This window comes from Herbaspirillum sp. GW822-FHT03A08 (assembly GCF_058801885.1).
In genome coordinates this window covers 115,344-173,014 of the sequence record NZ_JBXANR010000008.1, presented here as the reverse complement: position 1 = coordinate 173,014, position 57,671 = coordinate 115,344, and the positions used below count along the sequence as shown (strand labels likewise).

General features: G+C 60.2%; 51 protein-coding genes (2 of these 51 cut by a window edge). 26 read left to right on the top strand and 25 right to left on the bottom strand.

All coding sequences use genetic code 11. From position 1 onward, the window contains the following. Positions 1-188: the end of a LysR family transcriptional regulator gene (locus tag AC1RN6_RS22925; RefSeq protein ID WP_493007776.1), read on the top strand. It extends 706 nt beyond the left edge of the window; 188 of the gene's 894 nt are visible here — the last part of the coding sequence; its start codon lies off the left edge, out of view; the stop codon is at positions 186-188. Between the two features lie 146 nt (positions 189-334). Continuing rightward, positions 335-2,425 carry an FUSC family protein gene (locus tag AC1RN6_RS22920; protein WP_493007775.1) on the top strand — a complete coding sequence of 697 codons (2,091 nt, stop codon included), beginning with the start codon at positions 335-337 and terminating at the stop codon, positions 2,423-2,425. Positions 2,426-2,451: 26 nt separating this feature from the next. Here AC1RN6_RS22920 and AC1RN6_RS22915 read toward each other — a convergent pair whose 3' ends face one another. The 3 genes from AC1RN6_RS22915 to AC1RN6_RS22905 form a co-directional block, all read right to left on the bottom strand. Then, the gene (locus AC1RN6_RS22915) at positions 2,452-3,387 is read right to left on the bottom strand and encodes an HDOD domain-containing protein (protein WP_493007774.1); all 936 of its coding nucleotides are present in this window, start codon (positions 3,385-3,387) and stop codon (positions 2,452-2,454) included. 139 nt (positions 3,388-3,526) lie between these two features. Next, positions 3,527-4,483 (bottom strand): DMT family transporter, encoded by a 957-nt coding sequence (locus AC1RN6_RS22910; RefSeq protein ID WP_493007773.1) that lies wholly within the window; start codon positions 4,481-4,483, stop codon positions 3,527-3,529. 98 nt (positions 4,484-4,581) lie between these two features. Next, a complete protein-coding gene (locus tag AC1RN6_RS22905; protein WP_493007772.1) occupies positions 4,582-5,337 on the bottom strand; it encodes an AraC family transcriptional regulator in 756 nt (251 codons plus the stop codon). A gap of 136 nt (positions 5,338-5,473) precedes the next feature. On the opposite strand from AC1RN6_RS22905, the gene AC1RN6_RS22900 reads away from it, so the two are divergent. Continuing rightward, positions 5,474-5,794 carry a hypothetical protein gene (locus tag AC1RN6_RS22900; RefSeq protein WP_493007771.1) on the top strand — a complete coding sequence of 107 codons (321 nt, stop codon included), beginning with the start codon at positions 5,474-5,476 and terminating at the stop codon, positions 5,792-5,794. Here AC1RN6_RS22900 and AC1RN6_RS22895 read toward each other — a convergent pair. The 5 genes from AC1RN6_RS22895 to AC1RN6_RS22875 all read right to left on the bottom strand — a co-directional run bounded on the left by AC1RN6_RS22895 (position 5,782) and on the right by AC1RN6_RS22875 (position 14,131). Next, a complete protein-coding gene (locus AC1RN6_RS22895) occupies positions 5,782-7,110 on the bottom strand; it encodes a YihY/virulence factor BrkB family protein (RefSeq protein ID WP_493007770.1) in 1,329 nt (442 codons plus the stop codon). The genes AC1RN6_RS22900 and AC1RN6_RS22895 overlap by 13 nt on opposite strands. 8 nt (positions 7,111-7,118) lie before the next feature. Beyond that, positions 7,119-9,254, bottom strand: coding sequence for an AsmA family protein (locus AC1RN6_RS22890; protein WP_493007769.1), 2,136 nt, complete (start codon positions 9,252-9,254; stop codon positions 7,119-7,121). Between the two features lie 288 nt (positions 9,255-9,542). Next, positions 9,543-10,244, bottom strand: coding sequence for a glutathione S-transferase N-terminal domain-containing protein (locus tag AC1RN6_RS22885; RefSeq protein WP_493007768.1), 702 nt, complete (start codon positions 10,242-10,244; stop codon positions 9,543-9,545). A gap of 6 nt (positions 10,245-10,250) precedes the next feature. Next, a complete protein-coding gene (locus AC1RN6_RS22880; RefSeq protein ID WP_493007767.1) occupies positions 10,251-13,364 on the bottom strand; it encodes a bifunctional diguanylate cyclase/phosphodiesterase in 3,114 nt (1,037 codons plus the stop codon). After that, complete coding sequence (locus AC1RN6_RS22875) at positions 13,361-14,131, bottom strand: substrate-binding periplasmic protein (protein WP_493007838.1); 771 nt, start codon at positions 14,129-14,131, stop codon at positions 13,361-13,363. Before AC1RN6_RS22875 ends, AC1RN6_RS22880 begins: the two co-directional genes overlap by 4 nt. Positions 14,132-14,636: 505 nt before the next feature. On the opposite strand from AC1RN6_RS22875, the gene AC1RN6_RS22870 reads away from it, so the two are divergent. The 4 genes from AC1RN6_RS22870 (at position 14,637) to AC1RN6_RS22855 (ending at position 17,652) form a co-directional block, all read left to right on the top strand. Beyond that, positions 14,637-15,701, top strand: a complete 1,065-nt coding sequence (locus tag AC1RN6_RS22870) for an alpha/beta hydrolase (RefSeq protein ID WP_493007766.1) — start codon at positions 14,637-14,639, stop codon at positions 15,699-15,701. Between the two features lie 30 nt (positions 15,702-15,731). Beyond that, positions 15,732-16,781: a DMT family transporter gene (locus AC1RN6_RS22865; protein ID WP_493007765.1), complete on the top strand. Its 1,050-nt coding sequence runs from the start codon at positions 15,732-15,734 to the stop codon at positions 16,779-16,781. Between the two features lie 22 nt (positions 16,782-16,803). Next, on the top strand, positions 16,804-17,256 hold the full coding sequence (locus AC1RN6_RS22860; protein WP_493007764.1) for a GNAT family N-acetyltransferase: 453 nt from the start codon (positions 16,804-16,806) through the stop codon (positions 17,254-17,256). 93 nt (positions 17,257-17,349) lie between these two features. After that, the gene (locus AC1RN6_RS22855) at positions 17,350-17,652 is read left to right on the top strand and encodes a YciI-like protein (RefSeq protein WP_493007763.1); all 303 of its coding nucleotides are present in this window, start codon (positions 17,350-17,352) and stop codon (positions 17,650-17,652) included. A 105-nt stretch (positions 17,653-17,757) separates the two neighbouring features. Here AC1RN6_RS22855 and AC1RN6_RS22850 read toward each other — a convergent pair whose 3' ends face one another. Next, positions 17,758-18,720, bottom strand: a complete 963-nt coding sequence (locus AC1RN6_RS22850) for a Dyp-type peroxidase (protein ID WP_493007762.1) — start codon at positions 18,718-18,720, stop codon at positions 17,758-17,760. Between the two features lie 291 nt (positions 18,721-19,011). Between AC1RN6_RS22850 and rarD the strand changes: the two genes are divergently transcribed. Next, complete coding sequence (gene rarD / locus AC1RN6_RS22845; RefSeq protein ID WP_493007761.1) at positions 19,012-19,902, top strand: EamA family transporter RarD; 891 nt, start codon at positions 19,012-19,014, stop codon at positions 19,900-19,902. Positions 19,903-20,071: 169 nt separating this feature from the next. Further along, on the top strand, positions 20,072-20,626 hold the full coding sequence (locus AC1RN6_RS22840; protein ID WP_493007759.1) for a type 1 glutamine amidotransferase domain-containing protein: 555 nt from the start codon (positions 20,072-20,074) through the stop codon (positions 20,624-20,626). An 89-nt stretch (positions 20,627-20,715) separates the two neighbouring features. On the opposite strand, the gene AC1RN6_RS22835 is transcribed toward AC1RN6_RS22840, so the two are convergent. After that, positions 20,716-21,720, bottom strand: a complete 1,005-nt coding sequence (locus tag AC1RN6_RS22835) for a class 1 fructose-bisphosphatase (protein ID WP_493007758.1) — start codon at positions 21,718-21,720, stop codon at positions 20,716-20,718. Between the two features lie 48 nt (positions 21,721-21,768). After that, positions 21,769-24,465: an aminopeptidase N gene (gene pepN, locus AC1RN6_RS22830; RefSeq protein ID WP_493007757.1), complete on the bottom strand. Its 2,697-nt coding sequence runs from the start codon at positions 24,463-24,465 to the stop codon at positions 21,769-21,771. A 173-nt stretch (positions 24,466-24,638) separates the two neighbouring features. Here pepN and AC1RN6_RS22825 point away from each other — a divergent pair, with 173 nt between their 5' ends. Beyond that, a complete protein-coding gene (locus tag AC1RN6_RS22825; protein WP_493007755.1) occupies positions 24,639-25,313 on the top strand; it encodes a DUF4136 domain-containing protein in 675 nt (224 codons plus the stop codon). A 106-nt stretch (positions 25,314-25,419) separates the two neighbouring features. Here the strand turns inward: AC1RN6_RS22825 and AC1RN6_RS22820 are convergent, their stop codons facing one another. Genes AC1RN6_RS22820 through AC1RN6_RS22800 form a run of 5 tightly spaced genes read right to left on the bottom strand, consistent with a single transcriptional unit; the run spans position 25,420 to position 31,652 of the window. Next, the gene (locus AC1RN6_RS22820) at positions 25,420-25,581 is read right to left on the bottom strand and encodes a hypothetical protein (RefSeq protein WP_493007841.1); all 162 of its coding nucleotides are present in this window, start codon (positions 25,579-25,581) and stop codon (positions 25,420-25,422) included. 9 nt (positions 25,582-25,590) lie between these two features. Continuing rightward, positions 25,591-26,565, bottom strand: a complete 975-nt coding sequence (locus AC1RN6_RS22815) for a quinone oxidoreductase family protein (RefSeq protein WP_493007754.1) — start codon at positions 26,563-26,565, stop codon at positions 25,591-25,593. A 35-nt stretch (positions 26,566-26,600) separates the two neighbouring features. Then, on the bottom strand, positions 26,601-27,518 hold the full coding sequence (locus tag AC1RN6_RS22810) for a DMT family transporter (RefSeq protein ID WP_493007753.1): 918 nt from the start codon (positions 27,516-27,518) through the stop codon (positions 26,601-26,603). A 55-nt stretch (positions 27,519-27,573) separates the two neighbouring features. Further along, complete coding sequence (locus AC1RN6_RS22805; protein WP_493007752.1) at positions 27,574-30,096, bottom strand: DEAD/DEAH box helicase; 2,523 nt, start codon at positions 30,094-30,096, stop codon at positions 27,574-27,576. 11 nt (positions 30,097-30,107) lie between these two features. After that, positions 30,108-31,652, bottom strand: coding sequence for a helicase HerA-like C-terminal domain-containing protein (locus tag AC1RN6_RS22800; protein WP_493007751.1), 1,545 nt, complete (start codon positions 31,650-31,652; stop codon positions 30,108-30,110). A gap of 191 nt (positions 31,653-31,843) precedes the next feature. Here AC1RN6_RS22800 and AC1RN6_RS22795 point away from each other — a divergent pair, with 191 nt between their 5' ends. The 10 genes from AC1RN6_RS22795 to mug all read left to right on the top strand — a co-directional run bounded on the left by AC1RN6_RS22795 (position 31,844) and on the right by mug (position 41,030). Further along, positions 31,844-32,569, top strand: a complete 726-nt coding sequence (locus AC1RN6_RS22795; RefSeq protein ID WP_007876866.1) for a YebC/PmpR family DNA-binding transcriptional regulator — start codon at positions 31,844-31,846, stop codon at positions 32,567-32,569. A 32-nt stretch (positions 32,570-32,601) separates the two neighbouring features. After that, entirely contained in the window at positions 32,602-33,870 is a 1,269-nt protein-coding gene (gene purD / locus AC1RN6_RS22790) for a phosphoribosylamine--glycine ligase (RefSeq protein WP_493007750.1), read from the top strand. A 224-nt stretch (positions 33,871-34,094) separates the two neighbouring features. After that, the gene (locus tag AC1RN6_RS22785) at positions 34,095-34,964 is read left to right on the top strand and encodes a mechanosensitive ion channel family protein (RefSeq protein WP_493007749.1); all 870 of its coding nucleotides are present in this window, start codon (positions 34,095-34,097) and stop codon (positions 34,962-34,964) included. A gap of 203 nt (positions 34,965-35,167) precedes the next feature. Continuing rightward, entirely contained in the window at positions 35,168-36,079 is a 912-nt protein-coding gene (gene hemF, locus AC1RN6_RS22780; RefSeq protein ID WP_493007748.1) for an oxygen-dependent coproporphyrinogen oxidase, read from the top strand. Next, the gene (locus AC1RN6_RS22775) at positions 36,070-36,762 is read left to right on the top strand and encodes a nicotinate-nucleotide adenylyltransferase (RefSeq protein ID WP_493007747.1); all 693 of its coding nucleotides are present in this window, start codon (positions 36,070-36,072) and stop codon (positions 36,760-36,762) included. Before hemF ends, AC1RN6_RS22775 begins: the two co-directional genes overlap by 10 nt. Continuing rightward, the gene (rsfS, locus tag AC1RN6_RS22770) at positions 36,762-37,505 is read left to right on the top strand and encodes a ribosome silencing factor (protein ID WP_493007746.1); all 744 of its coding nucleotides are present in this window, start codon (positions 36,762-36,764) and stop codon (positions 37,503-37,505) included. The genes AC1RN6_RS22775 and rsfS overlap by 1 nt, the downstream gene beginning before the upstream one ends. Positions 37,506-37,522: 17 nt before the next feature. Beyond that, on the top strand, positions 37,523-37,993 hold the full coding sequence (rlmH, locus tag AC1RN6_RS22765) for a 23S rRNA (pseudouridine(1915)-N(3))-methyltransferase RlmH (protein WP_094565085.1): 471 nt from the start codon (positions 37,523-37,525) through the stop codon (positions 37,991-37,993). A gap of 119 nt (positions 37,994-38,112) precedes the next feature. Then, positions 38,113-38,730 carry a Maf family protein gene (locus tag AC1RN6_RS22760; RefSeq protein ID WP_493007745.1) on the top strand — a complete coding sequence of 206 codons (618 nt, stop codon included), beginning with the start codon at positions 38,113-38,115 and terminating at the stop codon, positions 38,728-38,730. Between the two features lie 55 nt (positions 38,731-38,785). Further along, positions 38,786-40,258 carry a ribonuclease G gene (gene rng, locus AC1RN6_RS22755; protein WP_493007744.1) on the top strand — a complete coding sequence of 491 codons (1,473 nt, stop codon included), beginning with the start codon at positions 38,786-38,788 and terminating at the stop codon, positions 40,256-40,258. 229 nt (positions 40,259-40,487) lie between these two features. Continuing rightward, on the top strand, positions 40,488-41,030 hold the full coding sequence (gene mug / locus AC1RN6_RS22750; protein ID WP_493007742.1) for a G/U mismatch-specific DNA glycosylase: 543 nt from the start codon (positions 40,488-40,490) through the stop codon (positions 41,028-41,030). On the opposite strand, the gene AC1RN6_RS22745 is transcribed toward mug, so the two are convergent. Further along, the gene (locus tag AC1RN6_RS22745; RefSeq protein ID WP_493007741.1) at positions 41,027-41,947 is read right to left on the bottom strand and encodes a bestrophin family protein; all 921 of its coding nucleotides are present in this window, start codon (positions 41,945-41,947) and stop codon (positions 41,027-41,029) included. The genes mug and AC1RN6_RS22745 overlap by 4 nt on opposite strands. Positions 41,948-42,311: 364 nt before the next feature. Here AC1RN6_RS22745 and AC1RN6_RS22740 point away from each other — a divergent pair, with 364 nt between their 5' ends. Then, a complete protein-coding gene (locus tag AC1RN6_RS22740; RefSeq protein ID WP_493007740.1) occupies positions 42,312-43,325 on the top strand; it encodes an FkbM family methyltransferase in 1,014 nt (337 codons plus the stop codon). A gap of 121 nt (positions 43,326-43,446) precedes the next feature. Here AC1RN6_RS22740 and AC1RN6_RS22735 read toward each other — a convergent pair whose 3' ends face one another. The 7 genes from AC1RN6_RS22735 to AC1RN6_RS22705 all read right to left on the bottom strand — a co-directional run bounded on the left by AC1RN6_RS22735 (position 43,447) and on the right by AC1RN6_RS22705 (position 51,460). Continuing rightward, positions 43,447-44,652 carry a M20 aminoacylase family protein gene (locus AC1RN6_RS22735; RefSeq protein WP_493007739.1) on the bottom strand — a complete coding sequence of 402 codons (1,206 nt, stop codon included), beginning with the start codon at positions 44,650-44,652 and terminating at the stop codon, positions 43,447-43,449. A 90-nt stretch (positions 44,653-44,742) separates the two neighbouring features. Further along, a complete protein-coding gene (locus AC1RN6_RS22730; RefSeq protein ID WP_493007738.1) occupies positions 44,743-46,242 on the bottom strand; it encodes a sodium:solute symporter family protein in 1,500 nt (499 codons plus the stop codon). Between the two features lies 1 nt (position 46,243). Then, complete coding sequence (locus AC1RN6_RS22725; protein ID WP_493007737.1) at positions 46,244-46,471, bottom strand: DUF3311 domain-containing protein; 228 nt, start codon at positions 46,469-46,471, stop codon at positions 46,244-46,246. A gap of 209 nt (positions 46,472-46,680) precedes the next feature. Continuing rightward, positions 46,681-48,111, bottom strand: coding sequence for an NAD-dependent succinate-semialdehyde dehydrogenase (locus AC1RN6_RS22720; RefSeq protein WP_493007736.1), 1,431 nt, complete (start codon positions 48,109-48,111; stop codon positions 46,681-46,683). Positions 48,112-48,147: 36 nt separating this feature from the next. Further along, positions 48,148-49,374, bottom strand: a complete 1,227-nt coding sequence (locus tag AC1RN6_RS22715) for an MFS transporter (RefSeq protein ID WP_493007735.1) — start codon at positions 49,372-49,374, stop codon at positions 48,148-48,150. A 62-nt stretch (positions 49,375-49,436) separates the two neighbouring features. Further along, positions 49,437-49,931, bottom strand: coding sequence for a flavin reductase (locus tag AC1RN6_RS22710; protein WP_493007734.1), 495 nt, complete (start codon positions 49,929-49,931; stop codon positions 49,437-49,439). A gap of 161 nt (positions 49,932-50,092) precedes the next feature. Further along, a complete protein-coding gene (locus tag AC1RN6_RS22705) occupies positions 50,093-51,460 on the bottom strand; it encodes an LLM class flavin-dependent oxidoreductase (RefSeq protein ID WP_493007733.1) in 1,368 nt (455 codons plus the stop codon). Positions 51,461-51,747: 287 nt separating this feature from the next. Here AC1RN6_RS22705 and AC1RN6_RS22700 point away from each other — a divergent pair, with 287 nt between their 5' ends. The 5 genes from AC1RN6_RS22700 (at position 51,748) to AC1RN6_RS22680 (ending at position 57,626) form a co-directional block, all read left to right on the top strand. Continuing rightward, positions 51,748-52,326 carry a helix-turn-helix domain-containing protein gene (locus tag AC1RN6_RS22700; protein ID WP_493007731.1) on the top strand — a complete coding sequence of 193 codons (579 nt, stop codon included), beginning with the start codon at positions 51,748-51,750 and terminating at the stop codon, positions 52,324-52,326. A 278-nt stretch (positions 52,327-52,604) separates the two neighbouring features. Beyond that, on the top strand, positions 52,605-54,341 hold the full coding sequence (gene msbA / locus AC1RN6_RS22695; RefSeq protein ID WP_493007730.1) for a lipid A export permease/ATP-binding protein MsbA: 1,737 nt from the start codon (positions 52,605-52,607) through the stop codon (positions 54,339-54,341). Between the two features lie 65 nt (positions 54,342-54,406). Further along, positions 54,407-55,519, top strand: coding sequence for a glycosyltransferase family 9 protein (locus AC1RN6_RS22690; protein WP_493007729.1), 1,113 nt, complete (start codon positions 54,407-54,409; stop codon positions 55,517-55,519). A 20-nt stretch (positions 55,520-55,539) separates the two neighbouring features. Continuing rightward, positions 55,540-56,541 carry a glycosyltransferase family 8 protein gene (locus AC1RN6_RS22685; RefSeq protein WP_493007728.1) on the top strand — a complete coding sequence of 334 codons (1,002 nt, stop codon included), beginning with the start codon at positions 55,540-55,542 and terminating at the stop codon, positions 56,539-56,541. 47 nt (positions 56,542-56,588) lie between these two features. Further along, positions 56,589-57,626: a glycosyltransferase family 9 protein gene (locus tag AC1RN6_RS22680; protein ID WP_493007727.1), complete on the top strand. Its 1,038-nt coding sequence runs from the start codon at positions 56,589-56,591 to the stop codon at positions 57,624-57,626. A gap of 21 nt (positions 57,627-57,647) precedes the next feature. Here the strand turns inward: AC1RN6_RS22680 and AC1RN6_RS22675 are convergent, their stop codons facing one another. Next, positions 57,648-57,671 carry the end of a glycosyltransferase family 9 protein gene (locus AC1RN6_RS22675; RefSeq protein WP_493007726.1) on the bottom strand. 1,104 nt of this gene lie beyond the right edge of the window, so only the last 24 of its 1,128 coding nucleotides appear in the window; its start codon lies off the right edge, out of view — the gene reads right to left on this strand; the stop codon is at positions 57,648-57,650.

Genomic DNA, 57,671 nt, shown 5'->3' with positions numbered 1-57,671 from the left:
GCGTGGCGCTGTTGCCGGAACCCTTTGTGCACCGTATCGCCACCGACCAGTTGCAGCCGGTGCGGCTGACCGAGCCTGAAGTGCAGTGGCAAGTCGCCTATGTCACGCGCGGCGGCTATCTGTCGCATGCGGCGCGCGCCTGGCTGGCGCTGAGCGAAGAACTGTTTGCCGGCGGCAAGACAGCCTGAACGCATCGCTGCGCAGCCATGAAAATTCCGACTGGCTACCGCGCATTTAAGTCATACCCGGCATAGCGGCAGTTTCTATACTGCGAAGACCGACATCCGTCTTTTGCGTCTTCCCGTCTTGTGACGGCTACCGCCCTTCCGCCAGCATGCCGCGCTCTCTTCGCCATTCCGCCTTTACGTTTTTCGCGATGCCCTTGCGCCGCTGGGCCGCCGCTTTTCCGCTGCGCAACGCCAGCCTGTCCGAAGGACTGCGCGCCGCCTTCGGCGCAGGCACCATGCTGATGCTCGGCGAATGGCTGCACAATCCGCTGTTTTCGTGGGCGGCCATCGGCGCCTTCCTCACTTGTCTGGCCGACAGCGCCGGATCGAATCGCGCACGCCTGGCCTCCATGGGCGGCTTTGCAGTCGCATCCACTGTGGGCGGCATGTTTGCCGCAACCTTGTCCGGCATGGGCATGCCGGTCGGTTTGCTCGCCATCATGTGCTGCGCGGGGATTGCCGGTTTCGCCCGCATTTACGGCGCAGCGACCGGTCTCGTGCTGATGCTGGCGGCAGGCGTCTCGGCGATCCTGGCCGATTTCCCGGTAGTGCTGTGGCCGGTGCAGCATAGCCATGTTCTGATTTATTTTGCCGGCTGCCTCTGGGCGGCCTGCCTGGGACTGACTGTCTGGCGCATCCATCCGTTTGCACCGGCGCGCCATGCGGTAGGCCGCGTCTACGGCTCGCTGGCCGAACTGACGCGCATCGCCGGAGCCAACGCCGCCGACCCCGGCTTTCAGGAAGAAAACGCCGCACAGACGCGACGCCATGCGCGCGCCGATATCGCGGCGGCAAAGTCGACCTTGATGGCGATCGCTGCTGACCGCGCCGATGCCCGTCCGCTCTATGAAAATCTTCTGATCAAACTGGCGCGCGCCGATGCGCTGCTCGACTGCATCACGGTGCTGGGCGACCTGCGCATGTCCGCTTATGCAACGCCGGCCTCACGCCTGCGGCTGGGCCGCGTGTTGCTGGCAATGGCTTTACTGCTGGAAGAAATCCAGCGTAGCCTCGTTGCGTCGCGCTATCGCATGAGCGAAGTCGACGATGCTCGCGCCGTGCTTCGCCTGCGCCAGTTGATCGGGCGCATGCCCTCCAGGGCAGCGCAATTGCTGCAGCTTCCCGACTTGCACGATGAGGCCGGCCTGTCCGTGCTGGCCGATTGGAAACGCGCTGCGCGCAAAGAACCCTCCGCGCCGGCCTTGCATGACAATGTCATCGACATGCTGCGCGTCGCCGCGTCACATCTGCGGACCGGTTCTGCCGAAGTACGGCATGCGCTGCGTTGCGCCGTGGCCGCCGGCGCCACTTATCTGATCGTACATTTGCTGGAGCTGCCGTTCGGCTATTGGGCAACGATGGCGACGATGCTGGTCATGCAGCCATCGATTGCCGACAGCTGGTCGCGCAGCATGGAGCGCGCTGTGGGCAGCATCGTCGGCGGCGTGCTGGCGGTGTTGCTGTGTGTAATGATCCATTCGCCGCTGGTGCTGGCCTTGCTGGTGTTTCCGCTGTCGCTGCTGGCGATGGGATTGCGTCCGGTCAGTTATGGTTTGTATGCGACCTTCCTGACGCCGGTCTTCGTGCTGGTGGCGGACGTCGCCAGCGATCCGCAACAGCAGTTGAGCAATGCCCTGCTGCGTGCCGGCAATAACGTCATCGGCACGATCGTGGCGATTGTCGCCACCTACCTTCTGTGGCCGCGCCGGCAGGAAGCCAATCTGCACCGCAGCCTGTCGCACATGATCAGCGTCAATCTGGCCTACCTGCGCAGCGCGCTGGATACCTCCCACAATACCGCGCAGATGCACGCGCATCGCCGCACGGCCTGCGTCGTCAATATCGAAAACGGATTGCTCTTGCAGCGTCTGCTGCGCGAACAGGACATGGATGGCATGAAGACCCATCATGCACGCGTCAGCGTAGCCTTGTCGCGCCGCCTGGCGAGTGCGGCGACGCATATCTGGATGCATGGGGAACAGGAAAAGAACGAAGACACCCCGCACATCGAATTGAATCAGTGGCTCGACCGCATGGATGACCTGTTTGCGCGCCAGCTGACCGTCAATGCTTCCTGCGCCCGGCTCCTGCAGCAACGCCCGGTAATGCAGGATATGGCGCAGGCCGATGCGGTGGAAACCCTGTGCCTGCTGGCGCTCGCCATGTATCCGGAATTGCAGCGCACTGGCGAACCGTAGTCCGCCGATCGGAATAGCCGGCGCCTTTATTCCGCAGGCTGCTCCAGCAATTGCTGCATCACGTCGCGCGTAGGCGGCATGGGATGCGTGGCGATCTTGACCATCGAACCCCACTCGACCCAGTCGCGGGCAGTGCGGTCGCAGATGGCGATCACATGATCGACTTCACCGGCCAGCGGCAGCCCGGCATCCAGCAAAGCTTGCAAGGCGGCCAGGCGGTCCGCTTCGGCAGCGACGCAGTAGTCGGCCACCGCGCCCGCCACGTGCAGCATCTGCGCCAGCCGCAACTGGCGCGACTCGTCATGCAGGCCCGATTGCTCCGGCGTCTCGTGATGCAGCACCGCTTCGCAAAACAGGCGTGGAATATCCCAGTCCTGCATCATCGCTGCGGCCAGCTCCAGATGGCTGTAGCCGAACCGTGTTTTTTCCGCAGCGCGGAATTGTTCAGGATCGACGCCCTCTCCCAGCAGCGCCGAATAAGCGTCCGGACGCGCCGATGCAAGACCGAGGCGACCGATATTGGCCAGCAGGCCGCTGGCAAACATTTCGCTCGGCGGTGCATCGCCGTAGTAATCCGCCAGGGCCTGCGAGGCACAGGCCATCGCCACCGTGCGTGCCCAGAATGCGGCGTAATCGAAGCCGGGACAGCCATCGTCGCGCCGCTCGGTCGTCAGCGAAATCGCCAGCGCCAGTTGACGCACCGCATGCAAACCGATCATCAGCAAAACATCCTTGCTGATCGCCACAATCGGCCGCCCCTTGTTGATGGAAGCGCCGTTGCCGATCTTGATGATGCGCCCGGCCAGCACCGGATCGGTCTGAATCTGCGTCACCAGCTCCGGCAGGGAAACGTCTTCCTGCCGGCACATGCGCATGATGTTGAGGCGCACGCCGCTGGGCGACGGCAAGGTGTCGTCCTGTTTCAGAGCTTCGAAATCGATGGGATCAATGAAGTTAGTCATAAGGGACCATTCCAATCGGCGCCACACATTTACTGGCGCAATCCACCGATGTTATCAGTTACTGCAGCCGCAAGGCTATGCAATAAAAACGCACGAGGCATCCGTGCCTCACTATTGCAAAAAAGAAAACTTTGACACGCTATGCCTGCACCGCGGCTGCCGCCGGCTCCCGGTGCAGCGACGCGCACCACAACACACCGCTGACCAGGCAGACGATCGCCAGCAGTTCCAGCCGGGTCGGCAGGCGTTGCTCCCAAAGGAATCCGTAGAGCAACGCAAACAGGGTTTCGAAGATGATCATCTGGCCGCTCAGCGTCAGCGGCAGCAGCCGGCTGGCGCGGTTCCAGAAGGCGTTGCCGACCACCGATGCGAAGATCGCCACAGTCGCCGCCACTGCCCAGAAGCGCAGCCAGTCGGCGGCGCCGTGGCCTTCCATGCCGTGCGAAAACGCTGGAATCACCAACACCAGCGCCAACGCGCCGGTGACGATGCCGGTCAGCAGCGACCAGTCATGCGAGGAGATGTCGGGACGGCGCGACAGCCAGCGGCTGTTGCGTACCGAATAGGTCGACCATGACGCCAGCGCACCGAAACCGCACAGCAAACCCGCAGCGCGCGTAGCCATATCGCCTCTGGCGGTTTCCGCCGACAAGGCTTCAACGCCAACCAGCCCGACGCCGAACAGGCAGAGCGCCATCGGCGGCAGCAGCGCACTCAGTTTCAATGCGCCTTCGTCGCGGGCGCCGATCACGCTCACCACCACCGGCAACAGGCCGATGATCAGCGAAGTCGAGGCGCCGCCCGCCCACTGCACGGCGCTCGCGAGAAAGAGGTAATAGAGAATGTTGCCGAGGAAACTCAGGTAGACCAGCGCGATCCATTCCTCGCGGCCGAGACGCGGCGCCAGCGCACGCCAGCGCGGCAACAGCAGCAGGACCGCGACCAGTCCGTAGGCCAGATAACGCGCCGCCGACAATTGCAGCGCGCTGAAATTGCCCAGCATCTGCGGCGCCAGGAACACCAGTCCCCAGAACGCTCCGGCGGCGACGCCGTTGCCTACGCCAATGAGAATCTTGCCCTGCCCTTTGTTTTCCATCCTGCACCTCGTTTCACTATTGTCATGCAGGATAGTGAAATGGCCCGGGGATGTATTGACCGCGCCTCGCCAAAAATAGGCCGAGGCTACTGACAATGCTATTTGCGGTGTTGGCTGCGGTGCTGGCTGCGATATGCGGCGGGAGTCAGCCCGGTAGTCCGTCGCATGGCACGCGTCAATGCGCTTTGATCTGAATAGCCGGCGCGCAGTGCCAGCTCGGCCAGCGGCACGTCGGATTCCACCAGCGCTTCCTGCACCAGGCGCAGACGCAGAGCCGACAACCACTCTTGCGGCGTCTGCTGCAACTCGGCCTTGAATAGAGCGTGCAGGCGACTCACGCTGAGATTGGCGACCCGCGCCATCGCCGCCGCGGTCCAGACGCGTCCGGGCGCAGCTTCGATCCGGCGCAACAAGGCTTGCAGACGCGATGCGCGTTGCGGCATGGCGGTCAAGGCATCGAGCAGCAGCGGCGTGCAATGACGCGCCACCGTATCAGGCAGTTGCCCCACGGGACGATCCGTGCCGATGCTGAGATCGATGAAGTCGAGCAGGCGCCGGACCGCTGCCGGGATCGGTAAAAAAGTTTGCAGCCGCAAGCGCTCGGCATCGTCTTCGCCGATGTCAGCGAGATCGCAGTCAAGAATCAGGAAGCGATTTTTGCCGCTGGCGGATTGCACATGGCTGGTGTCGGGCGCCACGAAAGCAGCGCGCGCGATGTCGAGCTTGTCGCCGCGGCCGTCGACTTCGATCTCCATTTCCCCTTGCATGGGCAAGACGATCTGGACGTGCTCGTGCCGATGCAGGACGCCGTCGCCGCCATAGGTGCGAAAAGTCAGAGGATGAGAAATTGCCATGCGGGTATTGTAGTACCGCACAGACTTCGGGGATTATTTTGCGCCGCAGGGGCTTAAGGAAATTCCTGATACCGTTGTCAATTCGATCATCTTAAACTCCTTTCCATCCCCACACGACATCCTCAACGGAGCCACGATGAACGCCACCAGCAACGAGACCACCAACGATATTTCTCTCAGCTACTGCATCGCCAACTATGCAGTGACGCTCGACATACTGGCATTGCTGGTGAGGAAGAATTACCTGACGCGCGAAGATGCGCTGGAGTCGGTACGCCGCGCCCGCAAGCTGGCCAGCCTGTCCAACGGCACGCCCGGCGAATACGACTACATTGCCGCTGCGAAAGAATGCATGGAAGTGATCGACCAGGTGTTCAAGGCCGACACCTCGCATCTGTCACCGTCGGCGGCAACCGTCGCCAACACCGTCGGCAGCATGGAAGCTCAGGCCTCCTGAGCGTGCTTCGCGAGCGTCTGACGCTTCGCCCGCGAACCGAAATTGTTGGCGTAGATCCAGGTGAATTCTGCGCCCAGCAAAAAGATCTGCGACGAGTAGTAAATCCAGGCCAGCAGCAAGGCAAATGATCCGGCTGCGCCGAAGCCTGAGCTCATGCCGGTGCGCCCCAGATACAAACCGATCAGCGACTTGCCGATCAGGAACAGAATGGTCGTGGCAACCGCGCCGATCCGCACGTCGTGCCAGGACAGATCGGCGCGCGGCATGAATTTGTAGATCGCCGAAAACAGCGCCGTAAAAACGCCGAAGGAAATCAGCAGATTCAGAACCTGCATGAAGATTTCCCAGCCTTCGATCCAACCGCCCCACCACTTGCTCAACGCCGCCAGCGCGGCGCTGACCACCAGCGACACCATCAGCATGAAACCGAGGCCGAGTATCAGGCCGAATGACAACAGCCGCGTACGGATCAGCAGCCAGATGCCGTTGCCTCGGACAGCGACCGGCGTACGCCAGATACGATCAAGCGCATTTTGCAATTCGGCAAAAACCGCCGTGGAGCCGATCACCAGCGTGATAACGCTCAGCGTGGTGGCGATGGCGCTATCGGACGACACGCTGACCGAGCGCAGCAAACCCTGCACGGCAATGGCTCCCTCTTCTCCCACGATACTGCGGATCTGCCAGACGATCTCGCCTTGCGCCGCATCCTGTCCAAAGATCATGCCCGCGATTGCGATGGCGATGATCAGCACCGGCGCAATCGAGAATGCCGTGTAGTAGGCAATCGCCGCTCCCATGCTTGGCGCGAAATCATCCAGCCACGCATTGACGGCGGCACGGCTCAATTGCCATGCCATCTGCCAGCGGTTGCCGGGCGTGATCCTGACGACGTCGGCGTCCAGCAACTTGTCTTGCTTCGCGGGCAACTGCGCTGCCTTGGCTTCAATTTCAGTAGCCAGCGTCACTGCTTTTCTGGAGTGTTCCTGCGCTTCTTCCTGCTGACGTTTGGCACGCCATGAGGCGAGCATTGACAAGGCGCTGGTCAGCACCGGCAACAAATCATGCATGAGCCTGGCGTCAGGCTGCAGAGATGGAGGTTGATGCGCATGGCGTTCTGACGAAGGCGATGCCGGTGCAACGGTTTGGGTAACCGCATTGCGCTTGCCCTGATTTCGATTTTTGCGACGGCGTCCCAGCAACACGCCCAGCACCGTGACGGCAGCGGCGCCGATCAGGATATTTTTTTCCGTAGCAGACATCGGTGCCGCCGGTTGCCGGGAAGATGATTGCTGCGGATGATCGCGGCCTTCCATCGTATCTCCTATTTTTTCTCTTGCTGCGATTTTTGCACTTCGCCCTGTGTCACCGGTTTGGCGGGCGCAGCAGTCGGTTCCGATTTGGGATCGGCGCGTGTCTGCGCCGCCTTGACCAGGGCGCCGGCACAATCGGCATCCTTGACATTGCCCATGTTGACCAGCGGCAGCACGGCAGCCAACGGGGAAGCGATGGCCAGAGCCGCAGCCGCCCCCGCCTTCAGCGCCAGCGGCCCCTTATAGGGACCGACGTCGGGATGCTTGAAGCTGCCCTTGGCGTACAACGGCGTACGCAGCGAAAAGATACGCACCCCCTTGGTCTTGGGCCGGACGTCGAGGTTGAGCAATTCCCGGGCGAGATCGATGTCGCCGGTGACGTCAACCCGCGCATCGTCAGTGTCCACCAGGAACTGGCGGATACCGGCACGGCCATCCTTGACCTCGAAGTCGCTGGCCAGGCAGTTGAGATGCACCTGCTTGTCGCCGAATACCTTGGCGAAGACAGCATTGGCGACGTTCAACCCGGCCGCTTCGAGAATGAATTTACTGACGGATCCTTCGCTGACCACGGCGCCAAGCTCACCGTTGGACGAGCCCAGCATCGCCGAGATGGAATTGCCGTGGCCGGTCAGCGCGGCGTCGGCGTTCACTTCACCAAAGCTTGCGCTCATCGATTGCAGCGCAGGAAACAGCTCGCGCACTTTCAGTTTGCGCGCCGCCAGTTTGACTTGTGCATTGATGTTTTTCTGGCGGCCGTCGAGCGAGATGTTGGAGGTGACATTGCCGCCTGCCATGCCGAAATTGAGCGGCGTCAGGCTCAGCACTTTGTCCTTCATGTGGATTTCGGCGACGATGTCTTGCAGCGGAATGTTTTCGCTGCGCACCAGCTTCTTGCCCTTGAAGGTGACGTCGGCATCCAGCGCACCCCATTTTTCGGTATTGAATTGTTCGACCGGCAGCGCCTTATCATCCGGCTGCACAGCCGCCTTGCCGCGCGCCTGCTTTTGCGCGTTGCTGTCCGCGCCTACGGCCGGACCCAGGTCTTGCAGACGCAATTGCTTCGAAGTCACTTCCCCGCGCAGCAAGGGACGCGGCTGGCGCGGCAGATATTGCACGGTGCCGGCCAGATCGCTGCTGCCGACGGTACCGGTAAAGTTCTGATAGGTCCAGTTCCAGACCTCGCCGTCCTTCTTGCCGATCAGGCGGCCGCGGGTGGCGTAAGGCGGTGTTTCCGGCAGCAGCACGCCGGTCAGCGGATACAGATTGGCCATACTGGAACCGCCCAGCGTCAATTGCAGATCGATGCCCGACAGCGAACGCGGATCGGTCAGCGTACCGTCGACGCCGACCTTGTTTTCGCCGAGCTGGGCATTGGCCTGAATCGGATAGACGGTGTCATCCTGCTCCAGTGTCATGACGGCGCCGGCCTTGCCGGATCCACTGACCTTGGCTTTGCGATAGGTGCCGCCCAACTCGAATTGCAGACCGAACTTTTCTACCGAATTTGCGGGCGCAGTAGTCTGTGTCTGTACTGCTGCCGCCGCCGCAGCTTGTCGCGCCTGCGCTGCGTCCACCTTGTCGGCAATGGATGACACCCTGGCCTGCAGATCGAGCGCGATGATGCCGTCGACGTAGCGGATGGTGCCGCTGGAAAATGCCAGGCGCTGCACCTCGACGCTCCATGCCGAAGGTTCCGAAGAATTCTGCCTGAAGGTCCAGGTATTGCTGCCATCGGCGCGGCGTTCCAGTGCGACGGCAGGCGCATCGAGGACGACGTCGGTCAGCACCACCGTCTTGCGCAACAGGTCGAGCGGATGCAGCGCGATATCGACACGGCGCGCGACAAACATCTGCGGTCCGGCGCTGCTCCACGAAGGATTGGAAAGATGCACATCGCTGGCGCTGATCTGCGGCCGCGGCACGTAGCGTCGCCAGCCATGCTCGGTGCGCAAGCCCTGATGAAAACGGACTTTGAGATCGCCCTGGATGGCGAAGTCGCGGCCGGTGAGCGCCGACACCTCGCGGTTAATGAAGGGCCGCGCCAGGTTCCAGTCGAAGACTGCAATAAAGATGACGAGGGCCGCGACGAGCAAAAGTATCGCCAGCAAACCGGTCAGGACGTAACGCACTATCGGGTGTCTCATTCGCGAGCCTATGAAGAATGTTTTTTGACTTCTCGCTACTGGGGTGAAATAGAAAGCGTGCAAAGCATACAAAGCGGCGCAAAACCCGCGCCTCGACCATAGCGTACGGACAAGCCGCGACCGGCGGCATAAGAAGACGCCTTCTTTACTTGTAAGACTTGGGGAAGGATGCGTGCGGAAAACGCGAACTACGGACAAGAAAATGGCCGGCTTGCTAAGGGCCGGCCACTTCTGTTGAGTTCCGCTTGGTATTGCAGCGGTGACAACCCGCTGATTGGTTTTTTGCGATCAGCCGCGTGCAGGGATCGCCAGGCCCTTGGTCACGGCAGGCCGCGCCACAAACGCCGCCAGTGCGCGCGCCACATGGGGGAAGTCCTTGAAGCCGACCAGTTCGCCTGCCTCATAGAAACCGATCAGATTGCGCACCCACGGGAAGATCGCGATGTCGGCGATGCTGTAGTCGCCCATCACCCACTCACGCTCTGCCAGACGCTGGTCAAGCACCCCAACCAGACGGCGCGATTCGGCGACGTAACGGTCGCGCGGACGCTTGTCCTCAAATTCCTTGCCGGCGAAACGATGGAAGAAACCGAGCTGGCCGAACATCGGACCGATGCCGCCCATCTGGAACATCAGCCACTGGATGGTCTGGTAGCGTTCAGCCGGATCCTGCGACAGGAACTTGCCGCTCTTCTCGGCCAGATAGATCAGGATCGCACCCGATTCGAACAAGGTCAGCGGCTTGCCGCCGGGACCGTTGGGATCGATGATCGCCGGGATCTTGTTGTTGGGATTGAGCGAAAGAAATTCCGGCGAAAACTGATCGTTGGTTTCAAAGCTGACCAGATGCGGCTCGTAAGCGAGGCCGGCCTCTTCCAGCATGATGGAAACCTTGACGCCGTTGGGCGTAGGCAGCGAGTACAGCTGGATACGCTCTGGATGCTGGGCCGGCCACTTGGCGTTGATAGGGAATGCAGACAATGCGGACATAAAAACTTACTCCAGTATGGGATCGACTTCCTGGACGAATTTTTCAAAATCTTCCAGGGGCAATGGCCGGCAGAAGAAGTAGCCCTGATAGGCGTGGCACCCTGCATCGGCCAGGAAACTGCGTTGCGCATCGGTCTCGACGCCTTCGGCGATGACTCCCAGTCCCAGACTTTGCGCGAGTGCAACAATGGTCTTGGCGATGGAGGCATCGTTAGGGTCGACGAGAACATCGCGCACAAACGACTGATCGATTTTAAGCTGGTTCAGCGGCAAGCGCTTGAGGTAGGACAAAGACGAGTAACCGATACCGAAGTCGTCCAGCGAGAACTCGACGCCCTTGGCCTTGAGCGCGTACATCTTCTGGATGATGTCTTCGACGTTGTCGACCAGCAGGCTCTCGGTCAGCTCCAGCTTGAGGCGCTTGGGGTTGGCGCCGGTCCTGGCGATGATGCCGGAAACCGTCTCGACGAAATCGCTTTCGCGGAACTGCTGGGCGCTGACGTTGACCGCGATGGTCAGGTGCGAAGTCTCGACGCGTTTGGCCCACACCGCGAGTTGGGCGCAGGCGGTTTCCATGACCCAGTTGCCGAGCGAGAGGATGAGACCGGTCTCTTCGGCCAGCGGGATGAATTCACCCGGCGGCACCGTGCCGCGTTGCGGATGCTGCCAGCGCACCAGCACTTCGGCGCCGGTCACGCGGCCGCCTTCGACCACCTGGGCCTGATAGTGCAGCACCAGCTGGCCGCCTTCGATGGCCTTGCGCAGACCGGCTTCCAGCGCAGCGCGTTCCAGTACAACGGTCTGCATCGCAGGATCGAAGAAACTCATCGCATTGCGGCCGGTTTCCTTGGACTTGTACATGGCCAGATCGGCCTGTTTGAGCAATTCGTCGATGGATGCCTGGCGGCCGCGGAACACGGTTGCGCCGACGCTGGCGGTGGTGCGGTATTCGACGTCTTCCAACTGGTACGGCTCGTCCAGCACACTGAGGATTTTTTCGCCGATGGCCTTGGTCTGGGTCGCTGCCTCCTGCGGACTCTTGTGCAGACTTTCCAGCACCACCACGAATTCGTCGCCGCCCACGCGCGCCACGGTGTCGTTGGTGCGCACGCTCAATGCCAGGCGCTGCGCCACTTGCTTGAGCAACAGATCGCCCTTGTCATGGCCGAGCGTGTCGTTGAGCGTCTTGAAATGATCGAGGTCGATGAACAGCAACGCGCTGCAGGTTTTGTTGCGCGCACTCACGGCGATGGCTTGCTTGAGGCGGTCGAGCAGCAGCGTACGGTTCGGCAGGCGCGTGAGCGCGTCGAAGAAGGCCAGCTCCTTGATGCGTTCTTCGGCGATCTTGCGTTCGGTGATGTCGTGGTGAGTGCCGACGTAATGCGTGATGCTGCCGTCGTCGCTCTTGACTGCCGAAATGGTCAGCCATTCCGGATAGACCTTGCCGTTCTTGCGGCGTGTCCAGACTTCGCCCTGCCAGCCGCCGAAGCGCTGAATGGTTTCCCAGATCTCGTCGTAGAACTGCGGGCTGTGGCGATCCGAACGCAACACATCGGGCGTCAGACCGATGATCTCGGCGGCGGAGTAGCCGGTCATTTTGGCGAAGGCGTTATTGACGCGCAGGATGCGGCTTTCCGCGTCGGTGACCATGATGCCTTCGAGCGAATCGAACGCCACGGCGGCGATGCGCAGCTCGGCTTCGACCTGCTTGCGTTCGGTGATATCGCGGCCGCTGGTACGGTAGCCGGCGAGGGCGCCGTTGGCATCGTGAATGGGAATCCATGACGCCGACAGCCAGAACAGCGAACCGTCCTTGCGCACGCAGCGGAATTCGAGATCGTCGCCGCGTTCGCCGCGCAGCCCCTTGTCCAGCTCGGGTCCGACGCGCGGCAAATCTTCGGCGTAGATCATCTGCGCCCGGAGATCGTCCATCGCCATGCATTCTTCCACCGTGTAGCCGGTGTACTCTTTGACGGAAGGATTGATCCAGCGCGGCTTGCCGTCCATGCCCCACCAGATTTCCCAGTTGACGGTGCAGTCGGCGATGGCGCGGAACTGTTCTTCGCTGGCGCGCAGCTCGCGCGTCATCTTGCCCGCCAGGCGAATCGCGCGGCGGCGGCTGGACATCAGCGCCCATGCCAGCAAGGCCAGCAACAGAGTCAGGCCGATGCCGGTGACGGCCGTCTGCGCCTCGGCATTGCGGCCGTAGCGCGCATTGAAGTCGTCCATGGTGTTCATGGTCAGTGTCCAGTTGTGACCGGCCACGACCAGATATTCGGTCGCAGAAATCACGTCCTTGCCCTGGGCCCCGTCAGATGCTCCAGCGCCGGCAGAACGATACAACACTGCATCCGGAGACGGTTCCACGCCGTCGTAAATGGAAAACGCCACACCCATCGGCTGTTCGCCGTACAAGCTGGCAATCACGTCGCTCATGCGGAACGAGGCATGCACCCAGCCGATCAGATTGGTGCGGCGCTCGGCGATGGTGGATTGCGGCATGCCGCGTGCGAACACCGGCAGATACATGAGGAAACTGGCCTGCGACTCATTGCCGTTGTCGATGTCCAGCAGCACCTTGCCGGAAATGGCCGCCATGCCGGAATCGCGCGCTTTTTCCATGGCGCGGCGGCGCTTGGTTTCGGACCATGGATCGTAGCCGAAGGGTGCGCGGTTGGTGCCGACATAGGGCTCGCGCATGATGATGGGCGCATAGTCGACGCGGTCGCCTGCAGGGCGGATGGCGTAGTCGGCGAAACCGAGCTGGTGCATGCGCGCGATGTGAGCGGTCTTGTCGCTGTCGAGAATCCATTCTTCTGCGCCGATGGCCTGGATGCCGGAGAAGTTGGCGTCCAGGTTCAGCGAGGCGACGTAGTCGTGAAAGGCGGTGCGATCGAAAGTACCGGACGCGGCAAACAGGCCTTGCACGCCATGCAGCATCTGCTCATAGCTGGCGATACGCTGCTCGACGCGGCTGACTGCCTCGCGCAAGGAAAAATCGAACTGCGCGTGCAACTCTTTCTGCGACGCCTGGCGTTCGTGATCCCACGCCAGCCATGTCACGCTGAAGCCGGCGATCATGATCGCCAGCGGTAGCAAGATCTGCCGGATCCAGTTCACGGCTCCGCCTGGAATTCAACCATCGTTGCAGCCAGCGATGGCGAGAAATATTTTTCGAAGATGCGGCGGATGGTGCCGTCGGCGCGCATCTCGTTGACCAGCGCGCGCCACTTCTCGCGCTCGGATTGCGACAAGGCTTTCTTCGACATGATGAGACCGTGCGGTACTGACGGATCGTTGAATTCGATGATCGAGGTCACGTCGCGGATGTGTTTCTCTTCCACTACCGGATAGTCGAAGGGCTCCATGATCATGCCCTGAATGCGGTTGGCCAGCAGCGCCTTGTACAAAGGATCGAGACCGCCGGCCTGGGTGACGCGATTGGCCGCAGTCAAGGTATCAACCAGACGGTTGGCCGAATCACTGTAGCGGAAACTGCGGATCACACCGAGACGGAATTTTTCGCTGCGCTCGAACTCCGCCAGTTGGCGCATACCGGCATCTTTGCGCACCAGCAGATAATACTTATTGCTGAAGTACCAGGCAAAGGAAGCGAAACGGCGACGTTCCGGACTGGCGATGCCCGACAGGCTGAAGTCGAGTGCGCCCGATTCGATCAGTTGCCAGATGCGTGCCCGCGACATCAGGCTGACGCCGACCTTGCAGCCGCTGCGGCGAATCAGTTCATCGGCAAAATCCTTGTCGATACCGGTGTCGGTATCGGCCGAGTACAACAGGCCGTGATCATGCAAAGCGAGGGTATAAGGGCGCGAACAATCGGGACCGCCGGCATTGGCGGCACCCGGCATCCAGGCCGCGAACAGCATGCTGCAAGCACAGGCAATACGGACAAAGCGGCGGCGGATCACCGTCCCCCCGGCGGTAAAAATGACAGAAATACGGCCCCCTTCGTGTGCATCCGTGTGCATACCTATTATGGTTTGCTGCTCATGTGCTGATGACTTGTTGACTATCGGCATTCGTTGTTCGTTGATTCGTTTGTCTGAGCGTTATTTTTTATTGCCTCAGACCAACACCGTGCCGTCATGAAAAACGACGCATCGCAACAGTGATCGGATTGCTGATCACTGGTGTCATGGTCGGCTGATGTTACCCGACGACCCACTAAACTGCAACCGAGGAAATGGGCAGGTAAACAGGCTGTTTACGCCGGATGCAGAGCCGACGGACACCCTGAGAAAGTTCAGCAGAATGTCAGCATCGCAGCGAAACGGAATGCGACAATGCGCGTCTTGCCTCATTGCCACACGCTTGCATATTTGCCGTGCATCTGCTGCGTATTTGCTGCATATGTCGAAGAAAGGAAAGTCCATGCCGCCCGTCCGCAGGCTGATACCGGGAATAATTTTCTGTGTAGCGTTATGTCATTCCGCCCGCGCGGCGGAGATCGATGTCGTCAACAGTCCGGTGCCAGTCGTGCTGCAAGACCGTTTTCATGTACAGACGGCAAGCGGTGCAGGCGACATACCGATACGCGTCTCGCGCGACTGGGAGTTTGCGCAAACGGATATCACACGCGCCGTCATCATCATCCACGGCTGGCCGCGACGCGACATTGATGCCGACAAGGATCTGCAGCAGCGTGCCGGCGATCTCGCCGCCCATACGCTCTTCGTCACGCCGCAATTTCTGACTGCAACCGATGTGACCGCACATCATCTGCCCGCCGCAATGTTGCAGTGGCAGGAAAGCGGATGGCTGCAAGGCTACGATGCCAAATCACCAACCCCGGTCAGTACCTTCAGCGTGATGGATGCGATCTTCGCGCGGCTGGCCGACCGCAAGCTATTTCCCAATCTGAACGACGTCGTGCTCGCCGGTCATTCCGCCGGCGGCCAGTTCGTGCAACGCTATGCAGTTGCCGGCCGCGCCGTGCAGGACCTCGCCGCTATGGGTATCCACGTGCGCTATGTCGTCGCCAACCCTGCCTCTTATCTGTACTTCGACGACAAGCGGCCGCAAGCGGATGGCAGTTTTACGGATGCGCGCGCAAACTGCCCGAGCGTGAGCACCTGGAACAATGGATTGGCAAACAAGCTGCCTGGCTATCTGCAACAGCCGGTGTCCTCCGCCGCATTGGAAAAAGACTATCTGCAGCGCGATGTCGTGTATCTGCTCGGCACCGCCGACAACGATCCCAACGCCGATGCGCTCGGCATGTCCTGCGCGTACAAGAGCCAGGGCGCAACACGCCTGGAGCGCGGACATGCCTACTTCCGGCATATCGCTGCAGCCGCTGAAGCCGCCCGCTTGCCGCAACGCCATCGCCTGCTGGAAGTACCGGGCGTTGCGCATCGCACCTTTGCCATGTATCACTCGGCTTGTGGCTTGGCAGCGCTGTTCGACAAGCCCGGCTGCAATGAGGGACTAAAATAGATCGTCACTCAATCGCCCCACAAGACCATCATGAGCAAACTGAAGAACATCGTCTCGTCCGGCCCGCAGGCAGCCTTGCTGGCGGCATTGCTGTTCGGCGCAGCCACACCGCTGGCCGGCATGCTGTTGACGAATAATTCGCCCTGGATGATCGCCGCCCTGCTCTATCTCGGCTCCGGTCTTGGATTGACAATCTACCGCCAGCTAAGCGGCGCCCGGCAAGCCGTGCCGGAGCGCACTGAACTACTGTGGTTCGCCGGCGCCATTGCCTGCGGCGGCGTCCTCGCGCCTGTGCTCCTGATGATCGGTCTGACGGGCATGCCTGCATCCTCGGCATCCTTGCTGCTCAATGCAGAAGGCGTTTTCACCGCACTACTGGCATGGTTCGCCTTCAAAGAAAATGTCGACCGCCGCATCATGCTCGGCATGCTCGCCATCGTCGTCGGCGCCGTCATCCTGAGCTGGCCTGCGCAGACCGGGCCGGTCACGCTATGGCCGATGCTCGCCGTGCTCGGCGCCTGCCTGGCATGGGGACTCGACAACAATCTCACGCGCAAGGTCTCGCTGAACGACGCCACCTGGATCGCGTCCGTCAAAGGCCTGGCCGCCGGTGGCACGAACCTGGTGCTGGCCTTGTTATCCGGCGCACATTTTCCGGAGGCGCCCGTGATCGGCGCCACCCTGCTGGTCGGTTTTCTGGCTTACGGCGTCAGCCTTGCCCTGTTCGTCGCCGCGCTGCGCCATCTTGGTACGGCGCGCACCGGCGCTTACTTCTCCGTCGCGCCTTTCTTCGGCGCCGGTCTCGCCCTGCTCACCGGAGAACAACTGACACCGCCACTCGTTATTGCCGGCCTCTTCATGGCCTGGGGCATCTGGCTGCATCTTTCGGAACGGCACGCCCATACGCATCACCATGAAGAAATGGAACACGATCATGAACATACCCATGATGAACACCATCTGCACGACCACGACGTCGCGGTCGCACCCGGCACCACGCATCGTCATCGGCATCAGCACGCCGGGCTGACGCACTCGCACGCGCATTACCCGGATGCGCATCATCGGCATCAGCATTGACGATCCGAAAGTTACTGAAATCATGAGTCAACACGACGGCACCATCAGCTTCGCCCCGGCCACATCGTCCGATCTCGATGAACTGGTTCTGATCCGCATCGCCGCCATGCGCGAAAGCCTGGAACGCGTCGGCCGGTTCGACCCGGTGAGGGCGCGTGAGCGGTTTGAGTCGGGATTTTCGCCGCGGCATACGCGCTACATCCTGTCGAATGGCCTGCGCGTCGGATTTGTCGTGATGAAACAGAACGACGGGCATCTGTTGCTGGATCACCTGTATCTGCATCCTGACCATCAGGGCAAAGGTATCGGCAGCGCGGTGCTGGTTCAGCTCGTCGCTGAAGCGGATGCGGCCATGCAGCCTGTCCGCGTCGGCGCACTGAAACAAAGCGAGGCCAACCGCTTTTATCAGCAGCATGGTTTTGTACAGATTGATGAAGGCGAATGGGACATCTACTACGAGCGGCCCGCGCAATGACTTGTATTTGCAACTGCCCGCTGCGGCGTACAATTCGCTGATCCGATGATTTGTTCTTATCGCGCATTCCAGCGCAACTGAAGAGAGGCCGCCATGCACTACGTTCTTTTTTACCGCTTCGTCAAAGACAGCAAAACCGTCAAACTGCCGTTCCGCAACGACCATCTCAAGTTCGCGTGGGAAGCCGCCGAACGCGGTGAGCTGATCCTCGGCGGCGCGCTCAGCGATCCGGAAGATGAGGCGATGTTGCTGTTCACCGGTAACTCGCCCGAGGTTGCTGAAAACTTCGCCAACAAGGATCCCTATGTGCTTAATGGCGTTGTCACGCAATGGCAAGTGCGCTTGTGGACGACGGTGGTCGGAGAAAGCGCCGGTACGATCGTCCGGCCGAGCTGACCTATGCCCGCCGGCGCCAGCCCTCATGTCAGTATGCTACGGCGGCACCGGCGGCCATGAGAGAATCATTGCCGCCGACAATAGCGGCAATTGCAGAGACCGGGTCTAGTCAATATCGGTCGGCGAGATACCCATTTTCAGCAATGCATCCAGACTTGGCACGAAATACACCGCAGACGACAAGGCGGTGGAAAAATTCAGCAGCTTGTCGGTCTTCGAAACGCCATCGTCGCCGACCCCGTACATCTGTCTGAGCATTCCCATCGTGACGGTGATGTCATTGCAAAAGCCGACAAACATGATTCCCGCTTCTTTCGCGTTCCCATAATTGGCATTCCTGCGGACAATATCTATTTCCTCACCGTTCCTCCGGAATTGATTTCTTCCGACATGAGAATCTTCCGGCAAAGGCGATAGCTGGTGACTTCCAGCTTTGGTTCTACCCCATACGTTCTCGGCCTCGTGTACGGAAAGGCCCCTCAGTTTCTCGACGTCCATTCTCCATTTCTGGATCAGCACAGTTGATCCGCCCTCGCCTCTTTCACTATCAGGAATGATGGCAACACTATTGGCGCGAAACAGATTGGGATTGGCAACCCCATCGGCGAATCCGTCGAACGTCACATTGTTGTGATAGGGAAAACAGACCTGCTCGCTGACGACATCGGCAAAAGGATGCAGCATCGCTACTGCTTTGCTCATGCTGTCATAAAGTGTTGCGGCGTTTGACTGCGTGATCCAGATCCAGAGGTCGCATTGCGTAGCGGGTGCGATCATGCCGCCGGCACTGACGATGTCTTGACGGAAAGATTCCAGATTACCGGGTGTTCCTTCCGGATCGACCTCGCGCCAGAGTTCAGGCTTAAATCCCAGGACCACATTCGCGGTGCCGCCCGTCCTTTGATGATGCTCATTGAGCGTCGGATCGGTAATGCCGGTTATTTCAGGCTCCCAGAGTTTTCCGAGCGTCGCGAAAAGTTGTTGAATATCGACATTCGCTTTCAATGAAAACTGCAAATGCACTTCGTCGCGAGCGACTACGGAGAGCATCGTTTGTGGAGTAGCCATTTTATCTTCCCTCTTTTCTATTCTTTATTTTTCTGTTGATGCAGGATCGGATTTTACGTGGAGAACTCAGGCGATGTCGAAGCTAATTTCCGCCATCTGACGTCAGCGCGAATAAAATCCTAGCGAGATCCCAGCGAGATCCCAGCGAAAATTTCACTCTGGCAAAAATGGCGTCTGCCGCCATCCTCATGCTTTCTCGACATAACCCTCGGCGCCATTCTCCGACTAAGCTACAATCGCGCTCGCACCATGTTGGTGCCGCTGTATGAATCCCCTTAGCTCACTTTCTGCATGAACCATCCTGAAACGGCGCGCGGCATCGCCCTGTCCGTCATCGCGTCGACGCTGTTCGCCCTGCTCTCCGCCTATACCAGCTGGCTGACGCCGCTCAATGGCCTCGACATCTTTGCCTGGCGTATCGTATGGACGCTGCCGCTGGCGTTCGCGCTGATCGGCTGGCGCAAGCATGGCGTGCAGTTGCGTGATGCCGTTCTTGCATTGCTGCACAATCCTTTGCAAGCGCTGTTGTTTGTGGCAATGACTGCGATGCTGGGTGTGCAGTTGTGGCTGTTCTTGTGGGCGCCGTTGAATGGACGTGCGCTGGATGTGTCGCTGGGGTATTTTTTGCTGCCCCTGGCGATGGTGCTGATCGGGCGCTTCTATTACGGTGAACGTCTGGATGTATGGCAGCGCATTGCGGTGGCGTGTGCGATTGCGGGCGTGTTGCATGAGCTGTGGATGACGCGGGCGTTTTCGTGGCCGACGGTGCTGGTGGCGCTGGGGTATCCGCCTTACTTCATGTTGCGGCGACGCCTGAAGCTGGATTCGATGGTGATCTTCACGATGGAGGTTGCGCTGCTGACGCCGGTCGCGCTGTATACACTGGCGATCAGTCCGAATCTGTCGGCGGTGTGGCAGCGGCCAGACATGTATCTGATGCTGCTGCCGGGACTGGGTCTGCTGAGTACGGCAGCGCTGGATTGCTTTTTGCGCGCGAGCCGTTTGCTGCCGATGGGCCTGTTCGGAATTCTCGGTTATGTCGAGCCGGTGTTGCTGGTGGTGGTGGCGATCATCCTGCTGGATGAGACGCTCACGTCGGCGCAGTTGTGGACGTATATCCCGATCTGGATGTCGGTCGGCTTCACGGCAATTCATAGCGTGCGATTAATGCAGCGGCGCTGATCTGTTTCCCCGTCGCCGGTCTTCTGACGCCGCCTTCAGCGCTACGCTGATAGGCGGCGTTATTGTTTGGGCGCAGGATGATTGTTCTGCCGGCGCGGCGGCATGTTCACATGCACGCGTCGGCCATCGCTCACCGGAAGCTCACGCTTCCTTTTATGGAGAAATCATCATGGCCAATCCATCTTCATCCACTCATTCAACACGCGTCGCCATCCTCGCCACCGACGGCTTTGAACAAGCCGAATTGCTGGAACCGAAAAAGGCGCTGGAAGCAGCCGGCCTGCAGGTCGACGTGATCTCTGCCAAAAGCGGCACGCTGCAGGGTTTCAAGCACGTCGATAAAGGCGAGCAGGTGAAGGTCGACAAGACTTTTGCACAGGCGCATCAGGAGGACTACGCGGCCGTCGTCCTGCCGGGCGGTGTGGTCAACGGCGACGCCATGCGGCTGGTGCCGGAGGCAGTGAAGTTTGTTCAGCAAGCGAATGAGGCGCACAAGCCGATTGCTGCGATCTGCCATGGCGGCTGGCTGCTGATTTCCGCGGGACTGGCGAAGAATCGTACAGTCACCAGTTGGCCGAGCTTGCAGGATGACTTCAAGAACGCTGGCGGCAAGTGGGTTGATCGCGAAGTGGTGCAGGACGACAACTTCATCACATCGCGCAAGCCGGATGATATTCCTGCGTTCAACAAGACGCTACTGGCGGCGCTGAAGAAAGCGGCGTAACGCCTTATCTGCTGCTGCATGAAAAAAGGGACTTGCATCGCAAGTCCCTTGTCGTTTCAGCATCGGCGAAACACCAGCCGCTTGCGCGCTTACTCTTTGTGATAACCGGTCACGCGCTCGACTTCATTCTTCGAACCGAGGAACACCGCGACGCGCTGGTGCAGCTTCTCAGGCTGGATGTCGAGGATGCGCTGATCGCCATTGGTCGCAGCGCCGCCGGCCTGCTCGACGATGAAAGCCATCGGGTTGGCTTCGTACATCAGGCGCAGCTTGCCTGGCTTGTCCGGTTCACGCGCATCGGCCGGGTACATGAAAACGCCGCCGCGGTTGAGGATGCGATGCACGTCGGCGACCATGGAGGCGATCCAGCGCATGTTGAAATCCTTGCCGCGCGGACCGGTGGAGCCGGCCAGCATTTCGTCGACATAGCGCTTGACTGGCGGATACCAGTGACGCGCGTTGGAGGCGTTGATGGCGAATTCCTTGGTGTCGGCAGGGATCTGCATGTCGCGCTGGGTGAGCACCCAGGCGCCCATTTCGCGGTCCAGCGTGAAACAGTGCACGCCGTCGCCGGTGGTCAGCACCAGCACGGTTTGCGGACCGTAGACGGCGTAGCCGGCGGCGACTTGCTTGGTGCCGGGTTGCAGGAAGTCTTGTTCCGACGGCGTGGTCATGCCGTCCGGCGCCTTCAGTACGGAGAAGATGGTGCCGATGGAAACGTTGACGTCGATGTTGCTGGAGCCATCCAGCGGATCGAACATCAGCAGGTATTCGCCTTTTGGATAACGATTGGGAATCGGGTGGATGGTTTCCATTTCTTCCGACGCCATGCCGGCCAGGTGGCCGCCCCATTCGTTGGCTTCGAGCAGGATTTCGTTGGAGATGACGTCCAGTTTCTTCTGCACTTCGCCCTGCACGTTTTCACTGCCGGCGGTGCCCAGCACCTCACCCAGCGCGCCCTTGCCGACGGCATGGCTGATGCTCTTGCAGGCGCGGCCGACGACTTCGATCAGGAGGCGCAGTTCGGATGGGATCTTGTTGTGCAGGCGTTGCTGCTCAATCAGATGTTGGGTCAGGCTGATGCGTTTGGTCATGATGCTCTCTCTTAAAAATCAAATCTGTGGTGCGTTCGCTGCGCGGTTTCAATTGGACAGCGACTTGGTGATCACTTCGGCGACATCGCGCGACAGGTTCGGCGTATCGGCCACCTGACGCAGCGCGGCGCGCATTCTTTCCTGCAGCGCCGGCGAATACTTGCGCCAGCGGTCCATGCTGCGCGCCAGACGGGCCGCGACTTGCGGGTTGCTGCCGTTGAGCGCGATGACTTGCTCCGCCCAGAAGGTGTAGCCGCTGCCGTCGAGCGCGTGGAATGCCGATGGATTGCCGTTGCAGAAACTGAAAATCAGGCTGCGTGCGCGGTTCGGATTTTTCAACGTAAAGGCCGGATGCTGCGCCAGCGCGCGGACCATTTCGACATCCGCAGTGCGCGCGGTGGCTTGCAGCGTGAACCACTTGTCGATAACCAGCGCCTCTTGCTCGAACTCGGTGTAGAAGGCTTCCAGCGCTTTACCCTTGCCTTCGGCGCGGCTGTTGGTCAGTGCCGCCAGTGCAGCCAGGCGGTCGGTCATGTTGTTGGCGTCGTCGCATTGCTGTTGCGCCAGCGTGTGCGCTTGCTCGTCGTCGAGTTCGGCCAGATAGGACAGTACGACATTCTTCAATGCGCGCTTGCCGGAAGCGGTCGCGTCGGGGCTGTAAGCGCCCTTGTTCTGGTTCGCTTTGTAAGCCGCCAGCAGATCGGCGCGCAAGTCTTTGGCCAGCGTGCGGCGCAGGAACTGGCGCGCGGCGTGGATGGCTTGCGGATCGATGACTTCCATCTGCTCGGCGATCATGGTTTCCGACGGCAGGGTCAGCACCAGTTCGCGGAAAGCCGGGTCGAGCGAGTTGTCGTTGAGCGTGGCGCGCAGCGCATTGGTCAGTGCGTCGTCCTGCTGCAGATTGCCAAGCACGGATTCGACCGACACCACGTGACCGGACTGGCGCGCAGCCTGCACGGCGATGGTCAGGTTGAGCAGACGGCGTGTCGCCAGACGCTGGCCGGCTTCCCAGCGATTGAAGGCATCGCTGTCATGCGCCATCAGGAAGGCCAGCTCGGCGTCGCTGTATTCGTATTCCAGCACCACCGGCGCGGAGAAACCGCGCAGGATCGACGGCACCGGTTTCTCGTCGACGCCGGTGAATTTGAAGGTCTGTCTGGCTTGCGTCAGCTCCAGCACGCGCGTGGTCTGCGCTGACTTGGCCGCCTTGTCGCCGGACAAACTCAATGCCATATCCTTGCCCTTGCTGTCGAGCAGGCCGACGGCGACGGGAATGTGGAACGGCAGCTTTTTCTTTTGTCCTGGCGTGGACGGGCAGGATTGTTCCAGCGTCAGTTCCAGCGTCCTGGCCTTGGCGTCATAACGCACCGAAGCGGCGACGCGCGGCGTGCCGGACTGGCTGTACCAGCGCTCGAATTGCTTGAGGTCGCGCTTGTTGGCATCGGCCATGGCGGCGCGAAAATCGTCGCAGGTCACTGCCTGGCCGTCGTGACGCTTGAAGTACAGGTCCATGCCCTTGCGGAAGCCGTCACGGCCGAGCAGGGTCTGGTACATGCGGACGACTTCGGCGCCTTTTTCGTAGACGGTGACGGTATAGAAATTGTTGATCTCGACGAAGGAGTCGGGACGCACCGGATGCGCCATCGGGCCGGCATCCTCCGGGAACTGCGCCTGGCGCAGCACGCGCACGTCGTCGATGCGCTTGACCGCGCGGCCGCTGTCGCTGCCGATCATGTCGGCGGAAAATTCCTGGTCGCGGAACACGGTCAGGCCTTCCTTCAACGACAGCTGGAACCAGTCGCGGCAGGTGACGCGGTTGCCGGTCCAGTTGTGGAAATATTCATGGCCGACGACGGCTTCGATGTTGGCGTAATCGACATCGGTAGCGATGCGTGGATTGGCCAGCACGAACTTGGTGTTGAAAATGTTGAGGCCCTTGTTTTCCATCGCGCCCATGTTGAAGTCGCCGACGGCAACGATCATGAAGCGGTCCAGATCCAGTTCCAGGCCGAAGCGCTCCTCATCCCAGCGGATGCTGTTCTTGAGCGAATCCATGGCGTGCTGGGTCTTGTCGAGGTTGCCCTCTTCCACCCACACTTGCAGCAGCACTTCGCGGCCGGATTGCAGCTTGTAGTTTTCTTCCTGGCAGACCAGCTTGCCGGCCACCAGTGCGAACAGGTAGGACGGCTTCTTGAACGGGTCTTCCCATTTGGCGTAATGACGGCCGTCCGGCAGATTGCCTTCTTCGATCAGGTTGCCGTTGGACAGCAGCACCGGGTACTTCTTCTTGTCGGCGCGCAGCATGACGGTGTACTTGCCCATGACGTCGGGACGATCGGGGAAGTAAGTAATCTTGCGGAAACCTTCGGCCTCGCACTGGGTGAAAAAATTGCCGTTGGACACATACAAACCCATCAGCGAAGTATTGCGCTGCGGATTGGTGGTGGTTTCGATGTCCAGCGTGACCTTGGCCGGTGCGCCGGGAATGCGCAGGATGCCGCCCTGCACGCGATAGTCGCGCGCGGTCAACGTCTTGCCGTTCAGGCGCAGCTGGATCAGTTCCAGTTCTTCGCCGTAGAGTTCGATATCCTTGCCGGCTGCGGCAGGATTGCGCTGCATGGTGATGCGGGTCGCAACGCGGGTCAGTTCAGGCTCAAGATCGAAGCCCATTTCGACAGTGTCGACAAAATAGGCCGGAGCAGCGTAATCTTTGCGGTAAATCGTCGGAGGCGTTTCTGTGCGCATGGAGGATATCCCGTGAAATGGATGCAGAGGTGCAGAGTGCAATAGGAACAAAACACGATTTTACCAATCAACCGTATGAATCGGCAGAAAACGGCGAGAATACCAGCCTGCAGATTTCACCGAGGCCGTTTTACCTCACCCAATACTCTTGCCAGAACCACCGGAGACTCACCATGAAACGCTTGCTTGGAGTCCTTTTCCTTGCCGGCAGCGCCCTGCTCACAGGATGCGCCACCACTATCACCAGCGACGTCACGGCCTTCCACGCCTGGCCGGCCGACCTGAAGGACAAATCCTTCGTCTTCGCGCCCGCCAGGGAACAGGAAGGCAGCCTCGAATACCGTAACTACGAGCAACTGATTCGCGCTGAATTACTGCGTCTGGGCTTTATCGACGCCTCCCCGGCCAATGCTGCTGCGCTGAAGGTGTCTTTTGCCTACGGCATGCAGTCCGGCACGATTGTCGTGACGCAGCCGATGTATGACCCCTTCTGGTACGGCCCCGGCTATCCGGGCTGGCGCGGACGCGGGTTCGGACCGTGGGGGCCGGGACCGTTCTACGATCCTTTCTGGGGTCCTCCGATGCAGACCACCGCCTTCCCCGTATTTCAGCGGCGCCTGCATGTGACCATTGCGCGCGCAGCCGGAGATCAGAAGTTGTACGAAGTGACGGTTGACAGCGAGGGTCGCGAGGCGACTTTGCCGATGGCGATGCCATATATGGTGCGCAGCGCATTTTCGGAATTCCCTGGTCCCAGCGGCGTATCGCGTCACGTGGTGCTGAAGCTGGACAAGGCACCGCCGCCTATAGCTCTCCCGGCTGCGGCACCCGCCAAACCCGTCCAGTAATGTCCGTTTAAGCTTTATCCGAAGAAACTGACGTCAGCAACAAAAATCCCGGTCTTGCCACTTGAGCAAGACCGGGATTTTTTTACATCCGGCGCCTGACGAACGATCAGGAATACAACGCTTCGCTGCCGAAAGTGATCGCCACAATCACCAGCACCGCCAGGATCAGCACGATCAGCAGACGCCCGAACTTGGGCGAGCCGTCGGTGCCTGACGGCTGCTCGTCGGGGTGATTCATCGGGCTCTTGCCCGGATCGGAGTTAGTCAAGACCGGTCCTCAGGGAATCAGGATGGTGGAACCGGTGGTCTTGCGGCCTTCCAGATCAGCATGCGCCTGGCCGACGTCTTTCAGCGCATAGCGCTGGTTGATGTCGATGTTGACCTTTTTAGCTTCGACCATGGCGAACAGATCGCCGGCCGTGGCGTTGAGCGCCTCGCGCGTGGCGACATAATTGCCCAGCGAAGGACGCGTCAGGAACAGCGAACCGCGCGACGCCAGTTCGCTCACGCCGAACGGCGATACCGGACCGGAGGCGCTGCCGAAGCTGACCATCATGCCACGCGGCGACAGGCAGTCGAGCGAACCGAGGAAGGTATCCTTGCCGATCGAGTCGTACACCACCGGCACGCCTTTGCCGCCAGTGAGTTCTTTGACGCGTTCGACGAAGTTCTCGGTCTTGTAGTTGATCACGTGCGTGCAACCTGCAGCGGTCGCCAGCGCGGCCTTTTCGTCGGTGCTGACGGTGCCGATCACGGTCACACCCAGCGCCTTGGCCCATTGGCAGGCGATCAGACCGATACCGCCTGCAGCGGCGTGCAGCAGGATGGTCTCGCCGCCCTTGAGCGGATAAGTCTGGCGCAGCAGGTATTGCACGGTCATGCCTTGCAGCATCATGGCCGCAGCGGTGTCGAAGCTGATCGAATCCGGCAGCTTGACCAGGATATCGGCAGGCATCACGCGCGCTTCAGCGTAGGCGCCATTGGGACGGCCGGCATAAGCAACACGGTCGCCGACCTTGAAGTCGGACACGCCGGCGCCGACGGCCTCGATGGTGCCCGCACCTTCCTGGCCGAGACCGCTCGGCAGCGGCTGCGGATACAGGCCGATGCGGAAGTAGACATCGATAAAATTCAGGCCGACGGCGGCGTGGCGGATACGGACTTCGCCGGGGCCGGGATCGCCGACTTCAACGTCGACGTATTCCATGACTTCCGGTCCGCCGGTCTTGAACATTCTGATTGCTTTTGTCATTTCGGTCTCCTGAATGGCGATTGAAGAAAACTTGCTTAAGTCTTTTTGCGCGACAACAAATAAATTCCGGACAGCACCAGCGCCGTACCCACCAACTGAATCGCCGTAATCGGCTCGTCCAGCAGCATAGCGCCGAGGAACAGCGTCGACACCGGTCCGACCAGCCCCGCCTGCGCAGCGCTCGGCGCACCGATGCGCGCCACGGCGATCATGGTCAGGAACACCGGCAGCACGGTGCAAAACACGGCGTTGAATGCAGACAACTGATACACCTCGACCGGCTGCACCAGCGCAGACGTCGGACGCAAGATGAAGAACTGCACGATACACGCCACCGACGACACGCACATGGCGTACGCCACCAGGCGCATCGCGCCGACCCGGCGCACCAGCTCGCCCGAGAAGATCAGATAGAGCGCATACGAAATCGCCGCGCCCAGCACCAGCACGCTGCCCAGCACCACGTTGCTGCCGCCGGTATTGATGTCATGTTGCAGCACAAGCGCCGTGCCGAGGTAGGACACCAGCAGCGCGGCCCACTCCACCAGACCGACCTTGCGCTTGTAAAACGTGAAGGAGATCAGCAGCACGAACGACGGCGTGAGGAACAGAATCAGCCGCTCCAGCCCGGCCGAAATATATTGCAAGCCGAGGAAATCGAGGAAGCTCGACAGGTAGTAGCCGATCAGGCCGAGAAAGACGATCTTCGCATAATCGCGTCCGGCCAGCGGCGGCGAATGACGCGCCTGCCAGACCGCCACGACGGCGAACATCGGAAAAGAAAACATCATGCGCAAGCTGATCACCATGACCGCATCGACGTGATAGCGGTACATCAGCTTGGCGACGATCGCCTTGGCAGAGAAGAAAATGGCGCCGACGACGGCGAGCAGCAAACCGCCGAGATAAGCCTGGCGTTTGGAAATGTTGGGGGAAAGTGTGGCGGAAGACATCGCATGATTGTAAACGCTCCCGGCCCGGAGCGCCGAAGTGCCCTCGCCTTCGGGTTCAGATGGCCCGAAGCGATGCGCTCAGCGGCGCCATCAGCGCATTGAGTTCGGCGGCGTCGAATTTGGGCGCGAGTTCCGCGTCGCTGCCCAGCACGCCTTCAGTCAGTACCGATTTGCGTTCTTGCAACTCCATGATGCGCTCTTCGATGCTGCCTTCGATGATGAGCTTGTAGACCAGCACGGTCTGGTCCTGGCCGATGCGATGCGCGCGGGCGATGGCCTGTTCTTCCACGGCCGGATTCCACCATGGATCGACGAGGATGACGGTGTCGGCCGCCGTCAGATTGAGGCCGATGCCGCCGGCCTTGAGGCTGATCAGCAGAATCGGCACGCCCTTGCTCTGAAACTTCGCCACCACCTCGCCGCGTTGCGCCGGCGGCGTCTTGCCGGTCAGCGACAGCCAGTCGAGCTGCAAGGCGTCGAGTTCGGTTTCGATCAGCTCCAGCATCTCGGTGAACTGCGAAAACACCAGCACCCGACGGCCTTCCGCCACCAGCGACGGCAGCATGTCGCGCAGCAGTTCTATCTTGGCGCGTTCGATGTTTTTGGGTGCGCTTTTTCTTGCCCCTTCCCCTTTCAGCAGCCATGGATCGCAGCATACCTGGCGCAGCTTGAGCAGGGCATCCATGATCGTCACGTGCGATCCGGTGAAGCCCTTGCGCTCCAGCGCGCGGCGCACTTGCTTGTCGGCGGCGACCCGTACGCTTTCGTAGAGATCGCGCTGTGCGCCCGCCAGGCGAAGCAATTTGACGGCAACCGTCTTTTCGGGCAATTCCGTGGCGACATTTTCCTTGCGGCGGCGCAGGATGAAGGGGCGCACGCGCTGCGCCAGCAATTGCGCGCGCAGGGTTTCGCCGTTCTCTTCAATCGGTTTGCGCCACAGCCGTGCAAATGTGGTGGCGTCGCCGAGGAATCCCGGCATGAGGAAATTGAATTGCGTCCACAACTCGCCGAGATGGTTTTCCATCGGTGTGCCGGTCATGCAGATGCGATGCCGCGCGCGCAGACGGCGCACCGCGCTGGCGGCACGTGCCGACGCATTTTTGACGGTCTGCGCTTCGTCGAGGATCAGCAGATGGAATTGTTGCCGCGCCAGCATGTCGAGGTCGCGCCACACCAGCGGATAGGTGGTGAGCACGAGGTCGTAACCAGCCATGCGCGCGAAATCTTCTTCACGCTCCGGCCCCTGCAGCGCCAGCACGCGCAGCCCCGGCGCCATGCGCTTGGCTTCGGCTTGCCAGTTGAAGACCAGCGATGTCGGCAGCACCACCAGCGCCGGACAATCGAGCCGGCCCGACTGCTGTTCGATCAGGATGTGCGCCAGCATCTGCGCCGTCTTGCCCAGCCCCATGTCGTCGGCCAGGATGCCGGCCAGATTGTGTTCGCGCAGGTATTGCAGCCACGCGACGCCATGCAGTTGATAAGGCCGCAGCGTGACGCCGAGTCCTTGCGGCGCGGTAATCGGCGGCGGCTCGCCGGCGGCGCGCAGGCGTTGCGCCAGCGCGCGCAGGCCGGCGTCGCTTTCCATGGTCAGCACGCCGCTGTGCGCGGCGTCGCTGTCGCCCAGGCGCAGGCACATGTCTTCCAGACGGCCGGCGTCCCATGCGGAAATACGCAATGCGCCTTCCTTGCGGCGCGGATCGGTCAGCAGATCGAGCATGGCCGAGACGATCACCTTGAGCGGCGCTGCCAGCGCATCGACGCGCTTGCCGCCCGGTGCGCGCAATGAGATGACGGAGATATCGTCGATGGCGGCGATCTTTTGCACGTCGGTCCAGCGCGCATCGCGGCGCAACAGGTCGGCCAGCATCGGCGCCAGGTCGAAGGACTGGCCTTCGATTTCGATACCCATCGTCAACAGCCACCATGCTGCGCGGCCGGGACCAACTTCACCGAAATCGCCGATGACTTTGTGGCGTCCCTGCTGCAGCCGGCTGGCGACTTCCTTGCCGACTACGGCGCCGGATTCGGGACTGACGATCAGCCGCCAGGCGTCGACCGGAACGCTTTCATGCGCGAAGCCGGGACGCACGACGATGGCCCAGCCCTGCTCCTGCAATTGCGGGACCTGATCGGCCCAGAAATCGCCGAAGCTGTTTTCCAGCAGGAGCGACCATAAGGGATCGTGCAAGGTCGCCATGTCGTCAGCGCGCCATTGCAAGGCGTCGGCAGGCAGCGGCAGCAATCCCGCCGCCTGAATCGCTTCGAGCGCATCGGCCTCAGCGTGCAGGTTGCGGCGCATGACGACCTGCCGCCCTTTCGCATCGAACAAGGTTTGCGTGGCGGCGGCACTCTGGTCCATGAGGCTGGTTTGCGCGGAAGTTTCCCAGCGCAGATGCTCGCCCGCAGAATAAGTCCAGTCGACCTGCGCCACGGTGACGTTGCCGCCACGCGGCCCGAACAGTCCGCCCGGACGCAAGCCGAACACGCCGTCGCCGCGCGTAAGCGTGTGCAGCGTCAGACGCGGGCGAAAACGACCCAGCACTTCAGAGCGTGAGGAATGGTCCTCGGGAACTGCCATGGACTGATCGATCAACGCTTCTTGAGCAGGGATCCGAGCACGCCGCGAATGATTTCACGGCCGACCTGCGAGCCGATGCTGCGCGCTGCAGATTTGACCATGGCTTCCACGGGCGATTCGCGCCGGCTGCTTCCACCCTTGCCACCTGCGCTGTTGCCGAAAAATCCGCCGGCAGCGTCTTTCAGCAAATCGCCGAGCCCGCCGCCGGAAGATTCCGGTTCGCCCGCTACGGTCGTGTTGGAAGGCGCACCGCCAGCAGTTGCATTGCCTGGTTGCTGGGCGGCGCGGCCCTTGAGTTTTTCGTAGGCGGATTCACGGTCGACAACTTTTTCGTAGACGCCGGCGACCACGGAGGAAGCGATAAAGGCCTTGCGTTCGTCATCGGTAATCGGGCCGATCTGCGAGCCCGGCATCATGATGTAAGCGCGTTCGACTATGTTAGGACGGCCCTTTTCATCAAGGAAGGACACCAGCGCTTCGCCGACGCCGAGTTCGGTGATGGCGGTCGCGGTGTTCAGTTGCGGATTGGCGCGGAAGGTTTCTGCCGCCGCCTGCACGGCCTTCTGGTCGCGCGGCGTGTAGGCACGCAAGGCATGTTGCACGCGATTGCCGAGCTGGCCCAGCACGGTGTCGGGAATGTCCAGCGGATTTTGCGTGACGAAGAATACGCCGACGCCCTTGGAGCGGATCAGGCGCACCACCTGCTCAATCTTTTGCAGCAGCGGTTTCGGCGCTTCGTCGAACAGCAGATGGGCCTCGTCGAAGAAGAACACCAGCTTGGGCTTGTCGAGGTCGCCGACTTCCGGCAGGTGTTCGAACAGCTCGGACAGCATCCATAGCAGGAAGGTCGAATACAGGCGCGGCGCATTGAGCAGCTTGTCGGCCGCGAGGATGTTGATCACGCCCTTGCCCTTGGCATCGGTCTGCATCCAGTCTTCGATGTTGAGCATGGGTTCGCCGAAGAACTTGTCGCCGCCCTGCTCCTCGATGCCGATCAGGCCGCGCTGGATGGCGCCGATGCTGGCGGCGGAAATGTTGCCGTATTCGGTCTTGAAAGTGGCGGCGTTGTCGCCGACGTGCTGCAGCATGGCGCGCAGGTCCTTGGTGTCGAGCAGCAACAGACCGTTGTCGTCGGCGATCTTGAACACGAGTTGCAGCACGCCCTCTTGCGTGTCGTTCAGATTGAGCATGCGCGCAATCATCAGCGGCCCCATATCGGAGATGGTCGCGCGCACCGGATGGCCTTTTTCGCCGAAGACGTCCCAGAAGGTCACCGGCAAGGCTTCCCAGGCCGGTTCGTCCATGCCCAGCGAGCTCAGGCGCTCCTTGCCCTTGGCCGACAGCACACCGGCTTTGGACAGGCCGGACAGGTCGCCCTTGACGTCGGCCATGAACACCGGCACGCCGATGTCCGAGAGCGCCTGCGCCACCACTTGCAGGGTCACGGTCTTGCCGGTGCCGGTGGCGCCGGTGATGCAGCCGTGGCGATTGACCAGGTTGGGCAGCAAAGCCAGTTCCTGGGTCTGATTGCGGGCGACGAGAAGTGGATTGATCATGATAGGAATGTAATAAGAACGCCAATAAAGAGGATGGCCGGAGGTCGGCTTTGGGGTCGGACGATATGGTAAAATTCCCGGTCGATTATAACTAGAACGCCTTTCGTCAATCTCCGATATCTGCTGAAAATTCAGCCGACTTCGCGACGATCCGGTTGGAGCGCGTTTCATCAAGGCAGGAAAGATTCATCATGGCTGGACACAGCAAATGGGCCAATATTCAGCATCGCAAGGGCCGTCAGGACGAAAAGCGCGGCAAGATCTGGACGCGCCTGATCAAGGAAATCACTGTTGCAGCCCGCATGGGCGGCGGCGAACCGGACGCTAACCCGCGTCTGCGTCTGGCGGTCGACAAGGCTGCCGACGCCAACATGCCGAAGGACAACGTCACGCGCGCCATCCAGCGCGGCACCGGCACCCTGGACGGCGTCAACTACGAAGAAGTCCGTTACGAGGGCTATGGCATCAACGGCGCGGCCATCATCGTCGATTGCATGACCGACAACCGCATCCGCACCGTGGCAGAAGTCCGCCACGCGTTTTCCAAGTTCGGCGGCAACATGGGCACGGAAGGCTCGGTGTCGTTCATGTTCAAGCACTGCGGCCAGCTGATGTACGCTCCGGGCGTGAGCGAAGACGCCGTCATGGAAGCCGCGCTCGAAGCCGGCGCCGATGACGTCATCACCGACGAAGAAGGCGGCATCGAAGTGTTGACGCCGCCGCACGATTTTGCCGTGGTCAAGGCTGCGATGGAAAAGGCCGGCTTCAAGGCCGAGATGGCCGAAATCATCATGAAGCCCGCGACCGAAACCGTCTTTACCGGTGACGACGCCGTCAAGATGCAAAAACTGCTGGATGCTTTGGAAAACCTCGACGACGTGCAAGAGATTTACAGCAACGCCGTCATCGAAGAATAAAGCCGGCCAACTTAACTTAATCAGTCCATCCCATGAAAATCCTCGTTGTTGGCTCCGGCGGTCGTGAACACGCACTGGCCTGGAAAATCGCCCAATCCCCACGTATCCAAACGGTCTACGTTGCACCGGGCAACGGCGGCACCGCGCTCGATGAGCGTCTGCAGAACGTTGCAATCACCGATCTCAACGAACTTGCCGATTTCGTCGAAAAAGAGCACGTCGCGCTGACCGTGGTCGGTCCGGAAGTGCCGCTGGCCGCCGGCATCGTCAACCTGTTCCGCGCACGCGGCCTGAAGATCTTCGGCCCCACCAAAGAAGCGGCGCAACTGGAAAGCTCGAAGGATTTTTCCAAATCCTTCATGAAGCGCCACGCGATCCCGACGGCGGAATACCAGACCTTCTCCGACGTCAAGGCAGCGCATGACTACGTCGATCAAAAGGGTGCGCCTATCGTGATCAAAGCCGACGGCCTGGCCGCCGGCAAGGGCGTGGTGGTTGCATTGACGCTGGAAGAGGCACACGGCGCGGTCGATATGATGCTGTCGGACAACAAGCTCGGCGACGCCGGCGCGCGCGTAGTGATCGAAGAATTTTTGGCCGGCGAAGAAGCCAGCTTCATCGTCATGGTCGACGGCAAGAACATCCTGCCGCTGGCCACCAGCCAGGACCACAAGCGCCTGCAAGACAACGACCAGGGCCCGAACACCGGCGGCATGGGCGCATACTCTCCGGCCCCGATCGTGACGCCGGCGCTGCACGCCCGCGTGATGCGCGAAATCATCGTGCCGACCGTACAAGGCATGGCCAAGGACGGCATCCCGTTCTCCGGCTTCCTGTATGCCGGCCTGATGATTGACGACAAAGGCAATCCGAAGACGCTGGAATTCAACTGCCGCATGGGCGATCCGGAAACGCAGCCGATCATGGCGCGCCTGAAGACCGACCTGCTGGCCGTGATGGAACACGCCGTGGCCGGCACGCTGGACACCATCGAGCTGGAATGGGACCGCCGCACCGCGCTGGGTGTGGTGATGGCCGCTGCCGGCTATCCGGACGCGCCGCGCAAGGGCGACCTGATCACCGACATTCCGGCGGAAACCGATGACTGCGTTACTTTCCACGCCGGCACCACGCTGACCGGCGACAAACTGACCACTTCCGGCGGCCGCGTGCTGTGCGTCGTGGGTCTGGGCGACAGCGTCAAGGTCGCCCAGAAACAGGCGTATGCCGCAGCAGACCTGATTCACTTCGAAGGTTCGCAACTGCGCCGCGATATCGGCTGGCGCGCAATCAAGCGCTGATCTCTGCGTAAAACGCGGAATCGATGAAAACCTCGCAAAATCTTATGTTTTGCGAGGTTTTTTCTTTGTATTCGCCGTTTTTGCATAAAATCTCACCGCATTTGCAACAAAAAGCGCCACCGAAGAACTAACCCGATGAATACGGCGCCGCCTACGTCATAAATGGCGGCATATACACGGCGTCACTCCCCTCTGCGCGCAACGAATACAAGAAAGGAACATGCATGCAACAACATTTACTGAATCTGGATACGCTGATCAATCTCTATCTGGTGCCGTTCGGCCTCAAGGTCCTCGCCGCGCTGGTCATCTGGATCGTCGGCGGCATGCTGATCGCCACCTTCGCCAAAGTCGTGCGCCGCGTGCTGACTTCGCGCCAGGTGGACGCGACACTGATCAATTACGCCATTTCGGCGATTCACGTGCTCTTGCGCGTACTGCTGGTGATGGGCATCCTCGAGGTCTGTGGCGTACCGACCACTTCGTTTGCCGCCATGATCGGCGCCGTCGGCGTGGCGCTGGGCGTGGCCTGGTCCGGCCTGCTGTCGAACTTCGCTGCCGGCATTTTCCTTGTAGTGCTGCGCCCGTTCAAGGTCGGCGACTACATCACAGCCGCCGGCCAGACCGGTACGGTGACCGATATCGGCCTGGTAACGACCACCATGCTGACCGACAACAATCTGCGCGTGATCATCGGCAACAATAAACTGTTCTCCGACATCATCACCAACTACAACGTCCATCCGACCCGCCGTGTCGATCTGCGTTGCCAAATTGCCTACGGCGTTGACCCGGCACAAGCAATTGCACGCCTGACCGACAAGGTGTCGCGCATTCCCAATGTGCTTGTCGCCCCTGCCATCGCCGTGGTGATTCAGGAGTTCAACGCCATGGGCACGCTGCTGGCGGTACGCCTGTACGCTCCGACGCCGAACTTCGGCCAGGTCTACAACGACACCAACCAGGCCATCGCCCAGACCTGCGCCGAGGCAGGCTGGCCGGCGCCTGCCACCTATCAGGTCAGCGTCGCCACTGCCTCGAGTGCCGCCAGTTCTGATAATGCTGCCGCCGACAAGGCTGCACCTCAGCCCTGATCCAGCCGGCGTGCACCTGATGTGCGCGCTTTTCGCGACAATCTGCTCATAATTCCCTTCCAAAGCCTGCTCCGGAGCCGTCAAAACGGCTCCGGGCTATCCGCTGAAGCCCCTGTCAGGGTACAATCGCGGGGGTAATTTTTCTTGCGTGCACCAGAGCGCCTTTTTACGGCTGCCACCACGCCCCCTACCGACGACACCCCGTGACATCATCCGCTAACGCTGCCTCTACCGTTAAAGCCTATCTGCAAGACCTCCAGCACCGCATCGTCGCGGCGTTGGAAAGTGTTGACGGCAAGACCTTTCTGACCGACTCCTGGGAACGTCCTGAAGGCGGCGGCGGGACCTCGCGCATCATCGAAGAAGGCAATGTGCTGGAGCGTGGCGGCGTCGGTTTTTCGCACGTGATGGGCAAGAACCTGCCGCCCTCGGCTGCCGCCAACCGTCCGGAAATCGCGGGCCGCGAATGGGAAGCCATGGGCGTGTCGCTGGTGCTGCATCCGCGCAATCCTTATGCGCCAACCGTGCACATGAATGTGCGCTTTTTTACCACCAAGGCGGAAGGCCAGGAGCCGGTCTGGTGGTTCGGCGGCGGCATGGATCTGACGCCTTACTACGGCTTCGCCGAAGACGCGACCCATTTCCACCGCAGCTGCCGCGATGCGCTGGCGCCGTTCGGCGACGACCTGCATCCGCGTTTCAAGAAATGGTGCGACGACTATTTTTATCTGAAGCATCGCAAGGAAGCACGCGGCGTCGGCGGGATTTTCTTCGACGATTTCAATGCGCTGCCGTTCGACGACAGTTTTGCGCTGATCCGCAGCGTCGGCGATCGCTTCCTCGATGCCTACCTGCCGATCCTGCAGCAGCGCAAGGACACGCCTTACGGCGAGCGCGAACGTGATTTCCAGGCGTATCGCCGCGGACGTTACGTCGAGTTCAACCTGGTGTTCGACCGTGGCACGCTGTTCGGCCTGCAATCGGGCGGACGCACCGAGTCGATCCTGATGTCGATGCCGCCACTTGTGAAATGGCGCTATAACTGGCAACCGGAAGACGGCAGCCCCGAAGCGCAGCTCTATACCGACTTCCTCCCGCACAAGGAATGGATCTAGTGGCGGCCGCTCTTCCTGCTTTGCCGGCAGCGGCCAAACGCTGCATCGCCATCCTGGGCGGCAGCTTCGATCCCGTCCATAACGGTCACGTTGCGCTGGGCGATCATTTTGTCGACTTGCTGAAGCCGGACGAACTGCGCGTCATTCCGGCGGGCAACCCGTGGCAGAAGCATGGCTTGCAAGCCACGCCGGCGCAACGCGTAGAAATGGTCGAGCTGGCGTTCGGCCATGAACACGTGCCTGTGGTGATTGACCAACAGGAAATCCGCCGCACCACGGCAACTTACACCATCGATACCTTGCAGGCCTTGCGGGCCGAGCTCGGTCCCGAGGTCTCCATCGTTTTTCTGATGGGCGCAGACCAATTGCAGCATCTGGACACCTGGCAAGGCTGGCAACAGCTGTTCGACTATGCCCACCTGTGCGCGGCTTCGCGCCCGGGCTTCGGCATCGACGCCGCACAGGTGCCGGATGTTGTCATGCAGGAATTCACACGCCGTGCCGGCACTGAAAAGGAAATACGCACCACCTCGCACGGCAAAGCCTATCTGGCATCCAGTCTCGATGTCGACATTTCGTCGACCGAAATCCGTTCCTTGCTGCAACGCGGCGAAAGACCGGAGTCGCTGATCCCGGCGAGGGTGCTAGACTATATCGAACAACATCATCTCTATCAAAACTAATGGATATCAAAAAACTGCAAACAGCCGTCGTGGACGCGCTGGAAGACGTCAAAGCTCAGGACATCAAGATCTATGACACCACTCACCTGACCAGTCTGTTTGACCGCGTGGCGATTGCCTCCGGTACGTCGAACCGTCAGACCAAGGCATTGGCCGCTTCCGTGCGCGACAAGGTCAAGGCCAAGGGCGGCCAGGTCGTCAGCGTCGAAGGCGAAGACACCGGCGAATGGGTGCTGGTCGATCTGGGCGACATGATCGTCCACATCATGCAACCGGCCATCCGCGCCTACTATCGCCTGGAAGAAATCTGGGGCGACAAGGAAGTAAAGATGGGCGCCGCCAAGCGTGTCACCTCCACCGCCGCCGCGAAAAAAGCTGCCGAAGGCGAAACACCGACCAAGATGCGCCGCACGCGCGCACAAGCGGAGGCAGTTGAAGCCAGTCAGGCGATTGACGACGACGAGGCGCCGAAAAAGCCGGCACGCAAGCCGCGCGCCACTGCGGCAACGACCGAAGCCAAACCCGCGCCGAAGACAACACGCGCACCGCGTGCATCGACCACGCTCAGCGCAGCCAAGACCAAGGCCGCCGCTGGTGCCGGCACAGGCACGGCTGCCAAGCGCAAAGCACCGGCATCGAAACCGGTCGGCAAAACCGTCAAGGTCGCCACGCCGAAAAGCGCCGTTGCATCGAAAAAGGCAGCGGCCGCCAAGCGTCCGGCACGTCCAAAAGCCAAGGCCTGACGCCGGTTGTGTGAGCCATGCAGCTCATCATTACCGCCGTCGGCCACAAAATGCCGGGCTGGATCGAGTCGGGATTTAATGAATACACCAAGAGAATGCCGGCCGAGTGCCGGGTTCTGTTGAAAGAAATCAAACCGATAGAACGCTCCGGCAGCAGGACCGCAGAAACCGTGATGTCGCAGGAACGCAGCAAGATCGAAGCGGCCCTGCCGAAAGGCGCGCGCATCATCGCGCTGGATGAGCACGGCAAGGACATCACTTCAGTACAGTTGTCGCAGTTGCTGACGCAATGGCAGCAGGACGGCCGCGACGTCGCCTTCGTGATCGGCGGTGCCGACGGACTCGATCCCGGCCTCAAGGCCAATGCCGACATGCTGGTGCGCATTTCCAGCCTGACGCTGCCGCACGGCATGGTGCGCGTGCTGCTGGCGGAACAGTTATACCGCGCCTGGTCGATTACGCAGAATCATCCTTATCACCGCGTGTAAGGATAGAAGAAAGACGTAACAGACCAGGACCAAAAAAGAACACAAGCAAGCACATCGACGCCAGCAATAGCAGTATTAATAGCGCCCATGTACGGATAAATACTGAGAAGTGTTGCTTCATGAAACTTGCTGACAAAAAAATCTACCTCGCCTCCAAAAGCCCGCGCCGGCGCGAACTGCTGCGCCAGATCGGCATCGATTTCGAACTGCTGCTCAACGACAAGGAAGTCGACGAGCAAGTCCTCCCCGGCGAAAAGCCTGCCGCCTATGTCGCCCGCGTCACGCGCGACAAGCTCATGAGCGCGCGCCAGACCATGCTGTACCGGCAATTGCCGATGCGCCCCATCCTGGCCGCCGACACCACCGTCGTCGTCGACGATCTGATCCTCGGCAAACCCGCCGACATGAAAGAAGCCGTCGAGATGATCACGCGCCTGTCCGGCCGCACGCATCAGGTGCTCACCAGTATCGCCGTCGCGTTCCAGGAACAGATGTGGCAAACCACGCAATACTCCGACGTCGTCTTTGAAGCGCTGACCGACGACATGATCCGCTCTTATTGCTCGACCCAGGAACCCTACGACAAGGCCGGGGGCTACGGCATTCAGGGACTTGCGTCGATTTTCATCAAGGACATCGCCGGCAGCCACTCCGGCATCATGGGCCTGCCGCTGTTCGAGACGGCGCAGTTGCTGCAAAACGCCGGCCTGCGCATCCTGCCGCCGGCCACGCTGTGATCGCGCTGATCGCGGCCCGCATTTCCAAGAATTCACATTTTAGGGTCACCAGACCATGAACGAAGACATCCTGATCAACATCACGCCGCAGGAGACGCGCGTCGCGCTGATCCTGCAAGGCGCGGTGCAAGAACTGCACATCGAGCGCACGCTCTCGCGCGGCCTGGCCGGCAACATCTATCTCGGCAAGGTGGTACGCGTCCTGCCCGGCATGCAGTCGGCCTTTATCGACATCGGCCTCGAACGCGCAGCCTTCCTCCATGTCGCCGACATCTGGGAAGCCAAACCGCACGACGGCCAGCATGGCCAGAACGTGCCGCAGATCCCGATTGAAAAACTGCTGTTCGACGGCCAGACCATTACCGTCCAGGTCATCAAAGACCCGATCGGCACCAAGGGTGCGCGCCTGTCGACGCAGATATCGATTGCCGGCCGCATGCTGGTGTATCTGCCGCAAGACAAGCACATCGGCATTTCGCAACGCATCGAAAACGAAGCCGAGCGTGAACTGCTGCGCAGCAAAGTGCAAAGCCTCCTGCCGCCGGAAGAAAAAGGCGGCTTCATCATCCGCACCATGGCCGAAGACGCTTCCGACGCCGACCTGCAGATGGATGTGGAATACCTGCGCAAGACCTGGGCCAGCATCATCGCCCAGACCAAGACCAAACCCGCCGCAACACTGATGTACCAGGATCTGAGCCTGGCGCAGCGCGTGCTGCGCGACTTCGTCAGCGACGACACCTCCAGCATCCAGGTCGATTCGCGCGAAAACTTCCAGATGCTGCAGGAGTTCGGCACGCTCTACACGCCCTCGGTCTTGCCCAAGCTGATGCACTATCGCGGCGAACGCCCGCTGTTCGATCTGTACGGCGTGGAAGAAGAAATCGAGCGCGCGCTGGGACGCCGCGTCGACCTGAAGTCCGGCGGATATCTGATCGTCGACCAGACCGAAGCGATGACTACCATCGACGTCAACACCGGCAGCTTCGTCAATGGCCGCAATTTCGACGACACCATCTTCAAGACCAACCTGGAAGCCGCACATGCCATCGCGCGCCAGCTGCGCCTGCGCAATCTGGGCGGCATCATCATTCTCGATTTCATCGACATGGAAAACCTGGAGCACCGCGCTGCCGTGCTCAGTGAATTGAACAAGGCCCTGCAACGCGACCGCACCAAGATCTCGGTATCCAATTTCTCGACGCTGGGCCTGGTGGAAATGACGCGCAAACGCACGCGTGAATCGCTGGCCCACATCCTCTGCGAAACCTGCCCCGCCTGCAAAGGCAAGGGCCAGGTCAAGACGTCGCGCACGGTCTGCTATGAAATCCTGCGCGAAGTCCTGCGCGAAGCCAAGCAATTCAACCCGCGCGAATTCCGCATCCTGGCGGCGCAAGTGGTGGTCGACATGTTCCTCGAAGAAGAATCCCAGCATCTCGCGATGCTCGGCGACTTCATCAAAAAGCCGATTTCCTTGCAGGTGCAGACCGATTATCAGCAGGAGCAATACGACATCATTCTGATGTAAATTTTGCTGATAACGGAAAAGGCGAGCGGAAAACAATCTGAAGTGGCAGCGCAACTGGCGGAACAAAGCCGATTGCGCTGCCTCTGTTCATTGGTGGCCCAAATGCGGCATGGAATGGCCCGCGAAGAAGCATATCCACAATTGCCCCTCCCCGCCGGATTGCCCATAATTGACGCATATCTGAAACGTTGCGGCAATAGTCCCGCCCAGTTCTCCAACAGCGCTATTGATGAAGCCCTCTGTCTCCTCTGCCCTTCCTGACCTGCTTGCTCCCGGACTCGACGTCGTTTTCTGCGGTATCAATCCGGGAATGCTCGCAGCATCGACCGGTCATCATTTCATGGGACGAAGCAATCGCTTCTGGAAGACCATGCATCTCGCGGGCTTCACGCCGACACTCATTGATCCGGTTGACGACCACAGGATACTTGAGTATCGCTGCGGCCTGACGACAGTCGTCGAACGTCCGACAGCGCGAGCCGATGAACTGCTCCGGGATGAGTTTGTTCTCGCTTCGACGACGCTACGCGAAAAAATTGAGCGGCTCAGTCCCAGGTGCGTGGCGTTTCTGGGAAAGCCGGCGTATCAGGCTATCTCAGGAAATTCAAAAATCATTTGGGGAAAACAGAATGAAACGTTCGGCGGAGCGATGGTCTGGCTCCTGCCCAATCCCAGTGGCCTGAATCGGGGATTCAGCCTGGATGATCTGGTGCAGGCTTATCGGACATTGCGCTGCGAATTTTCGAGCGGCGCATCGTCCGCAGACGTTTAACTGAGCTGGAAGTTCTTCCCCACCGCGGCAGAAGGCGGCATGCTCCTGCCGCCCAGCTCCAGCACCGTGCGCTCAATCTCAGTCGCGATGGCGTCCAGCGCCAGGCAATTGGGCGCAACGCCGAAGGGTTCGGATATCTCGCTGGCGATGGCTTCCAGCGCCAGGAATGTGTACGAGACAAACACTGAAATAACCGGCGTCGCAATGCCGATCGTATCAACCAGGCCGAACGGCAGCAACAGGCAATACACGTACACGGTCCGGTGCAGCAGCACGCTGTAGGGATAAGGGATTGGCGTCGAGGCGATACGCTCACAAGCGCCAAGGATAACGCTGAGTTCGTTGAGCTGATTGTCCAGCATCCAAAGCTGTTCGCTGCACAGGTGGCCGGTGCGGTGAGCGACGGCAATCATGTCGCGCAGCCGGTCGAGCAGCATGACGGGACGATACTGCACCTGCGCGCACTTTGCCAGATCCTCGCCGGACAGCAGGCGCGCCAGGTCGTCATTCCACGCGCTGTGGCGTAACTGATGCTTCAATGCGTACACAAAGGCGATCAGGCGATTTTCAAACAAGACCTGATCGAACTCACCGGCGCCGGGGTTGCCGTAGCGCTGCGCCTGCGATGTCAGCGTGCGCGCCGAGATGAGCAATTGCCCCCACATCTTGCGCGCCTCCCAGAAACGTTCGTAGCTGGCATTGTTTCTGAACGCGAGGAAGATCGCCAGCGCCAGTCCCAGCAACGTGAAGGAGGCAATATTGAGCGGCAACTTTTCGCCGAGCACACTCCCCTTCGTGACGACAGCAAGCGTCGACACGATCGTCATCAACGCCATCTGGGGCAAGATGGAGGGGAGGACCGAACCATCCCAGACCAGAAGCATCCGAAACCAGTTTTGCTGCGGGCGGACAATCATTTTGGGCTCTCTCAGCGATATCAAGGACTCTATGGCTCACAGAGTACGTCCAAACACTCCCTCACGTGGAGTACAGATTTTCAGTCAGGGTCGAGGTACAGCGGGCGACGGCGGCCTGTTCATTCATGCAGAAATGCCGGCGCCTGCATCGATGGCGCCGGCGGAATATGCTCAATGATGCCATCACAAACCCGCTTTCACTGCAGATGCAGCCGGATTGTCAGCAAAAGCGGGCGACTTCATCCCGATGTCGCTACAGCACGGCTATACTTGGAGCTTATTCGTCAATTATTGATGTTTGAATTGTTATAATGACGATCTGCGAATTTACTTAGATAAATCACCACCTACAGGGGCTCAGACCATGACCGTTGATGACGCAATAAAAGCACTTCCAGGCGCCTTTGAAGGAAAGAATTACGAATGGTGCGAGCAAATCTCTACGCAGATACTGGGGATTCAGCCGCACAATCCGGTTGCCTTGTTTTTTTTGGGCTGCGTCAGCGAATTGAAGGGCGATACTGCCCGCGCCGCGACTTGCTTCCAGTCGGCGTCATTGAGCTTTCCACATAACGTCGACTTTTTCGAACGCGCTATCCGCTCCATCGCACCGGAGTCCTTGAGAGACTTCATGCAGGAATATCAGGCGCGCAAAGAGCGGATTGCCGCATTTCCAAACAAACCGGCGCTCGAACTGGTCGACAATCCGGCCGGCAAGATGTTCGTACCGGTCTATCCCGACGATGATGTCATTTCCAAGACCATCCGCTCCGGCGCGATTTTCGATATCAACATCATTCAATGTGCAATGGAAAATATCATTCCAGGCACGACCGTCATTGATGTCGGCGCGAACTTCGGCCAGATGTCTCTGCAGTTTGCAAAAATGGTGGGACCGGACGGATTGGTCGTCTCGGTCGAAGCCGACAATTACGTCCACCATATTCTGTCCGAAAATGTACGCGTCAACGGATTGCAAAACGTACGGACCGTGAATAACGCAGCGCACCAGGAAGCCGGCCTGACGGTCTATTTCCCGGATCAGGATTTCGTTCGTTTCGCCACCTACGGATCGTACGGAATCGATCCGCATGCGCAAACCGGCAGAGCCGTGGAAACCATTACGATCGATTCGCTGAACATTCAGACTCCGGTCAGCTTCGTCAAAGTGGACGTGCAAGGCTGCGATCTGTTCGCCATGCTGGGCGCGAAGGAAACTATCCGCCGCAATCAGATGCCGATCATCTTCGAATACGAAGAACAGTTCCAGCAAGAGTTCAACACAACATTCCAGGACTACGTCGACTTCGTTCACGCAATCGGCTACAAGTTTGTCAAAACCGTGGACGGCATCAACTATCTGATCGCTCCGAAGTAACTTTTTCGGTAAGCAAAAAGACGGCGACACATTGTGTCGCCGTTTTCTTTTCCGTACTCGTTCAGGTGAAAGAAACAAGAGCTCTTGTTCACGACTGCTGAGAGTTGCATTTCTCTATCGCTCAACCCGCCGGCGCATAGCTTTGCGCCAGCCGTATCCAGTATTCCACGCCATAGGCAATGACGTCATCGTTGAAGTCGTAGTGAGCGTTGTGCAGCCGGTGGTTGTTGCCCGGTGCGGCGTTGCCGATCAGGATGTAAGCGCCGGGACGTTCTTCCAGCATGAAGCCGAAATCCTCCGAAGTCATGTTGGCTGGCACCTCGCCGTGCACTTGCTCCGTGCCGAAGCAAGACTCCAGCACGCGCTGGCAGAATGCGGTCTCGGCGACGGTATTCACCGTTGCCGGATAGTACTGAAAGAAATCCAGGACCGCCTTGGCGCCATGCATGGATGCAATGCCTTCGGCGATGCGCGCCATGTCGCCTTGCAATTTCTTCAACAGGGACGACGACAAGGTACGTACCGTGCCGCGCAACTCGGCGCTGTCCGGGATGACGTTATCGGTCTCGCCGGCGTTGAACATGCACACCGAGATCACGGCGGGATCGACGGCGCTCTTGTGCCGCGCGATCAGCGTCTGAAACTGCTGCACGATGGCGCAGGCGATCGGAATCGGATCGATGCCCAGCTGCGGTTGCGCGGCATGCGCGCCGCGCCCGTTGACAGTAATACGGAAGCGCTGGCCGGCGGCCATGATCGGCCCCACGCGCAAACCGAACTGGCCGGCCGGCAAATCCGGCCAGTTGTGCATGCCGAATACCGCCGCCGTCGGGAATTCGTCGAACAGGCCGTCATCCATCATCTTGCGCGCACCGGCGCCACCCTCTTCGCCCGGCTGAAACACGAAATGCACGTCATGCTCCGGCGCCGCCAGGGTTTTCATCAACAACGCTGCACCCAGCAGCATCGTCGTATGGCCGTCATGGCCGCAGGCGTGCATGCGGCCTTCGCAGGAGGAGCTATGTGCGAAGACGTTTTTCTCGCGGATCGGCAAGGCATCCATGTCCGCCCGCAGGAGGATTCCGGGCCCGTCTCGCCGGCCTTTCAGCGTGGCGACGACACCGGTGCCGCCCATGCCCTGGCGCACGGTGTAACCGGCGTTCTGCAGTTCGGCAGCAATCGCTGCAGCGGTACGATGTTCTTCAAAACGCAGCTCAGGATGGCGATGCAGATCGCGCCGGAAGCTGCTCAGAAATGGCAGGTTGGCGGCGATCATGGCGCGCAGCATCTGGCCGTCGGAAAAAGCCGGAGCGTCAATAGAGGTCATGGTAGTGAAAATCGAAATCATGAAAAAGCGGCGCGGCATGCAAGAAGACGTCTCACGATCATCCTCCCTCATGCCGCGCCGCCACGGCGGTTATGCCACTGAATCAGCCTGCAATGACCGGCTGCCTTGTCTGGCGCTGGAGCGCGTCATGGCGGAAACCAGCAGCATGGCGACCACATTCAGCGCCAGCGCCACAACGCCGACGTTGGTGTCCTTCAACGCATCCGGAATGAAGGGAAGCAGATCGGCGATCGTCATCTTGGTCACCGACAGCGCAGCAACGGTTGCTTCACCCACCAGAATGCCGACGATGGCGCCGGCCTTGCTGACCGGTCTGGACGGCAACAGGCTCGCCAGCAAGGCCGGGAACAGTTGCGTGACCAGGCTGTAAGCCATCAGCAGCAGCGACACGATGGTTTGTCCGCCTTGCAGGGTGAACCACAGGCCGGCCAGCATCACCAGCGGCGCCGCCAGTTTGGCGACGCGTCCGATGTGCTGATTGTCGGCTTCGGCGTTGCCTGTCGATGTGCGCCAGGCGCGATAAACATTGTTGGCCAGCAGCGTAGACACCGCCATCAGAATCATCGAACCGGGAACGATCGCTGTCAGCACGCCGGCAGCACCGATGATGCCGACCACCCAGGGATCAAATGTCGCGAGCGAAATCTTGAACAACGCCAGATCGATGTCAGGGCCGGTCAGACCAGGAATCTGCAAGACCGCGGCAAAGCCCACAAAGAACACGAACAACAGCATCATTTGGTAGATCGGCAAGGTGTAGGCGTTGCGGCGCAGGTTCTGCTCGCTCTTGGCGGTGAACGACGCCATGAACATGTGCGGCCACATGTAGAAACCCAGCGTCGTCAGCAGCACGGTGGACGTCATCCACACGGCGCTCTTGCCGGTAGCAGGCAGTGCCAGGAAACCAGGCTTGGCGTGCTCGATTGCTTCAAACATCGGTGTGATGCCGCCGTAGTAGTGCCAAGGCAGATACAGGCCGAGGAAGATCGCTACCGCCAGTACCAGAAAGTCTTTCAACACCGAGGTCCAGGCCGAACCGTGCACGCCGGACACCATCACGTAGATCACTGTCACGACCGCACCGATCCAGACGCCCTGTGTCGAACTCAAGCCGGAGTACGACGCCACGCTGACGATGATGCCCAGACCCTTGAGTTGCAGAACCAGGTAAGGCATCAGCGCGACCACGCCGACCAGCGCCACCAGGATGCCGAGTGCGGGACTGTTGAATTTTTTGGCGAAGAAATCCGGCTGTGACAGCAGGCTGTGCGTCTTGGCGAAGCGCCAGATCGGCGGCAGCAACCAGTAGGACAGCACGAAACTCAGACTGCCGAAGCCCAGCATGTAATACGCCGGACCGCCAACGCCGTAGGCAAAGCCGCTGCCGCCGAGAAACACGAAGGTCGTGTAGATCTCGCCCGCCATCAGCAGGAACACCAGCCCGGCGCCGAAACCGCGCCCGGCCACCGTCCATTGCTCCAGGCTCATGTCCTTGCCGCGCTGTGCGCGAATACCGAGCCACAAGGCCAGCAGCATCGTGCCGAAAATAAGGATGAGGGAAATATTCATGTCACTCTCCTTGCTCGCCAAGTTCAACGGGTTCGACATACGCGGGCGTGTTGCGCGGGTCGAAGCGATACACGATGTACATCACCACCGAGGTCATCGCCAGCGACAGCGCCATCCACGACAGCAGAAACGGCAGGCCGAATAAAAACGGCGTGACGCGATTGGCGAAAAACGGCCCGAGCATGACGGCTGCTACGGGCACTAAAGCAAGATACCGAACTGCACTCATTGAATCCCCCCTTGAATTGACAATTGACAAATGCAAACGACAACAAGCGTGGTCTGCCGCCGATACCACGACATGCGGGCAGCAGAAACAGGCGACGATGGACTGCAAGGTCCTCAGCGCAGATTGGCTGGCGAACCGGACTGACGAACTAACGTGATGAACGCGAACGGCTACATGGCGTTTCCTCCGAGGCAAGGGCAGGACTTAACTTAGCCCAGCAATTTGTGCGAAACCGATTTGACGTGGGTGTAATGCTCCAGTCCTTCGGTGCCGCCTTCGCGTCCGTAACCGCTGTCCTTGACGCCGCCGAACGGCGTCTCCGATACGGCGGACACCATATGATTGATGGCCAGATTGCCGACTTCCAGTTCAGTCGACAGCTTGTAGGCATAGTTCGCCGATTCGGTGAAGGCGTAGCCGGCCAGGCCGAACGGCAGCGCGTTGGCTTTATCGATGGCCTCATCGATGTTGTCGACCGGACTGATCAGGCAGAGCGGACCGAACGGTTCTTCGCGCATCGCCAGCGCCGTCACCGGCACGTCGGCCAGGACGGTGAAGGGAAAGTGATAGCCGGCGCCCGGCAGGCGCTTGCCGCCGCATACGATGCGTGCACCGTACAGTTGCGCATCGTCGACCATGGCGTCCAGCGCCTGCACCCGGCGCACGTTGGTGACCGGACCGATCTGCACGTCCTCGCGCATGCCGTCGCCGACGCGGATCTTTTCGCCGAAGGCGGCACAGGCCGCAACGAAGCGATCATAAATCGCGCGATGGACGAAGAAGCGTGTCGGCGCCACGCACACCTGACCGCCGTTGTTGAGTTTGCCCTGCAAGGAAACCGTCGCCGCCAGTTCGGGATTGGCGTCTTCGCACACGATCACCGGTGCGTGTCCGCCGAGTTCCATGATCACCGGCTTCATGTGGCGCGCCGCCATCGATGCCAGTTGCTTGCCGACCACGGTTGAGCCGGTGAAAGTCACCAGCCGCACCAGCGGATGGCAGATCAGTGTTTCTGAAATCTGCGCCGGATCGCCGAACACCAGATTGAGTACGCCCGGCGGCAAACCCGCATCGGTGAATGCGCGCGCCAGCATGACGGCGCCGGCAGGCGTTTCTTCCGCCGCCTTGAGGATGATGGAACAACCTGCGGCCAGTGCGCCGCCGACCTTGCGCGCCGGCGAACTCAATGGAAAATTCCACGGTGTGAAGGCGGCAACCACGCCGACCGGTTCGCGGAATACGGTATGCCGCATCTCCGGTTCGGCGGGAATCAGGCGGCCATACAGACGGCGGCCCTCGTTGGCGTCCCAGGCGATCAGATCGCATCCGCGCAGCACTTCGGCGCGCGCCTGCGCCAGCGTCTTGCCCTGCTCCAGCGTAATCGCGGCGGCGATGGCGTCGACGCGTTCACGCATCAGGTCGCAGGCGCGCAGCATGATTTCTGCGCGCTTGGCGGGCGCCATGTTCTTCCAGATATGAAAGCCCGCATCGGCGGCCTGCAGCGCCAGTTCCAGATGCAGCGGCGTCGCCATCGGCACGCTGCCGATCACGCTTTCGTCGGCAGGATTGAGTATGGGCTTGCCGGCGCAGTGTATCCAGTTGCCGTTGATCAGGAATTGAATTTCAGGATAGTTGTTCATCGCTCGACCTTATGTTGTTGGGGCTAGGTTTCGTTGCTATCTTTTTCCGTTGGCCAGCCGCATTGCTTCCGGCCGCAAGCGCAGGCGATACATGGCGAGGCAGCCGAGTGCAGGCCCGACCGCCAGCATGCAGAAACCGGCGCGCCAGCCTGCCCATGCCACCGCTTCCGGCACCAGATGAATGCTCGCCAGCGTCAGCAGAAATCCGGCACAGGTCTGTACCGTCAGCAGCGTCCCTGTCATGGAGGCATCACCCAGTTCGGCGACGCTGGCGGAGAACTGGGCCGAGTCGGCGATTACCGAGATGCCCCAGATCAGCGCCACCGGCACCACCAGCCACGGCGTCAGGCCGAACAGAAAAGCAATGAGCACCGCACAGCAGGCGCTGGTTGCCATCGCGGCGATGGTCAGCGTGGTGCGTCCGAAGCGATCCGCCAGCCAACCGCCGCCGCCGGCGCCGATAGCACCGACGGCGATCGCGGCAAACGTCCACAGACTGGCGAAGTGATCCGCACGCGCCATGCCCGCCGCCGCAAAACTCGCCGCCAGAAAAGCAGCCAGCCAGGCCCACATGGCGTACAGCTCCCACATATGTCCGAGATAACCGAGGTTGGCCAGGCGAATCGCCGGATGGCGCCAGGCCTGGGCCATGTAGTTGAAGTCGATACGGCTGCTGCGCGCCATGTTAGGACCAAGCCCGCAGAACAGAATGCCCAGACCGGACAATGCCGCGCACGCGGCAGCTGTCGCATAAATCGTGCGCCACTCGATGCCCCCCAGGGCCGCCAGCAAATGCGGACTGGCCGAGCCGAAAGTCAGTCCACCCACCAGCAAGCCGATCAGCAAACCCATGTCACGCTGCGCCCACGTCACCGCGAGCCGCATGCCGACCGGATACACGCCGGCCATGCACATGCCGGTGATAAAGCGCAACAGGAATACCGCAGGTCCGACCGGCGGCATCAGCGCCAGCAAACCGGTGGCCGCTGCTGCAACCAGCGCGGAGACCATGAACAGGCGGCGCGGATCATAGCGGTCGGCCAGTGACAGCAAGGCGCTGATCACCGTACCCGCGACAAAGCCGAACTGCACGGAACTGGTCAGCAGAGCCTGATCCAGTGCCGGGATAACCTGGGTACGCTTGATGGTCGCCACCACTGCGGCGGAAGAAAACCACACCGCCATCGCGCCGATCTCACATAGCAGCAAGATGAACAGGGAACGCATCTTGCCGGGCAGCGCCGTGGCCTGGTGAGACGGCATGATGGGTGCGCCGGTGGATGTGCAGTCGGGTGATTTTGCGTTCAATTGCGTACTCAGTCCTGTCAGGCCGCGAGCGCTGTCGGCAGGCGATGGAAATTGCGGCCCAGATAAATCAGCGCCTCCATGCCCTTGTTGCTGCGCGCTGTCTGCACCGAGCAAAAGAACACGCTGTGGGTGCCGACTTCCGATACCGAGTCGATCTTGCAATCGAGCGCGACCAGCGCATCGACCAGCACCGGCGCACCGGTTTCAAGGCGCTCCCAGTCAGCCGAGAGGAAGCGTTCCTTGACGTCAACGCCCTTGCTCGAAAACAGGACCGCCAGTTGCTGCTGGCTGGCCGACAGCACGTTGATGCACAAGGCGCCGTTCTCTTTGAAGATGGCATTGTTGCGGCTATCGCGGTTGATGCAGAGCATCAGCGTCGGCGGTTCGTCGGTGACGCTGCAGACGGCGGATACGGTGCATCCGGCCAGGCCTGCAGGACCGTCGCTGGTGATGACGTTGACGGCGGCGCCGAAGCTGGACATCGCTTCGCGAAAAATGGCTTTATCGATCATGACGGGCCTTCTCTATGGTGGAACCGGTGGAACGGACTGCTCGATTGAAATCTGATGCCTGAATCTCTGGGCGTACGCTCTCCTGCGGCACATCGTCGCTAGACGGTGTGCCGGCAGAATCATTGAACGAGAGAACGGGCCTTGCTTTTGCTTGCCCAGCTTTACGGCTTCGGGTGAATCCGGTATTGATTGGCGCTGTGGCTGCCCGGCAGACGTGCCGTGCCGAACAGCTTCTCGCGCAGCGGCCCCTGCTTGTAAGCAGTCTTGTAGACGCCGCGCTCCTGGAGAATCGGCACCACCAGCTCGATGATGTCGTCGAAACACTCCGGCACGACGGTGCGCGACAGGTTGAAACCGTCGACACCGGCCTGCTCCGACCAGCCCATCAATGCGTCGGCCACCTGCTCCGCCGATCCCACCAGCGGTTGCTGGCGGCTGCCGAGCGTCATTTGTTCCAGCAGCTTGCGCTTGGTCCATTGCGGACCGGCGCTGCGTGTCATGGCTTCGACGTTGGAGACGATCGCCTGGCTCTTGCCGGTTTCGATCGGTTCGTCCATGTCGTACTTGGCGAAGTCGATGCCCATGGAAGCGGCGGCGTGCACCAGCGCCGCTTCCGAGCTGACGTAGCGTTGATACTCGGCGAATTTTTCCTTGGCCTGGCTTTCGGTTTTGGCCGTGATGATGGTGGCACCGAGGAAGACCTTGATGTCGGCGGCGGCGCGTCCCAATGCCACCGCCTGTGTACGGATATCGTCCACGATATTCTTGACGCCATCCTTGCTCTGGCCGTTGACGAAGACGCACTCGGCGTGCGTGGCGGCGAACTGGCGACCGCGTGTGGACGAGCCGGCCTGATACAGCACCGGCGTGCGTTGCGGGGACGGCTCCGACAGATGCATGGCGTCGACCTGATACTGGCGTCCACGATGATGGACGACGTGCACCTTGGACGGATCGGCGTAGAAACCGTCGGCGCGATTGACTTGCACCGCACCGTCTTCCCAACTGCCTTCCCAGAGCTTGTAGACCAGTTCCATGTATTCATCCGCCAGATCGTAGCGGTCGTCGTGCGCCATCTGGCCGGAAAGTCCGATCGCCCGCGCGGCGCTGTCCAGATAGCCGGTCACGATATTCCAGCCGACGCGGCCGCCGGTCAGGTGATCCAGCGTTGACATGCGGCGCGCAAACAGGAACGGCGATTCATACACGAGGTTGCTGGTGACGCCGAAACCGAGATGGGTAGTCACGCCCGCCATAGCCGGAATCAGCATGGTCGGATCATTGACCGGCACCTGCACGGCGCCGCGGATGGCGGCGTCCGGGTTGCCGGCGTATACATCATAGACACCGACCACGTCGGCGAAGAAGATGCCGTCGAACAAACCTTGCTCCAGCTTTTTCGCATAGTCCATCCAATAGTGGATGTCGCGATAATCGGCGGAACGGTCGCGCGGATGGCGCCACAAGCCTTGCTGAATATGACCAACGCAGTTCATGTCGAACGCGTTGAAATGGATTTCCTTGGACATCCCGTCTCCTCGATAGTGAATGCTTTTCTTGTTGCTGCAAACGAAACCGGCTGATGCAATTCAGCGCACGGATGCGACTGAATCGTGTTTTTTCTATTTATCTGTCGTTTACTATATTGGACAAAAATACACTATGCAAGATTATTTTTCATATTTTTTAGACTAAATAAAGATGCCCCACATTGATCCGGATCAAGCCCGGTCGTGGTGCACAAGCTTTCCCGAGTTTCCCCGGCCAGGTGCAACGGTTATAATCCGAGCCTTACCGACATCGATCTTTCATACGCTTGAATACCTCTCACGCCCTCATCGCAGAAGACCCCACCCAGGCCATTTCCACCCGTATCAAGATCGAACGTGGAAGCAGAGGCTGGTCGCTGGCGGAGTTGTCCGAGCGCTCCGGCGTGTCGAAGGCAATGATCAGCAAGATCGAGCGCGGCGAGGCCAGTCCCACGGCGACCGTGCTGGGCCGTTTGTCGGGCGCGTTCGGACTGGCGCTGTCGATGCTGCTGTCGCTGGCGGAACAGAATGGCAACCGCCTGAACCAGCATGCGCATCAGAACGTCTGGACCGATCCCGAAACCGGCTATACCCGCCGCACCCTGTCACCACCCGCCGGCGGCATGCTGGAGTTGCTGGAAATCGTCTTACCGCCCAAGGTCAGCGTCCCTTATCCGGCCAGCGCCTTTACCTTCCAGCATGAACAGATCCTGATGGTCGAAGGCCGCCTGCTGTTCCGCGAAGGCGAACAGGAGCATCAGCTCAATCCGGGCGACTGTCTCCAGCTCGGGCCGCCGATGGATTGCGTGTTTACCAATCCGGGCGCCAAGGCCTGCAAATACCTGATTGCGCTGGTGCGCCGCTGAGCGCTGCCGCACGGTTAAAAATACGGCCAGAAAAGTTGCCTTTCAGACAAATTTATTCCTGCCTGCTTTACATGCAGCGCAGGTCAATTCACCCGGCCCTTGCATTACAATGTGCGGTTTCTCCGATTTGCGGCCTGGCTGCGCTTTTGCAGGCGCATTCAGGGGTTTTGCGGGTTGCCGGAACCTACCGACAGGGCCCAATGAGCGGCCCCGTCAGCGAATAGCCGTGGCATGATCGCCCATCGCATTTTCAATTGCAGCAATCAGTAAGGAACAACATGTTTTTGTCCCACAATATGAAGCGCCTCGCCGCTCTGCACTGGCCTCACAAAAAGCGTCTGGCAATAGCGTTTCTCGCCATGATCGTCACGGCGGCGACCGAACCGGTCGTGCCCTACATCTTTCAGGTGCTGTTGGACAAAGGTTTTGTCGGCAAGCCGACCTTCTCGCTGTGGCTGGTGCCGGTGGCGGTGATCGGTATTTTCTTCATCCGTGGCATTGCGACCTTCACCAGCTCATACATGATGACCTGGGTGACGACGCGCATCCTCAATGAACTGCGCCGCCAGATGTTTGCGCGCATGCTGGATCTGCCGGTCAACTTTTACGCCACCAATACGGTCGGCAAGGTAATCAATTCGATGATGTTTGAAGTGCAGCAGATCATCGACATGGTGACCAAGGTGTTCACCTCCATCGTGCGCTCGGCACTGACGGTGCTGGGCCTGCTGGCATGGCTGCTGTATCTGAACTGGGCGTTGACCATCGTCACACTGGTGCTGTTGCCGCTGGTGTCCGTAGTCGTGCGCACCACCGGCAAACGCCTGAAAAAGCTCAACCGCGATTCGCTGGCCGTCAATGCCGAACTGACGCAAGTCATTGAAGAAACCACCCGCGCGCAACAAGTGATCAAGATCTTCGGCGGCCACGACTACGAAAAAGGCCGCTTCCATGAGCGCGCCGAAAACCTGCGCCGCTACACGATGCGCATGACCACCGCGTTTTCCGCGACGGTGCCGATCACACAACTGATGACGGCCTGCGCAGTAGCGATCGTGATCGTGATGGCGCTGATCCAGTCCGGCAACGGCCAGATCACCGTCGGCGGCTTCGTCTCCTTCCTCACGGCGATGCTGATGCTGCTGGCGCCGCTCAAGCAACTGGCAGAAATCAACGGCCCCTTGCAACGCGGCATGGCGGCGGCGGAAGAAGTCTATATCCTGATCGACAAGCCGATTGAGCGCACCGGCGGCGAAATGCTGCCGGCGCGCAGTACCGGCAAGCTGGATCTGGTCAATGTGAATTTCTCCTATCCCGGCCACACGCAGCTGGCATTGCAGAACATCAATCTGAACGTGCAGCCGGGAGAAACCATCGCCTTCGTCGGCATGTCCGGCGGCGGCAAGTCGACGCTGGTAAGTCTGATCCCCGGCTTCTATTCCGCAACAGGCGGCGAGATCCTGCTCGACGGCAAACCGATCGAATCGATTTCGCTGACCAGCCTGCGCCAGCAAATCGCCATGGTCAGCCAGAACACCGTGCTGTTCGACGACACGCTGGCCGCCAATATCGCCTATGGCGATGCGCAACCTGATGCCGGGCGCGTACGCGCGGCGGTGATTGCCGCGCATCTGACTGATGTCGTGGAAGGCATGCCGGAAGGTCTGGAAACCCGCATCGGCGACAATGGTTCGCGCCTGTCCGGCGGCCAGCGCCAGCGCGTAGCAATTGCCCGCGCGATCTACAAGGATGCGCCCATCCTGATCCTCGACGAAGCCACCTCGGCGCTCGATACCGAATCCGAACGCGCAGTACAAGCAGCCCTGGATCGCCTGATGGAAGGCCGCACTACCTTCGTGATTGCACACCGTTTGTCGACCATCGAACGCGCCGACCGCATCGTCGTGCTGTCGCACGGCCAGATCGTCGAAGTCGGCAGCCATCCGCAGTTGCTGGCCAACGAAAGCGTGTACGCCAATCTCTACCGTTTACAATTCTCGCAGCAGGCGGCCTGAGGCCATCCGGCCGGCAACAATACAGAAGAACAGAACATAGCGAAGCATCAGAGAAAAAATCAACCATGCCCCAGACACTCATTCCAGCAGAGTTGCTGAAAAAGTCGGACAAGATCCTGTTCATCGCCCATCTGGCGCTGGGAGATTTCACTTATCTGCAGAACTTCTTCCAGGCTTTCCAGCGCGCCAATCCACATCTGAAAGTGGACTTGTGGGTAGATGAAGTGCGCCGCACCAGTGACGAATCGCAATGGAAGCATCTGCAAAAATACTCGCTGTACGACTGGGTCGCCGCCTGCCCGTTCTTCAACAAGATCTACACCCGCACCTACAGCCCGTCGCTGTATCAGGAATCGATCGCAGAAGCGCAGCAAGAGCACTACCCTATCGTCGTCTCGCTGGCGACCCTGCGTCCGCATCTGTACGCCGCGCTGGCGCGCAGCATCAGCCCGGGCGGACTGGTCATCGGCATGAAGAAGCGCGTGAAGTTCTACCAGCCGCATCATCAGCTGGCTTATCGCAAGTTGAATGCGGCAATTCCGCCTTATACCGTCGACCGCAGCAATCCACAGCACATCAGCGACGTCTATGCGCACTGGTTCCACCAGCTCAGCGGACTGGAAGTCAGCGCGGCGGAGCGTTTTCCGTTTGTCGACATCCCGCCGCAATGGCGGCAGTACGCACAGGAGAAACTGGCTGCGTGGGGTTTTAGAAATACGGAAGGCAATCAGGGGAAACTGATCTTCATCAACCCTTATGCGAAAACCAGGAAACGCTGCTGGCCGCTGGAGCATGTCGCCGAACTGATCATCGCCATGAAAAAGCAGGACAAGTGGCGCGACAGCTGCTTCATCGTCAATGCCGTCCCGCAAGAACTGGCGCACGCACGCCAGGTGATCAGCAGCTATCAGCTGGAACGCACTGAGCTGTTCAGCGCTGAAGAGAACTTCTTCCAGCTACCGGCAATCCTGGAGCAATGCGATCTGATCATTTCGGTGGAAACCGCCGTCATGCATCTGGCCAATGCCGTGCATGTCCCGGTGATTGCGCTGATGCGTCAAAAGAATCCGGAGTGGGTCCCGATCGACCGCGCCAACAGCACCGTCATCACGGCTCCGAGCCGCGGCGACTGGGTCAAAGCCGTCACCGTCGAACAAGTCATGAAAGCCATGCAATGAATCAACCTGTGAATCAAGCTATGAATCAAGCTGCAAATCTGCAAGCAGCGCAAGGAACCACACCTGCCGTGGGCAGCAACGGCAAGCCCTCCTTTCACATCGCTTTCTGCGTGGACAACAATTACTTCCGTGCGATGGGCGGCACGATCGCCTCCATCATCGACAACAACCCCGGGCAACATTTCACTTTCCACGTGCTGGCGTTTGAAGTGTCCGAAGATCATCAGCGCCGCCTGAAACAGCTGGAACAAATGTATGCGGTCAGCACACAGTTGCACCTGCTGGATCTGGCGTCGTTCACGCAGTTTTCGCACTTTCTCGGCCACTCGCACTACTCGCTGTCGATCTTCACCCGCCTGGTGATCCCGACCGTACTCAGAGGACAAACCGACCGCGTGCTGTATCTGGACGCCGACATCCTGTGCGTCAACAAGCTCGACGAAATGGTCGACATGGACATCAGCCAGGACATCGCCGTGGTGGTGCCGGATGCGCCGGTCACACTGCAACGCCGGGTCGCCGCACTGGGCCTGAAGCACAATCAATACTTCAACGGCGGCGTAATCTTCATCAACATCGAAAAATGGATCAGCGAAGACATCACGCAGCAAACGCTGGATGCGCTGCTCGACAGCAAGACCGACATGCGTTTCAACGATCAGGATGCACTCAACATCGTCCTCGACGGCCGCGCGCGTTATATCTCGCCGCGCTGGAATTATCTGTATGACCTGATTCACGACCTGAACGTCAACAAGTTTGCCCTGCGCCCGGTCGGCAAGGCCGTGTTCGTCCACTTTGCCGGCGCCGTCAAGCCATGGACCGACTGGAGCGGCCACGATGCGCGCCACCTGTTCCGCAAGTACCTGTCGCTGACGCCATGGTCGGACATGCCGCTCGATCCGGAACCGAAGAACACCAAGGAAATGCGCATGCACTCGCGCTTCATGTATCGCCAGGGACGCCCGCTGGAAAGCCTGAAGTGGTATATCCGCTATCTGCGCAAGCGCGCCGCCAAGTAAGCCTTGCACGTCACTACTGAACAACGCTACCCGATCTGCCGATAGAAATGCCCATCACCAGCAAACATATACTCATCAGCCGCCAGGACAACATCGGCGACGTTATCCTGACACTGCCTATGGCGGCGCGTCTGAAGCAGCTCAATCCCGGCGTCAAGATCACGCTGCTGTGCCGCGCCTATGCGGCAGAGGTGGTGCGATACTGCGATGACATCGACGATGTCGTTGAAATTGAAAGCATCGAAAACGATCTGATCGGTTACCTGAAACGATCGGACATCGACACGGTCATCCTGGCTCAACCGGACCGTTCGCTGGCGATTGCCTCATTCCGTGCCGGCATCCGTCATCGTATCGGCAATGCTCGGCAAAAGGTGTATCAGCTGATTTACTGCAATCGCCGCGTGCGTTTCAGCAAGGGCTTATCCGAAAACCACGAAGCGCAGATCAATTTCGAGTTCCTACGTCCTTACGGCGACAACCATATCCCAGATCGCGCCGAAATCCCTTCGTTCTATCACTTCAGCATTCCGGACGATGCGGCCAGCACCGCGCATCTCAAACCTTACGCGTTTAACCTAATTCTGCATACCAAATCGAACGGCCACGGCCGGGAATGGCCGATTGAATCGTATGTGGAACTGGCTCGGCAGCTGGCGTCGCGGCCAGAGGTGCACATCTGGCTGACAGGTAGCGCGGGAGAAGGCGAATGGCTGAAAGCCAATGTGCCGGAACTGCTTGCGCTGCCCAACGTGACCAACATCAGCGGCACCCAGACGCTGGCGCAGTTGACCAGCTTCATCCATCAGGCCGACGGGCTGATTGCCAGCGGCACCGGCCCCTTGCATCTCGCAGCTGCCATCGGCCAGCGCACGCTCGGCCTGTTCCCACCGACCCGCCCCATGCACCCCGGCCGCTGGGCCGCAATCGGCCGGCGCGCCAGCAATCTCTGCCTGGCGGAAAGCGGCTGCGAAGGCTGCAGCCGACGCGACAAGATGACATGCGATTGCATGCGCGCCATTACGCCGGCGGCGGTGCTGGAAGTGGTAAAAGGGTGGATGGACGAAAAACGCCTGGAAAAATAATTTTAGGTTCAGGTAGAACAACTACCATTTCATATCAACTGGATC

Coding starts and splice junctions, on each gene's coding strand:
- AC1RN6_RS22825 (WP_493007755.1), top strand. CDS start 24,639: ATGAAACGCTTGCTTGGAGTCCTTTTCCTTGCCGGCAGCGCCCTGCTC.
- AC1RN6_RS22730 (WP_493007738.1), bottom strand. CDS start 46,242: ATGAATATTTCCCTCATCCTTATTTTCGGCACGATGCTGCTGGCCTTG.
- AC1RN6_RS22900 (WP_493007771.1), top strand. CDS start 5,474: ATGAACGCCACCAGCAACGAGACCACCAACGATATTTCTCTCAGCTAC.
- purD (WP_493007750.1), top strand. CDS start 32,602: ATGAAAATCCTCGTTGTTGGCTCCGGCGGTCGTGAACACGCACTGGCC.
- AC1RN6_RS22705 (WP_493007733.1), bottom strand. CDS start 51,460: ATGTCCAAGGAAATCCATTTCAACGCGTTCGACATGAACTGCGTTGGT.
- AC1RN6_RS22720 (WP_493007736.1), bottom strand. CDS start 48,111: ATGAACAACTATCCTGAAATTCAATTCCTGATCAACGGCAACTGGATA.
- AC1RN6_RS22785 (WP_493007749.1), top strand. CDS start 34,095: ATGCAACAACATTTACTGAATCTGGATACGCTGATCAATCTCTATCTG.
- AC1RN6_RS22760 (WP_493007745.1), top strand. CDS start 38,113: ATGAAACTTGCTGACAAAAAAATCTACCTCGCCTCCAAAAGCCCGCGC.
- AC1RN6_RS22850 (WP_493007762.1), bottom strand. CDS start 18,720: ATGGCTACTCCACAAACGATGCTCTCCGTAGTCGCTCGCGACGAAGTG.
- AC1RN6_RS22860 (WP_493007764.1), top strand. CDS start 16,804: ATGAGTCAACACGACGGCACCATCAGCTTCGCCCCGGCCACATCGTCC.
- AC1RN6_RS22715 (WP_493007735.1), bottom strand. CDS start 49,374: ATGCCGTCTCACCAGGCCACGGCGCTGCCCGGCAAGATGCGTTCCCTG.
- AC1RN6_RS22840 (WP_493007759.1), top strand. CDS start 20,072: ATGGCCAATCCATCTTCATCCACTCATTCAACACGCGTCGCCATCCTC.
- AC1RN6_RS22895 (WP_493007770.1), bottom strand. CDS start 7,110: ATGGAAGGCCGCGATCATCCGCAGCAATCATCTTCCCGGCAACCGGCG.
- AC1RN6_RS22685 (WP_493007728.1), top strand. CDS start 55,540: ATGAATCAAGCTGCAAATCTGCAAGCAGCGCAAGGAACCACACCTGCC.
- AC1RN6_RS22910 (WP_493007773.1), bottom strand. CDS start 4,483: ATGGAAAACAAAGGGCAGGGCAAGATTCTCATTGGCGTAGGCAACGGC.
- AC1RN6_RS22915 (WP_493007774.1), bottom strand. CDS start 3,387: ATGACTAACTTCATTGATCCCATCGATTTCGAAGCTCTGAAACAGGAC.
- AC1RN6_RS22865 (WP_493007765.1), top strand. CDS start 15,732: ATGAGCAAACTGAAGAACATCGTCTCGTCCGGCCCGCAGGCAGCCTTG.
- AC1RN6_RS22870 (WP_493007766.1), top strand. CDS start 14,637: ATGCCGCCCGTCCGCAGGCTGATACCGGGAATAATTTTCTGTGTAGCG.
- AC1RN6_RS22725 (WP_493007737.1), bottom strand. CDS start 46,471: ATGAGTGCAGTTCGGTATCTTGCTTTAGTGCCCGTAGCAGCCGTCATG.
- AC1RN6_RS22775 (WP_493007747.1), top strand. CDS start 36,070: ATGGATCTAGTGGCGGCCGCTCTTCCTGCTTTGCCGGCAGCGGCCAAA.
- AC1RN6_RS22735 (WP_493007739.1), bottom strand. CDS start 44,652: ATGACCTCTATTGACGCTCCGGCTTTTTCCGACGGCCAGATGCTGCGC.
- AC1RN6_RS22805 (WP_493007752.1), bottom strand. CDS start 30,096: ATGGCAGTTCCCGAGGACCATTCCTCACGCTCTGAAGTGCTGGGTCGT.
- AC1RN6_RS22905 (WP_493007772.1), bottom strand. CDS start 5,337: ATGGCAATTTCTCATCCTCTGACTTTTCGCACCTATGGCGGCGACGGC.
- AC1RN6_RS22800 (WP_493007751.1), bottom strand. CDS start 31,652: ATGATCAATCCACTTCTCGTCGCCCGCAATCAGACCCAGGAACTGGCT.
- mug (WP_493007742.1), top strand. CDS start 40,488: ATGAAGCCCTCTGTCTCCTCTGCCCTTCCTGACCTGCTTGCTCCCGGA.
- rlmH (WP_094565085.1), top strand. CDS start 37,523: ATGCAGCTCATCATTACCGCCGTCGGCCACAAAATGCCGGGCTGGATC.
- AC1RN6_RS22855 (WP_493007763.1), top strand. CDS start 17,350: ATGCACTACGTTCTTTTTTACCGCTTCGTCAAAGACAGCAAAACCGTC.
- AC1RN6_RS22875 (WP_493007838.1), bottom strand. CDS start 14,131: ATGCTGTTCGCGGCCTGGATGCCGGGTGCCGCCAATGCCGGCGGTCCC.
- AC1RN6_RS22690 (WP_493007729.1), top strand. CDS start 54,407: ATGCCCCAGACACTCATTCCAGCAGAGTTGCTGAAAAAGTCGGACAAG.
- AC1RN6_RS22745 (WP_493007741.1), bottom strand. CDS start 41,947: ATGATTGTCCGCCCGCAGCAAAACTGGTTTCGGATGCTTCTGGTCTGG.
- AC1RN6_RS22680 (WP_493007727.1), top strand. CDS start 56,589: ATGCCCATCACCAGCAAACATATACTCATCAGCCGCCAGGACAACATC.
- rsfS (WP_493007746.1), top strand. CDS start 36,762: ATGGATATCAAAAAACTGCAAACAGCCGTCGTGGACGCGCTGGAAGAC.
- AC1RN6_RS22710 (WP_493007734.1), bottom strand. CDS start 49,931: ATGATCGATAAAGCCATTTTTCGCGAAGCGATGTCCAGCTTCGGCGCC.
- AC1RN6_RS22920 (WP_493007775.1), top strand. CDS start 335: ATGCCGCGCTCTCTTCGCCATTCCGCCTTTACGTTTTTCGCGATGCCC.
- pepN (WP_493007757.1), bottom strand. CDS start 24,465: ATGCGCACAGAAACGCCTCCGACGATTTACCGCAAAGATTACGCTGCT.
- AC1RN6_RS22810 (WP_493007753.1), bottom strand. CDS start 27,518: ATGTCTTCCGCCACACTTTCCCCCAACATTTCCAAACGCCAGGCTTAT.
- AC1RN6_RS22890 (WP_493007769.1), bottom strand. CDS start 9,254: ATGAGACACCCGATAGTGCGTTACGTCCTGACCGGTTTGCTGGCGATA.
- AC1RN6_RS22740 (WP_493007740.1), top strand. CDS start 42,312: ATGACCGTTGATGACGCAATAAAAGCACTTCCAGGCGCCTTTGAAGGA.
- AC1RN6_RS22815 (WP_493007754.1), bottom strand. CDS start 26,565: ATGACAAAAGCAATCAGAATGTTCAAGACCGGCGGACCGGAAGTCATG.
- rarD (WP_493007761.1), top strand. CDS start 19,012: ATGAACCATCCTGAAACGGCGCGCGGCATCGCCCTGTCCGTCATCGCG.
- AC1RN6_RS22795 (WP_007876866.1), top strand. CDS start 31,844: ATGGCTGGACACAGCAAATGGGCCAATATTCAGCATCGCAAGGGCCGT.
- AC1RN6_RS22835 (WP_493007758.1), bottom strand. CDS start 21,720: ATGACCAAACGCATCAGCCTGACCCAACATCTGATTGAGCAGCAACGC.
- rng (WP_493007744.1), top strand. CDS start 38,786: ATGAACGAAGACATCCTGATCAACATCACGCCGCAGGAGACGCGCGTC.
- AC1RN6_RS22885 (WP_493007768.1), bottom strand. CDS start 10,244: ATGTCCGCATTGTCTGCATTCCCTATCAACGCCAAGTGGCCGGCCCAG.
- msbA (WP_493007730.1), top strand. CDS start 52,605: ATGTTTTTGTCCCACAATATGAAGCGCCTCGCCGCTCTGCACTGGCCT.